Annotated in this window: 47 protein-coding genes (1 of these 47 only partly in view); 19 read left to right on the top strand and 28 right to left on the bottom strand. The window is 69.7% G+C overall.

Translation table 11 applies throughout. The features are described 5' to 3' along the window. The first annotated feature begins 5 nt into the window (after positions 1 to 5). From HUA74_RS34460 to HUA74_RS34450, 3 genes are read left to right on the top strand one after another with little or no spacing between them, the layout of a single operon-like run. Positions 6 to 1,499 carry a fused MFS/spermidine synthase gene (locus HUA74_RS34460; RefSeq protein ID WP_174457946.1) on the top strand — a complete coding sequence of 498 codons (1,494 nt, stop codon included), beginning with the start codon at positions 6 to 8 and terminating at the stop codon, positions 1,497 to 1,499. Continuing rightward, complete coding sequence (locus HUA74_RS34455) at positions 1,496 to 1,954, top strand: hypothetical protein (RefSeq protein WP_174457945.1); 459 nt, start codon at positions 1,496 to 1,498, stop codon at positions 1,952 to 1,954. Before HUA74_RS34460 ends, HUA74_RS34455 begins: the two co-directional genes overlap by 4 nt. Further along, positions 1,951 to 2,430: a hypothetical protein gene (locus tag HUA74_RS34450; RefSeq protein ID WP_141648345.1), complete on the top strand. Its 480-nt coding sequence runs from the start codon at positions 1,951 to 1,953 to the stop codon at positions 2,428 to 2,430. Before HUA74_RS34455 ends, HUA74_RS34450 begins: the two co-directional genes overlap by 4 nt. Here the strand turns inward: HUA74_RS34450 and chrA are convergent. After that, on the bottom strand, positions 2,417 to 3,622 hold the full coding sequence (gene chrA / locus HUA74_RS34445; RefSeq protein ID WP_174457987.1) for a chromate efflux transporter: 1,206 nt from the start codon (positions 3,620 to 3,622) through the stop codon (positions 2,417 to 2,419). The genes HUA74_RS34450 and chrA overlap by 14 nt on opposite strands. Before the next feature lie 110 nt (positions 3,623 to 3,732). Between chrA and HUA74_RS34440 the strand changes: the two genes are divergently transcribed. Next, positions 3,733 to 4,158, top strand: coding sequence for an OsmC family protein (locus HUA74_RS34440; RefSeq protein WP_174457944.1), 426 nt, complete (start codon positions 3,733 to 3,735; stop codon positions 4,156 to 4,158). A gap of 65 nt (positions 4,159 to 4,223) precedes the next feature. Here the strand turns inward: HUA74_RS34440 and maiA are convergent, their stop codons facing one another. The 3 genes from maiA to HUA74_RS34425 form a co-directional block, all read right to left on the bottom strand. Further along, positions 4,224 to 4,883: a maleylacetoacetate isomerase gene (gene maiA / locus HUA74_RS34435; protein WP_174457943.1), complete on the bottom strand. Its 660-nt coding sequence runs from the start codon at positions 4,881 to 4,883 to the stop codon at positions 4,224 to 4,226. Further along, a complete protein-coding gene (locus HUA74_RS34430) occupies positions 4,880 to 5,860 on the bottom strand; it encodes a fumarylacetoacetate hydrolase family protein (RefSeq protein ID WP_141648342.1) in 981 nt (326 codons plus the stop codon). The genes maiA and HUA74_RS34430 overlap by 4 nt, the downstream gene beginning before the upstream one ends. A gap of 152 nt (positions 5,861 to 6,012) precedes the next feature. Next, the gene (locus HUA74_RS34425) at positions 6,013 to 6,597 is read right to left on the bottom strand and encodes a hypothetical protein (RefSeq protein WP_141648341.1); all 585 of its coding nucleotides are present in this window, start codon (positions 6,595 to 6,597) and stop codon (positions 6,013 to 6,015) included. A gap of 368 nt (positions 6,598 to 6,965) precedes the next feature. Between HUA74_RS34425 and HUA74_RS34420 the strand changes: the two genes are divergently transcribed. Further along, positions 6,966 to 11,951 carry an ATP-binding protein gene (locus HUA74_RS34420; RefSeq protein WP_174457942.1) on the top strand — a complete coding sequence of 1,662 codons (4,986 nt, stop codon included), beginning with the start codon at positions 6,966 to 6,968 and terminating at the stop codon, positions 11,949 to 11,951. 21 nt (positions 11,952 to 11,972) lie between these two features. Here HUA74_RS34420 and HUA74_RS34415 read toward each other — a convergent pair whose 3' ends face one another. Then, complete coding sequence (locus HUA74_RS34415) at positions 11,973 to 13,001, bottom strand: class I SAM-dependent methyltransferase (protein ID WP_174457941.1); 1,029 nt, start codon at positions 12,999 to 13,001, stop codon at positions 11,973 to 11,975. 204 nt (positions 13,002 to 13,205) lie between these two features. Between HUA74_RS34415 and HUA74_RS34410 the strand changes: the two genes are divergently transcribed. Continuing rightward, entirely contained in the window at positions 13,206 to 15,104 is a 1,899-nt protein-coding gene (locus tag HUA74_RS34410) for a S9 family peptidase (protein ID WP_174457940.1), read from the top strand. 126 nt (positions 15,105 to 15,230) lie between these two features. After that, positions 15,231 to 17,192 (top strand): alpha/beta fold hydrolase, encoded by a 1,962-nt coding sequence (locus HUA74_RS34405; protein ID WP_174457939.1) that lies wholly within the window; start codon positions 15,231 to 15,233, stop codon positions 17,190 to 17,192. Here the strand turns inward: HUA74_RS34405 and HUA74_RS34400 are convergent. Further along, positions 17,126 to 18,163, bottom strand: a complete 1,038-nt coding sequence (locus HUA74_RS34400) for a serine/threonine-protein kinase (RefSeq protein WP_174457938.1) — start codon at positions 18,161 to 18,163, stop codon at positions 17,126 to 17,128. The genes HUA74_RS34405 and HUA74_RS34400 overlap by 67 nt on opposite strands. 282 nt (positions 18,164 to 18,445) lie before the next feature. On the opposite strand from HUA74_RS34400, the gene HUA74_RS34395 reads away from it, so the two are divergent. From HUA74_RS34395 to serA, 3 genes are all read left to right on the top strand, one after another. After that, positions 18,446 to 18,823, top strand: coding sequence for an STAS/SEC14 domain-containing protein (locus HUA74_RS34395; protein WP_141646994.1), 378 nt, complete (start codon positions 18,446 to 18,448; stop codon positions 18,821 to 18,823). Positions 18,824 to 18,928: 105 nt separating this feature from the next. Further along, positions 18,929 to 20,581 carry a serine protease gene (locus HUA74_RS34390; RefSeq protein WP_174457937.1) on the top strand — a complete coding sequence of 551 codons (1,653 nt, stop codon included), beginning with the start codon at positions 18,929 to 18,931 and terminating at the stop codon, positions 20,579 to 20,581. Positions 20,582 to 20,774: 193 nt separating this feature from the next. Then, a complete protein-coding gene (gene serA, locus HUA74_RS34385; RefSeq protein WP_141646996.1) occupies positions 20,775 to 22,028 on the top strand; it encodes a phosphoglycerate dehydrogenase in 1,254 nt (417 codons plus the stop codon). Between the two features lie 24 nt (positions 22,029 to 22,052). Here serA and HUA74_RS34380 read toward each other — a convergent pair whose 3' ends face one another. Then, the gene (locus tag HUA74_RS34380; RefSeq protein WP_141646997.1) at positions 22,053 to 23,459 is read right to left on the bottom strand and encodes an FAD-binding oxidoreductase; all 1,407 of its coding nucleotides are present in this window, start codon (positions 23,457 to 23,459) and stop codon (positions 22,053 to 22,055) included. A 185-nt stretch (positions 23,460 to 23,644) separates the two neighbouring features. Between HUA74_RS34380 and HUA74_RS34375 the strand changes: the two genes are divergently transcribed. From HUA74_RS34375 to HUA74_RS34365, 3 genes are all read left to right on the top strand, one after another. Continuing rightward, on the top strand, positions 23,645 to 24,028 hold the full coding sequence (locus HUA74_RS34375; RefSeq protein WP_174457936.1) for a hypothetical protein: 384 nt from the start codon (positions 23,645 to 23,647) through the stop codon (positions 24,026 to 24,028). 25 nt (positions 24,029 to 24,053) lie between these two features. Further along, positions 24,054 to 25,868, top strand: a complete 1,815-nt coding sequence (locus HUA74_RS34370) for a hypothetical protein (RefSeq protein ID WP_174457935.1) — start codon at positions 24,054 to 24,056, stop codon at positions 25,866 to 25,868. A gap of 323 nt (positions 25,869 to 26,191) precedes the next feature. Continuing rightward, complete coding sequence (locus tag HUA74_RS34365; protein WP_174457934.1) at positions 26,192 to 26,728, top strand: dihydrofolate reductase family protein; 537 nt, start codon at positions 26,192 to 26,194, stop codon at positions 26,726 to 26,728. A gap of 36 nt (positions 26,729 to 26,764) precedes the next feature. Here the strand turns inward: HUA74_RS34365 and HUA74_RS34360 are convergent, their stop codons facing one another. Then, positions 26,765 to 28,090 (bottom strand): hypothetical protein, encoded by a 1,326-nt coding sequence (locus tag HUA74_RS34360; RefSeq protein ID WP_174457933.1) that lies wholly within the window; start codon positions 28,088 to 28,090, stop codon positions 26,765 to 26,767. Next, positions 28,087 to 29,367: a hypothetical protein gene (locus HUA74_RS34355; RefSeq protein ID WP_174457932.1), complete on the bottom strand. Its 1,281-nt coding sequence runs from the start codon at positions 29,365 to 29,367 to the stop codon at positions 28,087 to 28,089. Before HUA74_RS34355 ends, HUA74_RS34360 begins: the two co-directional genes overlap by 4 nt. 247 nt (positions 29,368 to 29,614) lie before the next feature. Between HUA74_RS34355 and HUA74_RS34350 the strand changes: the two genes are divergently transcribed. Further along, positions 29,615 to 30,436 (top strand): hypothetical protein, encoded by an 822-nt coding sequence (locus HUA74_RS34350; protein WP_174457931.1) that lies wholly within the window; start codon positions 29,615 to 29,617, stop codon positions 30,434 to 30,436. 12 nt (positions 30,437 to 30,448) lie between these two features. Here the strand turns inward: HUA74_RS34350 and HUA74_RS34345 are convergent, their stop codons facing one another. Genes HUA74_RS34345 through HUA74_RS34290 form a run of 12 tightly spaced genes read right to left on the bottom strand, consistent with a single transcriptional unit; the run spans position 30,449 to position 41,845 of the window. Continuing rightward, complete coding sequence (locus tag HUA74_RS34345) at positions 30,449 to 30,925, bottom strand: hypothetical protein (protein ID WP_174457930.1); 477 nt, start codon at positions 30,923 to 30,925, stop codon at positions 30,449 to 30,451. Between the two features lie 4 nt (positions 30,926 to 30,929). Beyond that, positions 30,930 to 32,045, bottom strand: a complete 1,116-nt coding sequence (locus HUA74_RS34340) for a hypothetical protein (protein WP_174457929.1) — start codon at positions 32,043 to 32,045, stop codon at positions 30,930 to 30,932. Beyond that, positions 32,045 to 32,560, bottom strand: a complete 516-nt coding sequence (locus HUA74_RS34335; RefSeq protein WP_174457928.1) for a phage tail protein — start codon at positions 32,558 to 32,560, stop codon at positions 32,045 to 32,047. Before HUA74_RS34335 ends, HUA74_RS34340 begins: the two co-directional genes overlap by 1 nt. Next, positions 32,547 to 35,138 (bottom strand): putative baseplate assembly protein, encoded by a 2,592-nt coding sequence (locus HUA74_RS34330; protein WP_174457927.1) that lies wholly within the window; start codon positions 35,136 to 35,138, stop codon positions 32,547 to 32,549. The genes HUA74_RS34335 and HUA74_RS34330 overlap by 14 nt, the downstream gene beginning before the upstream one ends. Continuing rightward, complete coding sequence (locus HUA74_RS34325) at positions 35,135 to 35,563, bottom strand: GPW/gp25 family protein (protein WP_141649480.1); 429 nt, start codon at positions 35,561 to 35,563, stop codon at positions 35,135 to 35,137. Before HUA74_RS34325 ends, HUA74_RS34330 begins: the two co-directional genes overlap by 4 nt. Continuing rightward, entirely contained in the window at positions 35,560 to 35,901 is a 342-nt protein-coding gene (locus HUA74_RS34320; protein WP_141649479.1) for a hypothetical protein, read from the bottom strand. The genes HUA74_RS34325 and HUA74_RS34320 overlap by 4 nt, the downstream gene beginning before the upstream one ends. Beyond that, on the bottom strand, positions 35,902 to 37,419 hold the full coding sequence (locus HUA74_RS46725) for a phage baseplate assembly protein V (protein ID WP_174457926.1): 1,518 nt from the start codon (positions 37,417 to 37,419) through the stop codon (positions 35,902 to 35,904). It lies immediately after the preceding gene. Beyond that, the gene (locus HUA74_RS34310; RefSeq protein WP_141645054.1) at positions 37,416 to 38,165 is read right to left on the bottom strand and encodes a LysM peptidoglycan-binding domain-containing protein; all 750 of its coding nucleotides are present in this window, start codon (positions 38,163 to 38,165) and stop codon (positions 37,416 to 37,418) included. The genes HUA74_RS46725 and HUA74_RS34310 overlap by 4 nt, the downstream gene beginning before the upstream one ends. Then, positions 38,165 to 39,508: a hypothetical protein gene (locus HUA74_RS34305; RefSeq protein WP_174457925.1), complete on the bottom strand. Its 1,344-nt coding sequence runs from the start codon at positions 39,506 to 39,508 to the stop codon at positions 38,165 to 38,167. Before HUA74_RS34305 ends, HUA74_RS34310 begins: the two co-directional genes overlap by 1 nt. Beyond that, positions 39,501 to 39,989 carry a phage tail protein gene (locus HUA74_RS34300; protein ID WP_141645052.1) on the bottom strand — a complete coding sequence of 163 codons (489 nt, stop codon included), beginning with the start codon at positions 39,987 to 39,989 and terminating at the stop codon, positions 39,501 to 39,503. The genes HUA74_RS34305 and HUA74_RS34300 overlap by 8 nt, the downstream gene beginning before the upstream one ends. Beyond that, positions 39,982 to 41,160: a phage tail sheath family protein gene (locus HUA74_RS34295; RefSeq protein ID WP_174457924.1), complete on the bottom strand. Its 1,179-nt coding sequence runs from the start codon at positions 41,158 to 41,160 to the stop codon at positions 39,982 to 39,984. Before HUA74_RS34295 ends, HUA74_RS34300 begins: the two co-directional genes overlap by 8 nt. A gap of 1 nt (position 41,161) precedes the next feature. Next, positions 41,162 to 41,845, bottom strand: coding sequence for a carboxypeptidase-like regulatory domain-containing protein (locus HUA74_RS34290; protein ID WP_141645050.1), 684 nt, complete (start codon positions 41,843 to 41,845; stop codon positions 41,162 to 41,164). Between the two features lie 333 nt (positions 41,846 to 42,178). Between HUA74_RS34290 and HUA74_RS34285 the strand changes: the two genes are divergently transcribed. Next, positions 42,179 to 44,437 carry a CocE/NonD family hydrolase gene (locus tag HUA74_RS34285; protein WP_174457923.1) on the top strand — a complete coding sequence of 753 codons (2,259 nt, stop codon included), beginning with the start codon at positions 42,179 to 42,181 and terminating at the stop codon, positions 44,435 to 44,437. A 232-nt stretch (positions 44,438 to 44,669) separates the two neighbouring features. Here HUA74_RS34285 and HUA74_RS34280 read toward each other — a convergent pair whose 3' ends face one another. From HUA74_RS34280 to HUA74_RS34260, 6 genes are all read right to left on the bottom strand, one after another. Continuing rightward, a complete protein-coding gene (locus tag HUA74_RS34280) occupies positions 44,670 to 46,094 on the bottom strand; it encodes a VCBS repeat-containing protein (RefSeq protein WP_174457922.1) in 1,425 nt (474 codons plus the stop codon). A 992-nt stretch (positions 46,095 to 47,086) separates the two neighbouring features. After that, positions 47,087 to 47,536, bottom strand: a complete 450-nt coding sequence (locus HUA74_RS46095; RefSeq protein ID WP_254625372.1) for a group II intron maturase-specific domain-containing protein — start codon at positions 47,534 to 47,536, stop codon at positions 47,087 to 47,089. 209 nt (positions 47,537 to 47,745) lie between these two features. After that, a complete protein-coding gene (locus HUA74_RS46090; protein WP_371817351.1) occupies positions 47,746 to 48,114 on the bottom strand; it encodes a reverse transcriptase domain-containing protein in 369 nt (122 codons plus the stop codon). Positions 48,115 to 48,942: 828 nt separating this feature from the next. Beyond that, positions 48,943 to 50,406 carry a hypothetical protein gene (locus HUA74_RS34270; protein ID WP_174457921.1) on the bottom strand — a complete coding sequence of 488 codons (1,464 nt, stop codon included), beginning with the start codon at positions 50,404 to 50,406 and terminating at the stop codon, positions 48,943 to 48,945. Between the two features lie 189 nt (positions 50,407 to 50,595). Next, positions 50,596 to 53,268: an N-acetylmuramoyl-L-alanine amidase gene (locus HUA74_RS34265; protein ID WP_174457920.1), complete on the bottom strand. Its 2,673-nt coding sequence runs from the start codon at positions 53,266 to 53,268 to the stop codon at positions 50,596 to 50,598. Positions 53,269 to 53,304: 36 nt separating this feature from the next. Continuing rightward, a complete protein-coding gene (locus tag HUA74_RS34260) occupies positions 53,305 to 54,186 on the bottom strand; it encodes an OmpA family protein (protein WP_174457919.1) in 882 nt (293 codons plus the stop codon). A gap of 282 nt (positions 54,187 to 54,468) precedes the next feature. On the opposite strand from HUA74_RS34260, the gene HUA74_RS34255 reads away from it, so the two are divergent. Next, on the top strand, positions 54,469 to 55,101 hold the full coding sequence (locus HUA74_RS34255; protein WP_174457918.1) for a hypothetical protein: 633 nt from the start codon (positions 54,469 to 54,471) through the stop codon (positions 55,099 to 55,101). A 15-nt stretch (positions 55,102 to 55,116) separates the two neighbouring features. Then, positions 55,117 to 55,662 carry a hypothetical protein gene (locus HUA74_RS34250; RefSeq protein ID WP_141645039.1) on the top strand — a complete coding sequence of 182 codons (546 nt, stop codon included), beginning with the start codon at positions 55,117 to 55,119 and terminating at the stop codon, positions 55,660 to 55,662. A gap of 7 nt (positions 55,663 to 55,669) precedes the next feature. On the opposite strand, the gene HUA74_RS34245 is transcribed toward HUA74_RS34250, so the two are convergent. Then, positions 55,670 to 56,209: a hypothetical protein gene (locus tag HUA74_RS34245; protein ID WP_254614155.1), complete on the bottom strand. Its 540-nt coding sequence runs from the start codon at positions 56,207 to 56,209 to the stop codon at positions 55,670 to 55,672. Positions 56,210 to 56,306: 97 nt separating this feature from the next. Between HUA74_RS34245 and HUA74_RS34240 the strand changes: the two genes are divergently transcribed. After that, positions 56,307 to 57,032: a TetR/AcrR family transcriptional regulator gene (locus HUA74_RS34240; protein WP_174457917.1), complete on the top strand. Its 726-nt coding sequence runs from the start codon at positions 56,307 to 56,309 to the stop codon at positions 57,030 to 57,032. Between the two features lie 9 nt (positions 57,033 to 57,041). Beyond that, positions 57,042 to 57,196, top strand: the beginning of a protein-coding gene (locus HUA74_RS34235) for a transglycosylase SLT domain-containing protein (protein ID WP_174457916.1). Its footprint extends 754 nt past the window's final position; the window shows 155 of its 909 coding nt (coding positions 1-155); the start codon lies at positions 57,042 to 57,044; its stop codon lies off the right edge, out of view.

The following is a 57,196-nucleotide window of genomic DNA, read 5'->3' as shown; positions in this document are numbered from 1 at the left end:
CGCTCATGAAGCCCTCTTCACTGACGTGGTTGTCCTTCCTCTCCGGCGCCACGGTGATGGCGTCGGAGATGGCCGCCTCGCGACTGGTGGCCCCCTACTTCGGGAGCAGCACGCCCGTGTGGGCGGCGCTCATCTCCCTGGTGCTGGGAGGGCTGGCGCTGGGGGCGCACCTGGGCGGGCGCTGGGCGGACCGCGCGGAGCGACTGGAGCCGCTGCGCATGGCGCTGTGTGTCGCGGCGCTGCTGCTGGCCGCCCTGCCCTTCCTCGCGCGGGCGCTGCTGTCAGGGGCCACGGCGGCGGTGATGACGGGGCGTCCGCTGGAGGCCATGGGGCGCGTGGGGCTGGTGGTGCTGGTGGCGGTGCCTCCGCTGCTGGCGCTGGGGGCGGTGGGGCCGTTCCTGGTGAGGGTGGGGTTGGGAGGCGTGGCGTCGGCGGGGGCGCATGCGGGGCGGCTGTCGTCAGCGTCCACGCTGGGCAGCATCGCCGGGACGCTCCTGGCGGCCTTCGTCGTCCTGCCGTGGCTGGGCACCGCGCGCGCCATGGCCTGCTTCGCGGGGGTGCTCGGGCTGACGGCGGCGCATGGGCTCGGCTGGCGGTGGCGGGTGGTGGCCGTGGGCGTGCCGGTGGTGGCGCTGGCGCTGGGAGTCCACGCGCTGCCGCGACATCCGCGAGCGCGGGACGTGGCCGAGTCGCCCCATGCCTTCGTACAGGTGCTGGAGTCACCCGAGGGGACGCGGAGCCTGGTGTTCAACGAGGGCTACGCGGTGCAGAGCACGTGGCTTCCCGGGCAGCCGGTGCGGGAGGAGGTCTTCGGGCACTACCTGCTGACGCCGGCGATGGCGCGCGCGGAGCCTCGGGCGCCCAGGGTGTTGCTGCTGGGCCTGGGCGCGGGCACCAGCGCGCGCGGGCTGCGGGAGACGTATCTCGGGGCGCGGGTGGTGGGCGTGGAGCTGGACGCGGAGGTGGTGCGGCTGGCGCGGACACACTTCGGGCTGGGGGCCGAGGTGGAGGTACACGTTGGCGATGCGCGCGCGTTCCTGGAGGCGGACTCGCGGCGCTACGACGTCATCATCGTCGACGCGTTCCGCTTTCCCTATGTGCCCTTCCACCTGACGACGCGTGAGTTCGCGCGGAGCGTGGCGGACCACCTGGTTCCCGGAGGCGTGGCGTGCTTCAACGTGGGCCGCTTCCGCGAGGAGCGCGGTGTGGTGGACGCGGTGGGCGGCACGCTGGCGTCCGTGTTTCCTCACGTGCTCGCGGCGGATGCGCGCAACCCCAGCAACACGCTCTTCTTCGCGGGCGAGGAGGGCATGGCGGAGCGACTGGCCGCGAGGACGGAGCGGCTCCCACTCTCGCTGCGCCCGCTGGCGACGCGCGTCGTCGGAGAGCTGCGCGCGGTGGCCTCCGCGGAGCCCCTCACGGATGACCGGGCCCCGGTGGAGCTGCTCACGGATGTCATCCTCCTGCGGGCCCTGGTGCGCACGGAGGGGCTGAAGTGAAGCCCCTGCCTCGCATGCCGGAGTTCCTCGCGCCGCTGCCCCTGGCGGCCGTGGCGCTGATGGCGGTGAATGACCGCTGGCTCAAGCCCACCTTCCACAACACGCTCACCGGCAAGCTGTCGGACGTGGCCATCTGCTTCTTCCTGCCGCTCTACGTGTCCGCGCTGCTGGCCCTGGTGACGCGCTGGCCTCGGAGCCTCCGGCTGGGCGCGGGAGCGGCGCTGACCGCCGTGCTGTTCACCGCGCTCAAGGTGTCACAGCCCCTCGCGGACCTCTTCTGTCAGTGGCTGCGTCCCATGGGCGCGCCGCTCGGCCTCGACAGCTTCCGAGCGGTGGCCGACCCCACCGACCTGCTGACCCTGCCCTTCATCGCGGTGGCGGTGCTGTACGGCCGCGCCACGGTGCTCTCCCGGACGCCAGCCGCGTCCCTCACACCCCCCGGAGCCTTGTCATGAAGCCCCTGCTGAGAAACCTCGCGTCCGTCGCGGTGCTGGCCACCACCGGGCTCCTGCTCCTCGCCGACTCGTCGCGCAAATGCGAGCACGGCACCAGAGACGTCACCTTCGACGTCACCGGCAACACCTGCGGCTCCAACGGCACCTTCCGCGTCCTGTCGGGTGAGGACGCGTGCGAAATCACCACGCAGGGGGCCTCCGCGCTGGGGTTCCCCGAGTTCGGCGATTCGACCCGAGACAGCGTGGACATTCCGAAGGGCGAATGGTCGCTGCATGACCCCAGCCTCACCGTGCACCTGGGCGCGGATGGGGGCGTCGTGCGGCCGGACGCGGGCTCCTCGACGAGCGTCCAGGCCAACCGCCACTGTGAGAACGAGCTGGATGGGAACACGCTGGTGCTGACGTGCATCGACCGGCGCGACGACCTGTCCGGCGTCGAAGTGGCCCGCTGCGGGGCGAAGCTCACCCCGCGCTGAGACTCTTCACCAGCCACCCCACCGCGCCTCCGCCCAGCACCAGCCAGGCGGAGTTGACGCGCCAGCGGATGAGCAGCACGGCGGACGCGAGCGCGAGCCCCACCGTCCAAGCGTCCACCAGCGCCGCCCGGCCAAGCTGCCACGTCACCACGGCCATCAGCGCCAGCGACGCCACGTTGACGCCATCCAGGAACGCCCCCGCCCTCCACGAGCGACGCAGGCGCGGCACCAGCGGCCCGCTGAGCGCGACGAAGAAGAACGCGGGCAGGAAGATGCCCACCGTGGCGACCACCGCCCCCGTCATCCCCCCGAGCACGTAGCCGATGAACGTGGCCGTGGTGAACACGGGACCGGGCGTCACCTGCCCCACCGCCACCGCGTCCAGCAACTGCGCCTGGGTGAGCCATCCCCACCGCTCCACCAGCTCGGAGCGGAGGAACGCCAGCAGCACGTACCCGCTGCCGTACAGCACCGAGCCCACCTTCAGGAAGAAGAGGAACAGGCCCTGCTGCGTGAAGGGCACGGCCGTGGTGGCGGCGCCCAGGGGAAGCGCCAGCGCCCACGGCGACACGGGCAACGAAGCGGAGCGTCCCGAGGGCCCATGCTCCCGGCGGTGCTCGATTGCGCGCCACGCGAGGACGCCGAGCCCCGACAGCAACAGGAGCCACAGCTCGTTGACGCCGAGGAAGGCCGCCGCCGCGGACCCCACGGCCACGACAGCGGCGAGCCGCGTCTTCACCACGGTGCGCGACAGCCCCCACAGGGCCTGCAACACCACGGCGATGATGACGGCCTTCACGCCGTACAAGAGCGCGCCCACGTCCGGCAGGTCTCCGAAACGCGCGTAGGCCCAGGCGAAGCCGGTGACGATGAGGAACGCCGGAAGGATGAAGCAGACGCCGGAGACCAGCAGCCCCGGCCACCCGCCGCGCCGGTGGCCAATGTGGATGGCCAGCTCCGTGGAGTTGGGGCCGGGGATGAGGTTGGCCGCGCCGAGCAGGTCCACGAACTCCTCGCGCGTGAGCCAGCGTCGACGGCGCACCACCTCGTCCTCCATGAGCGCGATGTGCGCGGCCGGGCCGCCGAAAGCGGTGGTGCCCAACCGGAGGAACAGGAGCGCCAGCTCCCGGAGCACGGGTGCGCTGTCTCTCGGCGCGGAAGGCGCGGGGCTCGCGGGCTCCTGGGGAGGCATCTTCACGAAAGCTACCCCAGGAAGAGGGATGCGCTTTCGAAACAACCTGGCGACTTCCCACCCGAGCACGGGCCTTGTCACCCGGGCCCCGTCCTGGATTCATGCCCGTCATGACCACCCATGACACCACGCTGCTCGCGGCGGCCGTCGTCGAGAGCCAGGCTGGCTACACGCAGTCGATTCGCACCGGCAAGCACCACTTCCAGGCGGACGAGCCCGCGGCGCTGGGAGGCGCGGACCAGGGCCCCGCGCCCTATCAACTGCTGATGGGCTCGCTGGGTGCGTGCACCGCCATCACCTTGAAGATGTACGCGGCCCGCAAGGGCTGGGACCTGGGCCCGCTCACCGTGAAGCTCAAGCTCTTCCGCGAGAACGACACCGAGCGCGTGGAGCGCGTGCTCTCCTGCGGCCCCGCCGTGAGCGAGGAGCAGCGCGCGCGCCTGCTCGAAATCTCCGCGAAGACGCCGGTGACGCTCACCCTCTCGCGGGCCCTGCGCATCGAGACGACCTTCGCCCCGGCGACGCCCACGCCCTGACAGCTCCGCGAGAGGGCCGCCCCCGCTCTCACTCGAGCGGGGACGACCTTCACGCGCCTCGGGCCTCAGCCCGGCGTCGCGTCGGGCTGCCGGTCCGGGTGGGACGCCTGGAAGGCGGGGTGCTCCGCGCACGCCGCTTCAATCCGCAGCAGCGTGGGGTACGGCGACAGGTCCAGCGCGAAGCGACGCGCGCCGTACAGCTGCGGCACCAGACAGACATCCGCCAGCGTCACCGAGTCACCCACGCAGAAGCGACCCACCGTGGGCTGCACCATCTTCTCCAGCGCCTCCAGGCCCCGGGTGTTCCAGTAGGCCCCCCACGCCTTGTCGTCGCCGTTCAGCTCGGCCTTGATGCGCTGCAGGACGGACAGATTCTGCATGGGCTGCATGCCGGAGTTCACATACTCCGCCAGCATCCTCGCGCGGGCGCGCAGGTACGCATCCTCGGGGAACAGCGACGGCGACGGGACGTGGTCCTGGAGGAACTCCAGGATGGCGAGCGACTGGGACAGCCGGCGCACGGTGCCGTCCGCCTCCGTCCACTCCAGCGTGGGCACCGTCCGCATGGGATTCACGGCGCGGTATGCGTCGGAGTTCTGCTGACCGCCGTCCTTCAAGAGATGCACCGCGACGTACTCGAAGGGCAGGCCCTTGAGGTTCAGCCCCAGTCGCACCCGCCACGAAGCGGACGAGCGCCAGTAGTTGTGCAGGCGCAGGTCCTTCATGACGGCTTCACCACCTTCTGGGAGATGCGACCGAAGACGCTCTGCCCGTCCTCGCCCATCATCTCGATGTCGATGGTGTCGCCGGGCTTCATGAAGGGCGTCTTCGGCTTGCCCTCCTCAATCGTCTCAATCATGCGCTGCTCGGCGAGGCAGGAGATGCCCCGGGCGCGGTCCACGTTGGACACCGTGCCGCTGCCCAGGATGGTGCCCGCGGTGTAGCCGCGCGTCTTGCACAGGTGCTGGATGAGCTCGAAGAAGGAGAAGTGCATCTCCGGGCCCGCGTCGGTGTCACCCACCTGGACGCCGTTGAGCACCGAGCGCAGGCGCAGGTGGATGCGGCCCTCGCGCCAGGCCGGGCCCACCTCGTCCGGCGTCACCGCGAACGGGCTGAAGGCCGTGGCGGGCTTGCTCTGGAAGAAGCCGAAGCCCTTGGCCAGCTCGTCCGGGATGAGGTTGCGCAGCGACACGTCGTTGGCCAGCATCAGCAGCTTGACGTGCTTGCCGGCGTCGGCGGCCTTCGTGCCCTGCGGCGTGTCGCCGAGGATGACGCAGACCTCGCTCTCGAAATCCAGGCCCCACGCCTCGTCCGCCAGCGGGATGTCCGCGGTGGGCGCCAGGAAGTCCCCGGAGCCGCCCTGGTACACCAACGGGTCCGTCTTCAGCGTGGCCGGCGGCTCCGCGTTGCGCGCCTTGCGCACCAGCATGACGTGGTTGATGTAGGCGCTGCCGTCAATCCACTCGTAGGCGCGCGGCAGCGGCGCATGCAGGGCCGTCTGGTCCAGCGGGCGGCTCTGCACCGCGCCGGCCTCCAGCTGCGCGGCGAGCGCGCGCAACAGCGGCTCCTTCGTGTCCCAGTCGTCCAGCGCCGCCTGCAGCGTCAGGGCGACGTTGGTGGCCAGCGCATAGGCCGAGTTGTCCCGCTTGACGACGATGAGCCGCCCATCACGGGTTCCATCCTTGAGCGTCGCGAGCTTCAATCCCGGGCTCCCCGCGGCCCGGTGGAAACAGCGGGGGCCGCCTCATGTGCTCGGCTTTTCCGCCGGGGCCCCCAGGGTGTCAAGCGCGGGGCGCAGATGCGCCGCGACAATCGTCACGGCGTGGAGAATGTCGAACCGCTCGCGGCGGAAATCTACCAGCAGCTCGACCGTGCCGGCAGTTGCGCGAAGTAGTTGTTGCCCAGGTTGCTGTCCCACTGGCCATGGGACGTCGCCGCCAGGGAGATGTCCCACGCGTTCTGATTCCCATTGGAGTTGAAGGCGTAGAAGAAGAGGTCGTTCTCCACCGCCGTGGGCTGCTGGCACACCCAGACGCCATCCTGGCCACCGTTGGCGAAGTGCTCGGTGCACTGGGGCAGGTTCTGGTACTGCATGCACTTGATGCAGGCGCGCGGCCCCGCGTTCAGGAAGACATAGGCATCGTTGTTGGTGCCCGCGCTGGCGCTCAGCGTCTGCTGGCGGCCGTTGAGCTGGATGTAGATGGAGATTTGATTGTCCGGGTACAGGCCCCGCAGGTAGCCCCGGTAGCTGACGGTGAGCGTCGCCAGGCGGCCGGGGAGCCGGCGCGTGTGGCGGATGACCTCGAAGGGCCCCGTCGTCGCGGAGTCGTACACGCTGCAGATGGGGTAGTCCGGCGGATAGTCGGAGGCGCGCGCCGAGGAGACAGGGAGCAGCAGGGACAGCGCGAGCGCGGCCAGGAACGTCTGCGACAGCTTCATGAGTGTGTCCTCGAGCAGGAGCGAGTTCACGCACCGGCGTAGCATGTGTCACCCACATGCCGGAAGACCGGGCGCCCGCCTCGTCGGCCGCCGGACGGACAAGGCCGCCCGCACGGCCTTGCCTCCTCGACAGTCCGTGGCGTTGGGCGCTCGCTCCCCTGGTTCGCGAGCGGGCACACAGCATGCTCGTGGGGCAGGAGGGAAGCGGAGCGCGCGCGGCTGTTGAAGGCTGAGTCGGCACACGGGGGACGTGCGTCGGCCTCTCCCCTTGGCAGCGCCCCGTCCGACACCCAACGTTGCCGGAAGGACGGAACGCGAGGCCAACCTCATCGCCGGAGCGATGCGGGGGTGGAGCGCGAGGACACTGAATGGCTGAAGGCTTCCAAGACGCCGGCGCCGTTCCAGGAGAGCCGCAGTCCGGCCGCCGACTGGGCAACCGGTTCGAGCTTGCCCACCGCATCAAGGCCGGCCACGGCATCTCCACCTGGGACGGCGTGGACCTGCGCACCGGAGAGCGCGTCGCCATCAAGGTGACGTCCACCACGGCGCTCGTCCCGGCCGCGCGGCACCGGCTGGAGCACGAGGCCACCGTCCTCTCCCACCTCGACAGTCCCTTCATCGTGCCGGTGCGTCACCTGGGCACCTCGGGCGACTGGCTGTTCCTGGTGGCGCCCTGGCTCCAGGGCGAGTCGCTGGATGCGCGCCTGTCACGCGGCGCGCTGAGCGTTCCGGAGGCCCTGTCCCTGGGCCGAGACTTGCTGTCCGCGCTGGCCGAGGCCCACCGTCACGGCGTCCTGCACCGGGACGTGAAGCCCACCAACATCATCGTCTCCGGACAGCCGCTCTCCCGCGCCACGTTGATTGACTTCGGCCTCGCGCGCAGCGAGCGACTGGACCCGTCGCTCAGGGACCTCCCGGTGGGCACCGCGCGCTACCTGTCGCCGGAGCAGGCGGGCCTGCTCCACCGTCCGGTCGAGGCCACCTCGGACCTGTACTCCGCGGGCGTCGTCCTCTTCGAGTCCCTCTCCGGAGAGCCCGCCTTCGACGGTGACTCCGTGGGCGAGGTGCTGCGTCAGCACCTGGCGGCGAGGCCCCGGCTGCGCGCCGTGGGCGTGGAGGCGCCGCGCGCGCTGGAGGAGGTCATCTCCCGGCTGCTGCAGACGGACCCGTCGGACCGCTACCAGACCGCGAGCTCCGCGCTGGCGGACCTGACGGAGCTGGAGGAAGCACTCTCGCGGGGACAGTCGGAGCCGGCGCTCATCACCGGCGCGAAGGATGCGCGACGCAGCCTCGCCGAGCCGTCCTTCGTGGGCCGTCACGAGGAGGTGGCCACGCTGGAGCGGGAGCTGGACCTCACGCGGACGGACCCCGGACGGCTCGTGCTGGTGGAGGCCGAGTCGGGCGGAGGCAAGAGCCGGCTCCTCGAGGAGCTCCGCGCGCGAGCGGCGCGGCATCACGCGTGGGTGTTGCAAGGCCAGGCGCAGGACCAGGCCGCGCGGCGCCCGTTCCAGCTCTTCGCCGGCGTGGCCTCGGACCTCACCCAGGCGCTCCAGGCGAAGCCCGCGCTCGCGGAGCTCCTGCGCGACAGGCTGGCGGGGCAGGAGGCCGGCCTGTGCACGGTGCTGCCGCAGTTGGAGCCCGTGCTGTGCGCCCAGGCCCGCGCGCCCGCGAGAGGCCTCGGGCCCGAGTCACTCGGAGAGAGCCGGGGCATCTGGGCCCTCACCGCGCTGCTGAACGCGCTAGGCACCCGGGACGAGCCCGCCGTGGTGGTGCTGGATGATTGTCAGTGGGCGGATGAGCTGACGCTGCGGGCGCTGGAGGGCTGGTCCCTGGCGAGGAAGCAGGGGCGGGGGCGGGTGCTCGTCGTCGTCGCGTTTCGTGGCGAGGACATCGGCCCCACGCACGTGCTGCGCAGACTGGCCCCCACCGCGCATCTGAAGCTGGCCGCCTTCGGCGCCCTGGAAGTCACGCGACTGGCGGAGTCCATGGCCGGCGCGCTGCCCCCCGAAGCCACCGAGCTGGTGGCGCGGCTGTCCGAGGGCAACCCCTTCATGGCCAACGCGGTGCTGCACGGGCTGGTGGAGGACGGCGTGCTCGTGCCCGGCCCCTCCGGGTGGCAGGTGCAACCGGAGGCGATGGCGCACGCGCGCTCGTCGCGGCAGGCGGCCACCTTCCTCGTGCGGCGCCTGCGGCTGTTGCCCCTGGCCGCGCGGCGCCTGCTGTCCGTGGGCGCGGTGCTGGGCAAGTCCTTCGAGCTGGCGCGGGTGGCGACGCTGTCGGGTGTCTCCGCCGAGGAGCTGGGCGCCGCGCTGGAGGCGCCGCGCCGCAGGCACATGCTGTGGGAGGAAGGCACGCGCTACACCTTCGTGCACGACAAGTTGCGCGAGGTGTTGCTGGACATGCTGACGCCGCAGAAGCGGCGGGAGCTGCACCGGCTGGCGGCGCGCTCGGCGGCGAACCAGCTGCCCCAGGACCCGTTCGAGCTGGCCTATCACTTCGACGCGGCGGGCGAGTACGCGCAGGCACTGCCCCACGCGCTCGTGGCCGCGGAGCTGGCGCGGCGGCGCTTCGCGCTGGAGACTGCGGAGCTGAACTATCGCATCGCCGAACGCGGCGCCTCGGGCGCGGATGCGGGCACCCGCTTTCGCGTCGCGGCGGGGCTGGGCAATGTCCTCATGCTGCGCGGTCGCTACGAGGAGTCCCGCCAGCAGTTCGAGCGCGCCCAGGCGTTGGCGAGAGACCGACAGGAGCAGGCGCGCATCCTCGGCCAGGTGGGGGAGCTGGCCTTCAAGCGGGGCGACTTCGGCGAGGCCACGCTCGCGCTGGAGCAGGGCCTGAAGCTGATGGGGCGCTGGGTGCCTCCGGGAGGACTGCTCACCGGCGCCAGCGCCGTCTGGGAAATCCTGGCGCAGGCCGCGCACACGGTGGCGCCGCGCAGGTTCCTCTCGCGCAGGCCGCTGGCGGGTGGGGAGAGCGACCTCCAGGCGGTGCGCCTCTACAGCCGGCTCGCCTATGGCTACTGGTACCGGCGCGGACGCATGGCGGTGCTGTGGGCGCACCTGCGGGACTTGAACCTCGCGGAGCGCTACCCGCCCACGCCGGAGCTGGCGCAGGCGTATTCGGAGCACTCGCCCGCGCTCACCACCCTGCCCTGGTTCCAGCGCGCCTTCGCGTACGCGGAGAAGTCCCTGACCCTGCGCCAGGAGCAGCGCGACGTCTGGGGCCAGGGACAGACGCTGCACTTCTACGGCCTGGCCTGCTACGCGGCGTCCCGCTTCAACGACTGCATCGAGAAGTGCACCGAGGCCATCCGGCTGCTGGAGCGCACGGGGGACCCCTGGGAGGTGAACAACGCGACGTTCCAGGTGGCCATGGCGCTCTATCGGCTGGGCCGGCTGCGCGAGTCGCTGGAGACGAGTCAGCGGCTGCACGCGGCGGCTCTGGCGCTGGGAGACCGCTACTCGGCGCGCCTGGGGCTGGAGGCCTGGGCCAAGGCGTCGGGAGGGCGGCTTCCGGGCACGCTCCTGGAGGGCGAGCTGGGCAACCCCGACCAGCCGGACCCGCAGAGCTACGCGGGCGTCCTCCAGGCGGAGGCCCTGCGCCGGATGCACAAGGGTGACGCGGCGGGCGCCGTGGAGGTGCTGGAGCGCGCCGCGCGGCTGGTGGACGAGGCGAACCTGCGCCAGGAGTACGTGGCCCCCATCGCGCCCCTCCTGGCCACGGCGCTGCGTCAGCTCGCGGAAGTCACCTCGCCCCTGGCCGCCGCGCGCCGCGAGGCCCTGCTCAAACGCGCCGAGGGCGTGGCACGGCGCGCCCATGCGCTGGCGCGCACCTACCGCAACAACCTCCCTCATGCGCTGCGCGAGCGGGGCCTGATTGCCGCGTTGAGAGGCCAGCCCCGACAAGCGCGACGCTGGCTGGAGCAGTCGCTGCAAGTGGCCGAGGCCCAGCAGATGCGGCACGAGCATGCCCAGAGCCTGAAGGCCCGCGGAGCGCTGGGACACGCGCTGGGCTGGCCCGACGCGGAGGTGGACCTGGCCACGGCCACCCGGGCGCTGGAGGAGATGGAAGAAGGCCTCTCGCCGGAGGTCGCCGCGCGAGGCGGCACGCGCACCCTCTCGCTGGTGGACCGCTTCCCTCGCGTGCTGGAGGCGGGCCGCAGGCTGGCCTCCGCCCTGTCGCGCGAGGCGGTGTTCGAGGCCGCGCGCCAGTCGATGCTGGAGCTCCTGCGCGCCGAGCACTGCGCGGTGGTGGACCCTCGGGATTTGCCCACGGACGAGGACTCGGATGCGGTGGGCATCAGCCGCACCGCCATGGCCCGCGCGCTGGAGACCGGCCGCATCACCGTGCTGGGCCAGGGCCTGCCCGGGCGCCCGAGCGAGAGCATGGAGCTGCTCGGCGTGCGCTCGCTGCTGTGCGCGCCCATCCAGGTGCGCGGCAAGACGGTGGCGTGCGTGGTCGCCACGCATCGCCAGGTGGGCGCGCTGTTCGGCGAGCTGGAGGAGCACCTGGCGGAGTTCGTCACCGTGCTGGCCGGAGCGGCGCTGGAGAACGCGGAGAACTTCGCGCGCATCGCCGCGCTCTCCGAGGAGCAGGGCCGCCTCTACCGCGCCGAGCAGGAGGCGGTGCGCCGCCGCGATGACTTCCTCTCCATCGCCGCCCACGAGCTGAAGACGCCGCTCACCTCGCTCCAGCTCCACATCCAGGGCCTCCAGGCCCAGGCCCGCGCCACCACCCACCTGCCTCCGGAGAAGCTCACCGCCAAGCTGGAGTCCGCCTCCGCGCAGACCCAGCGCCTGGGGCGGCTGGTGAGCGACTTGCTGGACATCTCCCGGCTCGCCCAGGGCCAGCTCCACATCAAGCTCTCCGAGGTGGACCTGGTGGCGCTGGTGCGAGGCCAGCTCGAGCGCAGCCGCGAGGCGCTCGCCCGCGCCGAGTGCCCGGTGCGGCTGCACGCACCCAGGCACCGCCTCGCGGGCTACTGGGACGCCATGCGACTGGAGCAGGTGGTGGGCAACCTGTTGTCCAACGCGATGAAGTATGGCGCCGGCCAGCCGATTGAAATCACCCTGGAGGAGCGGGGCGGCCTCGCGCGGCTGCGCGTGCGGGACTCCGGCATCGGCATCGCCACCGAGGACCTCTCGCGCATCTTCGGACGCTTCGAGCGCGCGGTGTCCGTGCGCCACTATGGCGGCTTCGGCCTGGGCCTTTGGATTGTCCGCGAAATCGTCCAGGCCCTGGGCGGCACCATCGACGTGGAGAGCACCCCGGGCACGGGCTCCACGTTCACCGTCACCCTGCCCTGCTCCGGGCCCCCGTCACACCTCGAGCCTCCCGGCCCGCCCGTGCACTGAAGCGCGCTCCAGGCGCCAAGGTCAGCGGCGGGTGAGCTCCAGGTAGATGACATTGTCCTGGCTGTCCCGGAACAGCCGCACGGAGTCGAGCTGCTCCAGCGGCACTTCACCCAGCAGGGCGCGCATCTCGTCCTCCTCACGGTAGGTGAGCCACCAGTCCATGAAGGCCTCCATGTAGCCCGTCTCCGGCGGAAAGCGCGCGAAGTTGGCCACCAGCAGACGGCCTCCCGAGCGCAGCATGCCGAAGAGCAGCCCGGTGAGCCGCGTGGCGACGGAGGCGGAGAGGTAATCGTAGAGGCCCGCGGAGTAGACGAAGTCCAGGTCCGCGAAGGTCGCCTTGCCGGCGAGCAGCGCGCGCACCGAGCCGCAGTGGGGGCGCACCACGTCGAGCGGCTGGTGGTGCGAGATTTCCGCGAGGCTCAGCGGGTCCTGGTCGAACGCGATGAGTTCTTGGACGCGGCGCTCCCGCACCGCCGCGGAGGACTCGGCCTCACGCAGGTGGCCACACGCGACGGAGAGGATGCGCGCGTTCTGGGGGACACGCTCGGCCGTCGCGTCGAGGGCGCGCGCTAGCAGCTCGCGGCGCTCCCGCACGCTGACCGCGCTGGGTTGCTGGTGCATGTACCGGTAGACCTCGCGGCCCGCGTGAAGCTCGTCCGCGGCCCGGTCCATGTACAGGTAGTCGATGAGGGCCGCGTCCCCCGCGTAGCCCCGAGGGCGCTCGAAGGCCCGCCGGGTGAAGGGACACTGGTGGACGAATGAGCGGAGCGGGTGCTTGCGCGCGGTGTCCGTGCAGAAGGACTTCCAATCCTCCTCGCTCCAGCGGCGCCGCAAGGTGAGCAGGCCCAGGTGGAGCGAGTGCATGTCCTGGTGCAGCACCTCATCCTCGGCGGCCATCATCCGCTCGTGGATGCCATCGAGCCACCCTCGAGCTTCCGCGAGCGCCTCGTGGGCTGGACGCTCCGGGACGGGAAGGACCAGTTGGTTGCGCTGGACGGAGGGGACAGGCGTTGGCCTCGGCGGGCGGGGCATCGTCTGGGGGTCGTGCATCGTCCAACACAACCCCGGGGGGGTATGTATGCACTTCCCACGAGAAGCGCTCTCGCCCGCCCGGTCCTGGAGGCGGGCATCCGAGCGCGCCCCCGGAGCCTTCCTTCCAGAGGTGCTCTTCAAAACGCAGCGAGTATTCGTATCCCGGCCCCGCTCACGCCACAGTCCCGCGCGCCTTCGGTCCTGCGTCTCCTGGAGCTGCCCATGACCTCGTGGTCCACCCTCTCGCGAGCACTCGTCACCCTCGCGGTCCTCCCCGCCCTGGCCCTGGCCCTCCCGCGCCCCAAGGCCCCAGCGAAGCGCTACACCGTCGAGCAGTTCATGCGGACAACGACGGTGTCCGGCGCGTCCTTCTCCTCGGACGAGCAGCGGGTGCTCTACTCGTCGGACGAGACGGGCGTCTTCAACGTCTTCTCCGTGCCGGTGAAGGGCGGCAAGCCCACCCAGCTCACCCGCGCGAAGGACGCCTCCCTCGCCGTCGGCTACTTCCCCACCGATGACCGCATCCTCTTCACCCGGGACACGAGTGGCCAGGAGCGCCCCCACCTCTACGTGCGCGCGCTGGACGGCCAGGAGCAGGACCTCACGCCGGGCGACAAGCACCGCGCGTCCTTCTTTGGCTGGAGCCACGACGACACCGCCTTCTACGTGCTCACCAACGAGCGCGACGAGCGCTTCCTGGACCTCTACCGCTACGACGCGAAGACCTACGCGCGCACCGTTCTCTACGCGGGAGACGGCGAGCACGTGCCGGTCGCCCTCTCCCCGGACGAGCGGTGGCTGGCGCTGGAGAAGTCGCGGACGCTGTCCGACAGCGACGTCTACCTCTTCAACGTCACCACGAAGGAGCGCCAGCACCTCACCGCGCACCAGGGCCCGGCCACCTGGAAGGCGGCGACCTTCGACCCGACGTCATCCGCGCTGTACCTGCTCACCAATGAGGTCTCGGAGTTCACCCGCGTGGAGCGCCACGAACTCGCCACCGGGAAGCGCGAGTCAGTGGAGGCGCCCGCCTGGGACGCGCTGTCCACGACGTTCTCCAAGCGCGGCGCCTTTCGCGTCACCCGCGTCAACGAGGACGGCCGCACCGCGCTGCGCGTCCACGACGTGAAGGCCGGCAAGCCCCTGGCGCTCCCAGGGCTCCCCGAAGGCGCCATCTCCGACGTGGCGCTGTCGCGCGGCGAGAAGCGGATGGCCTTCCTGGTCGATGGAGACCGCGCGCCGGCCAACCTGTACGTGTTCGACTTCGCCACGAAGAAAGTCACGCGCCTGACGGACACGCTGAGCCGGGCGCTGGATGCCAGGGATTTGGTGGAGTCGGAGCGGGTGCGCTTCAAGTCCTTCGACGGGCTGGAGATTCCGGCGCTGCTCTACAAGCCCCACCCGGCCACCGCGAAAGCTCGCGCCCCCGCCATCGTCTTCGTCCACGGGGGACCGGGAGGCCAGTCCTCCAAGGGCTACAGCAGCTTCTTCCAGTTCCTGGTCCACCACGGCTACGTGGTGCTGGCCGTCAACAACCGGGGCAGCGAGGGCTACGGCAAGGCGTTCTTCGCGGCGGACGACCAGCAGCACGGCAAGGCGCCGCTCCAGGACTGCGTCGAGGCGAAGAAGTACCTGGCCGGCCTGCCCTACGTGGACAGCGAGCGCGTGGGCATCCTCGGCCCCAGTTATGGCGGCTACATGGTGCTCGCGGCACTGGCCTTCCACCCGGACGTCTTCGCCGTGGGCGTGGACGCGTTCGGCATCACCGACTGGCTGAGCGCCCTGCGCGAGCTGCCACCCCACAAGACTGCGCTCCGCGAGGCGCTCTACCAGGAGCTGGGCAACCCCGAGACGCAGGAGGCGATGCTGCGCGACATCTCCCCGCTGTTCCACGCGGAGAAGATTCGCAAGCCGCTGCTCATCATCCAGGGCGCCCATGACCCGCGCGTGCCCAAGGCGCGCACGGACACGTTCGTCGAGTCCCTCCGGAAGAACACCACCCCCCTCGACTACCTCGTCCTCCCCGAGGATGGCCACGGGTTCAGCGGTAAGAAGAGTGAAGCGGAGACCTCCCTGCGAATCCTCTCCTTCCTGGAGCAACACCTGCGGGGAAAGCCCTGAGACCGCTCACGGCGGCGCCCACGCAATGGCGCCTCCCGCCGTTCGTGTAGAAAGGCACGGGGACGATGCGCCAGCGCCGCCTCGCGCGTGTCCCCCTCTGCGCACCCCACTTCCCCCGGAGCCGTCATGCCGACCTGGTCTTCCCTGTCACGAGCGCTCACCGCCGTGGCCCTCGTCCCCACCCTCGCGCTGGCCGCGCCCAAGCCGGAGCCGACCGCGACGGAGAAGAAGCCGGGTGCGGTGCGTGAGACGGCGCGCCCGTCGAAGCACTACGCCATCGAGCAGTTCATGAAGACGACGCTGATTCGGGGCGCGTCCTTCTCCCCGGACGAGCAGCGGGTGCTCTACTCGTCCAACCAGACGGGCATCTACAACGTCTTCTCCGTGCCGGTGAAGGGCGGCAAGCCCACCCAGCTCACCCGCTCCACCACGGACAGCACCTTCGCCGTGGGCTACTTCCCCCAGGACGAGCGCATCCTCTTCACCAAGGACCAGGGCGGCAACGAGCAGCACCACCTCTACGTGCGCACGCCGGACGGCAAGGAGAAGGACCTCACGCCGGGCGACAAGCACCGCGCGTCCTTCTTCGGCTGGAGCCGCGACGAGTCCGCCTTCTACGTCCTCACCAATGAGCGCGACGAGCGCTTCATGGACCTGTACCGCTACGACGCGAAGACGTTCGAGCGCACCCTGCTCTACCAGAACGAGGGCGGCCTCGACGTGGGCGACGTGTCCCCGGACGAGAAGTGGCTCTCCCTGGGCAAGACCAACACCACGTCCGACAGCGACGTCTACCTCTTCAACGTCGCCACGAAGGAGAGCAAGCACCTCTCCCCCCACAAGGGCATCGCGACCTGGGAGTCGGCGACGTTCGACCCGACGTCCTCCTCGCTGTACCTCATCACCGACGAGGGCACCGAGTTCACCCGCGCGGTGCGCTACGTGCTCGCCACCGGGAAGATGGAGGACGTGGAGAAGACGGACTGGGACGTGATGTACACGTACTTCTCCAAGAATGGCGCGCTGCGCGTCACCGGCATCAACGCGGACGGCCGCACCGCCATCCGGCTGCACGACGTGAAGGCCGGCAAGCAGCTCGATTTGCCCAAGCTCCCCGAAGGCGACATCACCGGCGTGTCCATTGGCCGCAGTGAGAAGCGCATGGCCTTCCACCACAACGGGGACCGCTCCCCCAGCAACCTGTACGTCTTCGACTTCGCCACGAAGAAGGTCACCCGCCTGACGGACACCCTCAACCCGGAGATCGACGCCAAGGACCTGGTGGACGCGGAGGTGGTGCGCTTCAAGTCCTTCGACGGGATGGAGATTCCGAACATCCTCTTCAAGCCGCATCAGGCCACCGCGAAGCAGCAGGCGCCCGCGCTCGTGTGGGTCCACGGCGGCCCCGGCGGCCAGTCCCGCAAGGGCTACAACCCGATGATTCAGTACCTGGTCAACCACGGCTACGTGGTGCTGGCCATCAACAACCGGGGCAGCTCCGGCTACGGCAAGACGTTCTACACCGCGGATGACCAGAAGCACGGCAAGGAGCCGCTCCAGGACTGCGTCGAGGCGAAGAAGTACCTGGCCACCCTCCCGTACGTGGACGGCTCACGCGTGGGCATCATCGGCGGCAGCTACGGCGGCTACATGACGCTGGCCGCCCTGGCCTTCCAGCCCGATGTCTTCAACGTGGGCGTGGACATCTTCGGCGTGTCCAACTGGCTGCGCACGCTCAAGAGCATGCCGGCCCACTGGGAGTCGCGGCGTCAGGCGCTCTACCAGGAGGTCGGCAACCCGGAGACGCAGGAGGCGATGCTGCGCGAAGTCTCCCCCCTGTTCCACGCGGAGAAGATTCGCAAGCCGCTGCTCGTCATCCAGGGCGCCAATGACCCGCGCGTGCTGAAGGCGGAGTCGGACGAAATCGTCCAGGCCGTGCAGAAGAGCAAGGTCCCCGTCGAGTACGTCCTCTTCCCCGACGAGGGCCACGGCTTCACCAAGAAGAAGAACGAAGCGGAGGCCTACTCCCGCACCCGCGCGTTCCTGGACCAGTACTTGAAGAAGCCCGCCAACGCCCCGACGAACTGAGCCGTCCGGGTCCGGTGCGCGCGCGGCATGGCGCGCACCGGCTCCGCCGCTTCATCCTCCTCCACGCCAACGTCCCGCAGCGCCTCCAGCACCGCGTCCATGGAGGCGAAGCGCTGCTCGGGCCGCTTCTCCAGACAGCGGCGCACCACGGCCTCCACTGAGGCGGGGATGGCCAGGTCCGGACGCAGCTCGCCAAAGCCCGGCACCGGCTCCTTGTGGTGCGCGAAGACCAGCTCCAGCGCATCCTCCGACTCGAAGGGCACGCGTCCCATCAGCATCTGGAACAGCACGACGCCCAGCGAATAGATGTCCCCGCGCGCGTCGGCGACTCCGCGCGCCCGCTCCGGCGCCATGTACGCGTGCGCGCCGTGGAACGAGCCGCTGCCCGTCAGGTCTGGCACGGAGAGCCGCTCGGACTCCGCGACGACGGGCCGCAGCCGTCCAAACCCCCGCACCTTCACGTGCGAGCACTCCCGCCCCGCCGCGTCCGTCACCAGCATGACGTAGGCCGGCGTCATGTCCCCGTGCACCACGCCCCGCCGGTGTGCCTGGCGCAGCGAGCGCCCCAGCCCCCGGGCCAGCTCCACCGCGCGCGCCCACGGCAGCGCCCCCGAGGTGAGTACGTGGGCCAGCGTGCGCCCCTCCAGCCACTCCTGGGTGACGTAGAGCGTGCCGTCGTCCGTCCTGCCCGCGTCCAGCACGGTGACGGTGTTGGGGTGGGCCAGCCTCGCGGCGACGCGGGCCTCCTGGAAGAAGCGCTGCCGCGCCTCCTGGTCCGTGAGTGGAGCACTCAACACCCGCAGCGCGACTTCCCGCTCCAACGGTAGGTGGAGGGCCCGGTACAGCCGCGCGGGGCCGCTGGGGCCCACGGCCTCCAACACCTGGAAGCGGCCGTGCAGCACCTGGCCGACGAGCGTGTCCACCCCCCACGAGGGTGGAGCCAGCGGGGTGGAATGGAGCTCGGTCTGCATGGTGGAATCTCCTCGGCACACTCCCAAGCGCTCGTCACGGCGGCGTCGAGCGCCCGTGACGGCCCCGACAACACGGCGCGACACCTGGACCCGGGGCCACGCCCTTCGACGCGGCCAGTACCGGTTCGGCGGCAGGGACGTCACTAGCCGGGGGGTCTGACATTCCTGGCGCTTCCGGACAGGCCGGGCGGACCTACCTCCCCCAAGGACATTGGAAGCGTCGGGTATCGGAGTGTCACCGGCTGGGGTTAGGATGCTGCGCCTTCGGAGCCGTCACCACCCATGCCATTCCAGATCAACGTTCACGCGCAGGACCGTATCCTCGAGGTCGTCTATCCCCCCCAGGTCACCTCGGCCGACCTGTCCGAGTATCTGACGGAGGTGAAGAAGGCGATTGTCGGGTTCGCGGGGGAGTGGTCCGCGCTGGTGGACCAGTCCCAGTTGAGGGTGATGCCCACGGACGTCGTGGCCTCCATGGCGGCGCTCAACGCGTACGCGCAGTTGCATGGGATGCAGCGCTCGGCGCGGGTCGTCACGGACGCCCCCTCCGGCCTCCAGGCGTGGCGCATGACGAAGCGGGCCATGCTGACCATCCCCACGCGAACGTTCGAGACGCGGCAGGAAGCCCTGGAGTGGCTGCGCAATCCGGACGCGGACTGAGCATTGCCTCGGGGGGCCCTCTGCCCTCCACTGGCGGCTCCCTTATAGTGGCGACCCGCTCGTCCCCCGGGCGGGCATCGATCCATCATCAGGAGTCGTCTCCATATGCACAACACCCGGAATGGCGCCGCCAGGAAGCTTCTTGGCGCGCTGCTGTGTACCCTTGCCTTCACCGCCTGTCAGCCGGCCCCCGAGGCCGAGCCCGGCGAGGAGGCTCCAGCGACGGGGGCGGGCGAGCAGCCCGTGGTCTACGGCAACGACGACCGCAAGGACGTGTTCGAGCACACGAACGCCACGCTGAAGGCGCGGGCGGAGCAGGCCACCGTGGCGCTGATGTCCCCGTCGGACTTCAACGCCAGCAACCCCAACAACGTCACCTTCAATGGCCCGAACCTGGGCTCGTCCGAGAACCTCTGCACCAGCCAGCGCTTCCGGAGTGATCCAACGGCGGCCTGGTGCTCCGGCACGCTCATCGACGACGACCTGGTGCTGACGGCGGGCCACTGCGTCGAGAGCGCGGCCGAGTGCGGCGACACGCGCATCGTCTTCAACTACTACCGGACCGCCGCCAACACGCTGAAGACGGTGACGACAGCGGACATCTTCTCCTGCCAGTCCATCGTCGTGCGCAAGAAATCGACGACGGGTGGGCGCGACCTGGATTTCGCCATCCTCAAGCTGGACCGCGCCGCGACGCCGCGCTTCACGCCCGCCCCTGTCCGGGCCGGCAACACCGCGCTGGCGACGGGCGCCAACGTGGCCGTCATCGGCTCCGGCAGCGGCATCCCCTTCAAGATTGACTCCGGCGGCTCGGTGCGCACGCCCCGCGCCAGCACGTTGGACTACTTCGTCGCCACCACGGACACCTTCGCCGGCAACTCCGGCTCGGGCGTGTACGAGACGGCGGAGCACACGCTGGCGGGCATCCTCGTGCGCGGTGACGAGGACTACATCGGCAGCGGAAGCTGCAACGTCGTCAACACCTGCACGGAGACGGGCTGCAACGGCGAGGAAATCACCTACGTGAGCAACGCCATCACCGCGCTCTGCCAGGCGACCACCAACGCCCGGCTGTGCGGCTCCGGTCCTCCGCCCACGGGCGGCAGCAACTTCACCTTCTCCGCGAGCGCCACCGCCAGCGCCACCACCAACACCACCAACAAGACGGTGGCCCTGACGGCCGGTCAGAAAATCACCCTGGGCACCTGCGGCGTCACCGGCGCCGCCGTGACGGGTGACTCCTACCTGCGCCTGTTCGGCCCCAGCGGCACCGAGGTCGCAAGCAACGACGATGGCTGCGGCGGCCGGGGCTCCAACCTGAGCTTCACCGCGACGCAGGCGGGCAACTACGAGGTCCGCGCCGGCTGCTACTCCTCTGGCGCCTGCTCCGGCACCGTGGCGTGGACGCTGGAGGGCGGCGGCACCGGCCCCGCGCCGTCGAGCGGCTCCTTCGCGTACACCGCCAGCGCCACCAACAGCGCGCAGACGGGCACCACGAACCAGGGCATCACCGTGGCCGCCGGCCAGAGCATCTCCTTCGGCACCTGCACCGTGACGGGCGCCGCTGGCACCGGCGACACCTTCCTGCGCCTGTACAACAGCGCGGGCCAGCAGGTGACGAGCAACGACGACTCCTGCGGCTCGCTGTCCTACGCCAACTACACCGTGCCCGCGGGCGCGGGCGGCACCTACCAGGTTCGCGCGGGCTGCTTCGGCAACTCCTCCTGCGGCGGCACCGTGGCGTGGACCGTCCAGTAACGCATCCATCCTGATTCACGGCCTCTCGCGGGCGGTCCGGGAAGCCGGGCCGCCCGTTTTCGTCTTCCGGACACCCCCACCCCCCAGGTCACGGACGGCGGGCCGCCCTCCTTCCCGGCTCCCGACACCGGGCCCTCCAGCCCCCTCACCCCGCGCTTGACAGCCTTGGGGCCGGGGTCTAACGCACGGCGACATGAGCACTGCCCGGTTCCCGCCGTCCCCGACGCGCCCGATTCTCAACGAGGGTCCGTTCCGCGCCCTGCTGCTGGAGAACATCCACCCGTCCGCCGAGGCGCTGCTGGCCGCCGAGGGCTTCCAGGTGGAGCGCACGTCCTCGGCGCTCAAGCCGGCGGAGCTGGCCGAGCGCCTCAAGGGCGTGCACCTGCTGGGCATCCGCAGCAAGACGACGGTGCCCGCGGAGTCGCTGGTGCACGCGGACGAGCTGCTCGCGATTGGAGCCTTCTGCATCGGCACCAACCAGGTGGACCTGACGTCCGCCAACACGCACGGCATCCCCGTCTTCAACGCGCCCTTCAGCAACACGCGCAGCGTGGCGGAGATGGTCATCGCCGAAATCATCGCCCTGACGCGGCAACTGTTCGACCGCAGCCGCGAGGTGCACACCGGCCAGTGGCGCAAGGTCGCCACCGGCAGCCACGAGGTGCGCGGCAAGACGCTGGGCATCATCGGCTATGGCCACATCGGCTCGCAGCTCGGCGTGCTGGCGGAGTCCCTGGGCCTGCGGGTGCTCTACTTCGACGTCATGACGAAGCTGCCTTTGGGCAACTCGCGCGCGGTGGGCTCGCTGGACGAGCTCTTGGCCGAGTCGGACTTCGTCACGCTCCACGTCCCGGCGCTGACGTCCACGCACATGATGATGGGCTCCGAGCAGTTGGCGAAGATGAAGAAGGGCGCCTGCCTCATCAACGCCAGCCGGGGCACCGTGGTGGATATCGGCGCGCTGGCGGCGGCCCTGCGCTCCAAGCACCTGGGCGGCGCCGCGGTGGACGTCTACCCGGAGGAGCCCGAGGGCAACTCGGATGGCTTCGTCACCGAGTTACAGAACCTGCCCAACGTCATCCTCACGCCGCACATCGGCGGTTCCACGGAGGAGGCGCAGGCGTCCATCGGCAGGGAGGTGGCCGTCAGCCTCTCCAAGTTCTTCCGGACGGGCGCGACGACGGGCTCGGTGAACTTCCCCATGGTGGAGGCGCCGCTCATCCCCGGCACCCACCGCATCCTCAACGTGCACCGCAACATCCCCGGCGTGCTGCGCGACATCAACCGCATCGTCTCCGACTTGAACGCCAACATCCACGCGCAGGTCCTCAGCACGGACGCGAACATCGGCTACCTGGTCATGGACCTGGACCAGGACGTGTCGCGCCCCGTCTGTGACGCCATCGCCGGCCTGACGACGGACATCAAGACGCGCATCGTCTCCTGACGTCAGCGCGCGCCCATTGCGCGCTCAGGCGTCCAGAATCTTCCCGGGGTTGAGCACGCCCCGGGGGTCCAGGGTCCGCTTGAGCGCGCGCAAGAGGGCCAGCTCCTCCTCGGAGCGCGAGTAGCCCAGGTAGTCCTTCTTCAACAGGCCGATGCCGTGCTCCGCGGAGATGCTGCCCGCGTGCTTGCGCACCAGCTCGAACATGGTGGGGTCCGCCTGCTTCGTGTGGGCCAGGAACTCCGCCTTGTCCAGCGCGTCCGGCTTCATCACGTTGACGTGCAGGTTGCCGTCGCCAATGTGGCCGAAGAGGCAGATTTCCCACCCCGGGTAGCGCGACTGGAAGACGGCCTCCAGCTCCGCGCAGAACGCCTCCAGGCCCGCGACGGGCAGGGAGATGTCGTTCTTGTGGGGCAGGCCCGTGGCGGACAGGCTCTCGCTGATGCCCTCGCGCAGCGCCCACAGCTCCGCCGCCTGCGCCGCGCCCTGCGCCTGCGTGCCGTCCGTCACCAGCCCCCGCTCGAAGAGCGAGCCCAGCCACGCCTCCACCGCCGCCGCGTCGCGTGACTCCGCCTCCAGCAGCACGTAGCAGCCACTGGTCGCTTCAAAGGGGGAGCGCAGCTTGCGGTGGCGCTGCACGCGCGAAAGGCAGCGGTCCGTGAAGAACTCGTAGGCGGAGATGAGGAAGGCCGTCTGCTGGCGCGCGTCCCGGAACAGCCTCAGCACGGCGGCCACATCCGGCACGGCGAAGAGGAAGACGTCCTGCTTGCCGGGAAGCTGCGTCAGCTTGAGGGTGGCCTCGGTGATGACGCCCAGCGTGCCCTCGCTGCCGATGAAGAGCTGGCGCAAATCCAGGCCGGTGTTGTTCTTCTCCAGCGCGCCGTTGAGCTCCAGCACGCGGCCATCCGCCGTCACCACCTGGAGCCCCAGCACCCAGTTGCGGGTGAGGCCGTAGCGGATGACCTTCACTCCGCCCGCGTTGGTGGCGATGTTGCCGCCCACGGTGCTGGAGCCCTTGGAGGCGAAGTCCACCGGCCACGTCAGGCCATGCTCGGCACAGTGGCGGTGCACCGCCTCCGTCACCGCGCCCGCCTGCACGCGCACCGTGTTGCCGAGCAGGTCCACCGGGCCCAGGCGAGCCATGCGCTGCAGCGACAGCACCACCTCGCCCTTCGCCGCCACCGCGCCACCGGCCAGGCCCGTGCGGCCTCCGGAGGGCACCACCGCCACGCCGTGCTGGTGGCACAGCGCGAGCAGCCGGGACACCTCATCCGTGGTGCGGGGCAGCGCCACCGCGCTCGGGGCCGGGGCATACACGCGCGTCCAGTCGCGGCCGTACTCCTTCAATTCCTCCGGCTCCTGGGTGAGGAAATCGACGGGGAAGCCCTCGGAGAGAGCGCGGAGGAAGTCGGCGGGGAGCGCGGCGCTGGACATGCCCCAGGCGTATTGCAGGTCCCACCCGGTGACAAGGTGCGGCGAGGGCCCCGGCGCCTGGGAGGCCGCCCGGAATTCACCGGGAAACGGACAGGAAAATGGGCTCGTTGCGTATACCCAGGCGACACCCGTCGGGTTCTGTCGGGCCGTCCCTGTATCCCACCCCACCCTCCAGGATTCCGAAGATGCATCCGAGCCGAGTCCTCCGCGCCGCCGCCCTGCTGCTCGCCTCCGTGACGCTGACGCCCTCCGCGCTGGCGGCCGAGACACCCCAGCCCAACGTGCCCTACGTCTTCGTGACGGTGGACAGCTACTCCCTCGTCCAGGCGGACACCATCCAGGTCACCGGCGTCCTCCAGGGAGAGAACACGCCCCGGACCCTGGAGTTCGAGTTCCCCTACCCGTCCACCAACTACTACGGCGCCAGCCCGCATATCGCTCGCTGCGACCGGCTGGCCTTGCTGCTCATGAACAAGCCAGGGGCCTACCTCCTCGAGCTGTCGCTCCGGTACCAGGGGGCGATTGTCACCTGCAAACTGACCCGCCGGACGGCGGCGCCGGCTCCCTGACGGACGGAAGACGGGACTCCCGCTCATGGCGACGACGCGAAGCATCTGGCTGGCGCTCGCGCTGGCCCTGCTGGGGCTCCAGTCTGGCTGCGCCGATGGTGGCGATGGCCTCGGGACTGGCGGCAAGGACTCGGACGGCGACGGCGTGGCGAACGACGCGGACTGCGAGCCGTTCAACAGGGCGAACTGGCACGAGGTCTCCGCCTACGAGGACGTGGACCGTGACGGTCGGGGTGACGGGGCCTTGAAGAAGGTGTGCGCCCCCGACAACGCCCTGCCCCTGGGCTGGACCTCGGTGCCGGGAGACTGCGCCCCGAAGGACAGCTCCCGGTGGCGCACGGTCTCCGGCCTGTATCCGGACCGGGACAGCGACGGCGCCACGGGCCCGGGTCCGGTGGAGGTCTGTCTGGGGGAGACCCTCTGGGGGTATCGCGAGCAGGCGGGCCCCTCGGACTGCGATGACGAGGATGCGCGCTTCGCGGTGGCTCGCGGCGCCTGGCCGGACCTGGATGCGGACGGGTATGGCGAGGGCCCTCGCGTGGACGTCTGCGCCGGCAAGTCGCCACCGCTGGGGTTCTCCATCGTGGAAGGAGACTGCGCGCCGCTCGATGCCACTCGCGCGGTGTCTCTCGCCTATCTGTACCGGGATGTCGACGGGGATGGCCTCACCGTGGATGCGCCGGGCGCGCTCTGCCTCGCGCCCCTTCAGCAACTGCCTGCCAGCTACACCCTCCAGTCCCTCGGCGCGGATTGCGACGACTCGGACTCGACGGTGTGGCGGACGCGCGACGTCTACGTGGACGCGGATGGCGATGGCTTCGGCACGGGTGAGCCCCAGGCCCGGTGCGCGGGCGCGGTGGCGCCTCCGGGACATGCGCTCCAGGGCGATGACTGCGCCCCCGGGGACGCCACGCTCTGGCAGTGGCGGGGCTACACGTACCGCGACGCGGATGGGGATGGCGACACGGTCCCCGAAAATGGCGTGCGGTGCAGCGGCGAGTTTCTGCCCCAGGGCTATGCCCACCTTCCCCGCGGGCTCGACTGTAACGACCAGGATGCTTCCATCCGGGTGAGCTGGAGCGTCCATCCCGACGAAGACGGGGACCTGGTGGGCGCGGGCACGGCGGTGACGCTGTGCGCGGGTGGCACGGTGCCACAGGGCTACTCGACGCTCGGCTCCGACTGCGCGCCCTCGAACGCCAGCGGGTGGCAGCTCCGGGAGTACCGGCATCGCGACGCGGATGGGGATGGCTACACGGTGCCCGAAGCGGGCAACGTCTGTGGTGGCACCGCACTGCCTCCTGGCTATGCGTGGACCGAGCAACGCCGGGACTGCGACGACACGAGCCCCACGCGACACACGTCGCTCCTGTCCTGGCCGGACCTGGATGGAGATGGCGTGGGCGCGGGCACGTCGGAGACGCTGTGCACCGACGGGCAGACGCCTCCTTCCCGGTCGGCGGTGGGAACCGACTGCGCGGACGACGATGCGACGCGCTGGGTTCAGCGCAACTACACCCACGTGGACCGGGACCTGGACGGCGCCACGATGCCCGAGCAGGGCGGTGTCTGTGTGGGCAGCGCGTTGCCAGCGCCGTACTTCACGAAGGCCACGGGCAACGACTGCGACGACGCGGACCCGGAGCGCACGCGCTGGGTCGTGCTCTATCCGGACATGGATGGCGACGGCGTGGGCGCCGAGCCCCGGCAGATTCCGTGCATCGGCGCGACGATACCTCCGGGCATGTCCATCTACGGCTACGACCTGGACGACAACGACCCGGACGTGACGGAGGCCACGGAGGACGACAGCGACATGGACCTCATCCTGGAGCCGTGAGCCGCATTCCCGCCATCTGACGACAGGCGAACCCTTGCCTGGAGTCGGGGCGGGACTGCGTCACCTCGTGACTTGCATCGTCAGTGGGTTGAGGCCATCCTCATTTCCGGCGCGGGAAACCGCGCTGTCCATGACCTCTTCTCACTGACAGCTCTCGCTCCTCGAAGCGCTCCTCCTCGCCCTCGACGCCATGCGTCCGAGGTGGCGGGTGAGGCGCTCCCCGTGAGCGATTCCCACAGCACCGCATTCACGTCCCCACCGCACCCTTCCGGCGCGGAGCGCCACCCGTGCGCGGTGGGACTTCTCGAATCCGAGGTCCTCCTATGCAACCCCAGAAGCGCAAGCTCGCGTACCACGTCGCCACCACCCTCGACGGCTTCATCGCCCGCGAGGACGACTCCTTCGACTGCTTCGCGAACGAAGGCGACCACGTCACCGAGTACCTCGCCACGCTGCGCACCTATGGCGCGGTGGTGATGGGCCGCCGGACGTATGACATCGGCCTGAAGTTCAACGTCACGGACCCCTACCCGTACCTGGAGACGTACGTCGTCTCGCGCACGATGAAAGAGAGTCCGAATCCCCGCGTCCACCTCATCTCCGACGACGTCGTCGGCGCGGTGCGCGCTCTGAAGGCCCAGGAGGGCAAGGACATCTACCTGGCGGGAGGCGGAGCCCTGGCCACGCAGTTGCTCACCGCGGGCCTCGTGGACGAGGTCCTCATCAAACTGAACCCGGTGCTGCTCGGCGCGGGAATCCACCTCGTCTCGCGGCTGGGTTCACACATCCCCCTGGAGCTGCTGTCGACCAAGGTCTACCGGACCGGCGTCGTGCTGCTCCAGTACGCCATCAAGCACTGAGCCTTCGCGCTCCAGGGTGCCCGGACGTGAGTGCGCTCACGTCCGGGCGCTCTTCGCCTTTCCCGGCGTGACGGCGTCCGGCCAGGAGCGGAGAATCAACTCGGCCGAGGACTGCGCGGACCACTCCATCTGCCCCATCAGGACCTGCCTGCCGCGACTGACTCGAAACGGCTTCCACAGCGGAGCCTCCTCCCGCTTCAAGGAGTCCCAGGCCGACCAGCTCACGCCTCCAGTGGCAGTCACCAGCCGCGTCAGCCAGTCGTCGAACTCCGTGCCGGACAGCCAGCGGAGCTGCTCCAACACCCGGCCCACGTCCGCCGCGAGCGTCGACTCCCGCCCCGTCACCGTCGAGAGCACCTGACGACCGGCCCCCTCCGGAATGAAGGACACGCCGCCAGGCCGCAGCACGGCCCACCCCGAGCGGGGCGCCGCCGCCGCCTCCCGCAGCGATGCGGGAAAGACAACCACGTCCGCGAGCCGTACCCCGGAGCGCACCCGCCCCAGCAGCGGAGGCTGGCTGTGCAGCTCGAGAAGGGTCGCGAGCGCCTTGGCGTCCGCGAGATGGGCCACCTGGAGCCGGGGCTCACCCTCCACCTTCAAGTCGTGCGTGGGCCCCAGGTGGACACCTCCAGGCGCGATGGTGGCCAGGGGGACGGAGACGGTCTCTCCGAACGTCGGCATCCACAACAGCCGCCTGCTCGTCATCCAGACGCGACCCGCCCGGGCCCACGCCACGAACAGCGGGGCGACGATGAACGCCACCAGCGCCACCCCCGCCCGACTCCCGTTTCCTCGCAGCAACGCCAGGAGGAGGACATACAAGCCCCAATACAGCAGGGCCATGGAGACCAGCAGCGGAAGCGTCTGTCCCGAGGAGACCGGCGACAACCGGTCCGCCTGGAACAGCAGCACCTCACCGGGCTCGAGCGTCATCGTCGCCCGCTTGCCCACCAACCCGTCCAGCCGCGCCAGCTCCACCTTCAGCACGGGAGGACCAGACACGTGCACCAACCGCGACAGTCGCGCGCGCACCAGTGTCTTGAGCCGCTCCCGGCGCGCCTCCAGCTCGCGCAGCCCCTCCATCACCGGCAGCGTGTCGGACCAGCCCTCCACCCGCGCGCGCCGGCTCGTCCGCTCCAGGGCCTCCTCGACGGTGGCCTCCTCTGCCAGCCACTCCGAGACGAGCGTGGGATGCGCGCGCCACCGACGCTTCCATCCCCGGCCGCGCAGCACCGCCTCCAGGGTGGCCGCTCGCCGGAGCGCCGCCTCAAGCACCTCCGCGCGACCTTCCAACTGGACGCGCACGTCTTCGGCGGTGGGCCCTTCCGACGACTCCTTCGCGGCGTGGACGCGCTCGGTCATGACCCGCTGCTCAGCTTGGGCTGAACGTCCTCGCTCGAATCCTGGAGGCCCTCACTCCAGGCGTGCACCAATCGGTAGGCGAGCTCCCGCTTCGTCAGCCCCACGTTGCCGACGAGCACCTCCTCGCCCCGGGTGATGTGGACCTCCTGCTCCAGGGGAATGTCCCGAGCCACCCGCGCATCCTGAGACGACCAGGCCGCGCCCCCCGTCGCCACCGTGGCCCGCACGAGGTACGCGTCCAGCTCCGACTCGGGCTGCCAGCACAGGCCATCGAGCACGCACTCCAGCTCGACGCTCGACAGCAACCTCCGGCCAGTCGCGGCATGCAACAGCGCCGCGCCCGCGTCGGGGTCGGGGAGGAAGAAGACGCCACGACCCAGCAACACGGCCTGCCCGGAGCTCCACGTCCCCTTGCGACGCAGCAACGCCGAAAACGTCAACAACTCCACCCGCCGGTCCACCCGGGCCGCTTGCGCCCGGACGCGGGCATCGCGAAACAACTCCAGCAGGACGCGCAGCCGGTCGGCGCTCGCGCCATCGAACCGCGTCAGCCGGATGAAGTGGTCTCCGCGAAGGCTGAGCGCTCCCCCGCCGTCCTCCAGTTGGAGTCCGCCCTCCTCCAGCGAGTCCAGCCGCACGGCCACCGGGGGCTCGTCTCCCGGAGCCATCCACACCACGCGCTCCGGGGTGAGCCAGACGACGCCCGGGGCCTTCATTCGCAGCAGCGTCACCGTCCCCATCAACAACGCGACCAACGCCAGCGTGCCACCGACCAGCGCCACTCCCGTCGAACCGAGGAGCAGCAGCCAGAGAATCCCCACCCCGAGGCCCAGCGCGACCAGGACGAAGACGAAGGCCACCACGTACTGCGGCGCCCGACCCACCGAGGCGATGCGCAGCGCGAAGGGCTCCGTCGGCGTCCGCTGGAGGGAGACCTCCTGGGCGCAGACCTCCTTCAGCTCGCGCAGCTTCTCCTCCAGCGACAGGGACTCCGTCACGAGGCCCCGGGTCAGCAGCGCGTCGCGCACGCGCAGCGCCATTCGCTCGCGGACCTCGCGCACCCGACTCGCGGTCTTCGGAATGGATGAGCCTTCCGGCCAGCCCTCCTGCTCACCGCGCCGCTCGGTGCGCTCCAGCGCTTCCAGCAACGTGGGCTCCACCTCCAGGACGTCCTGAATCAGCGAGGGCTCGTCCTGCAACGTCCGCCGCCAGCCGCGCGAATCCAGGGTCCTGTCGAGCATGCGATAGCGGCGGAGGGCGGACTCAATCAGTTCCACGCGCCCTTCCAGGCGGCGGCGCAGGTCCCCCTCCGACGGTCGCGACTCGGGCACCACGGCACCGGTTCGGTTGCGTTCGGACATTGCCCTCGCAGCATATCCGGTCGGGCCCTCCCTCTGGGAGCAGTGCCCGTGAGCCCCAGGACAGTCCCGACGACGGCACGAGGGAATCCCCTTCCACCATGCCTAGGCTCGCGTTCACGCGCCGCTGGGGGCGCGCCTTGCCGGGGGGCGCGGCATGGACCGCATGCGAAGACCCTTCCTCATCGCCGCGCTGGTGCTGCTGGCGCTCTGTGTGCTCGTGGAGGTGGGCTCGCCCATCCTGCTGCCCCAGAAGTCGCCGGACTGCTCGGTGCTGAGTGGCACGAAGCCCTGCGCGCCGCTGCCTCCGGGCTTCCCCGAGGACTGCCGTCCCCTGCACGCCGCGATTTGCGAGGGCGAGGACGTGGACCCCTCCGACGTGGTGCGCACGCAGAAGGAGAACCCGCCCACGCCGGGCCTGGGCATTCCCTACCTCGCCCTGGTGGATGCGCTGCTGCTACTCACGCTCGGGTTGATGGGCGCGAGCCTCATCATCCCCGAGCGCGTCCACGGGCGAGTGCAGGGACTGGCGACGCTCATCGGCTCCATCGTCGCGCTGCTCACCGGCTTCGGCCTGCTCATGGCCGCCATCGCGCTGACGCTGACGATGATAACGCTCGTCGCGTCGGTGCCCTTCGGCACGCTGGCCTATCTGGCAGTGTGGGGCTTCTTCAACCGGGGAGGCGCGGCCGGCACGCTGGGGTTCTTGATGTTCCTCAAGCTCGCCGCGGGCGTGTGCCTGGTGCTCGCGCACCAGCGCTTCCTCCAGAACAAGGGCCTGGTGCTGCTCTACCTCACGTCGCTCCTGGCCAACGCCGTGGTGTCCCTCCTCCACGGACTGGTGCCCGGCATCCTCGTCAGCATCACCGACGCGGTGAGCGCCATCATCGTCGCCATCCTCGGCCTCATCTGGGCCGTGCTGCTGCTGGTGGGCGCGCTGGTGTCCATCCTCAAGGTGCTGCGCCTCAAGCGCGCCGCGCCGGCCTGAGGCCGCTCCTGCTCACCTCAGTCCCAGCTCGCAGATGGGACGCTGCGGAGGGGCCGACAGACACGTCACCTCCAGGTCCGCGCCCTCCTTCGCCACGTCCAGCTTCTTCGCCTCCTTCAGCGGGTCGAACTTCGCCGGCACCGACGGCTTGCCCCTCGACGCCAGCGACACCCGGACCACGGAGAGGGGGCGGGGCACCACCTCCAGCGAGCGCATCCGCGTGTCGGACGCCTTCACGTCCACCCGGCAGGAGCCCCCGCTCGGAAGGACGAGCACCCCCTCCTGGAAGGCACACGTCGCGGCCAGTTCCGAGGCATCCACCGGCTCGGGCTTGATGAACCGCTCCCGGAGTTCCTGGGCGGACTGCGTGGGACTGTCGCGACGGGAGGACTCATCCTTCGCCCCCAGGCCCACGCCCAGGACATAGAGCGCGACGATGGCGACGATGGCCAGGATGAGCACGACATGGAGGGGCTTGAGCTCGGGCATGGCGCTACCGGATGATGCCCTCTTCCCGCCGACGCATCTCCAGTTGCAGACGCTGCTGCTCCTGCATCTGCTCCATGATTTCCGACTTGCGGGGGGAGACCTGGAGCATCTCCTGGTTGAGCACCGTCGCCCGGACGTTGACGCACTGGCCATTGCTGCAGACAGTGAAGTCCGGGCACGGGCCCGGACATTGGAAGCCCAGCGGGGCGACCTGACACGTCCCCGCGCAGAAGCCGGAGAGGCAGACCTCGTTGGACCGGCAGGGCTGTCCATCCGAGAGCTGGCAGAGCTTCGTGGGGCCACACTGCGCCGGCTGGCGACAGTCCGCGTTGCTCTCGCAGCGCCCGTCGTCCCGGCTGCATTTCCCGTCGGCGCGGCAGTAGAAGCTGGAGCAGTCACTGTCGCGCTCGCAGTCCTGCAGGGACTCCAGCAGGCACAGCCGCGAGCCGGGCACCTCCGTGCACTTCAGCGGCCCCGGGCAGTCGCGCTGACTCGCGCACGTCTGCCCCAGTGCCAGCTGGCACTCGCCCCTCCTGTTGCAGAAGCCGGTGGAGCACATCGCGCCGCCGTCACACGCCTCGCCCGCGGACACCAGGCACGAGCCGCCATCCGGGTCCGTACACGTGAGCCCCTTGTCACAGTCCCCCCCCGGGCAGGGCTGGCCCAGTTCGGCGCCCCCACTCGACGAGATGATGCCAATCACCGTCCCGATGATGAGGATGACGCCCGCCGCCAGCGCGACCCACATCCAGGGGAAGGGCTTCTTGGGCGGCGGCGCGGCCACGACTTCAAAGGCCGTGGCGGGCCCTTCCGCGTAGCGCTCGTCCGGGTTCGTCACGTCCACCACGAGCAGGTGGAAGGTGAAGCGTCCCGGCGGTGTTCCCGGTGGGACGCGAAGCTGCACGCTGAGCTGCTGCGTGCCGTCCGGCGCGAAGTCCCGCTCGTCGCCTCCGGAGATGGTGGCCCACTCCGCCTTCGCGCCGGGGCCCGGGACGATGGAGGCCCGGGCTCGGACGGGGGCACGCAGCGCGTTGGACACCGTGTAGGCCACCTCCCCTTGTCCCGTCGCATTCAGACGGACGGTGTCCGTCACGGCGGTGATGTCAAAGGCGCGGGGCATCAACTGGCTCCTTGAGGCGGCTGCGCGAAACGCAGCTCATAGGTGACGTATGCGGGCTTTTCCCGCTCGATGATTCGCTCCAGCAGCAGCCGGTGGGAGGACACCGCCGAGGGCGCGAGCACCAGGACGTGAAAGGGCCGCGGCCTGCCGTCCTCGCCGGGCACCGCGTCGTCTACCTGGAAGTCGGTGCGGCCGGTGGCCGTGGTGAGGAACAACCGCAGGCCGCGCGCGGTGCCGCGCCAGCGCGATATCTCCACCGCCTGCGCCACCAGCTCTCGCAGCCGTCCCAGGCCCGTGGACACGGGCAGGTCCATGCCCACCCAACGCGCCAGGAAGGGCACGAAGCGGTCCGGCGCCCGGCGCGGGTCGAAGTGGGACTCCAGCCCGGCGAGCACGTCCTCGCTGGGCGCGTGCAGCGCGTCCATCACCGCCAGCAGCGCGGTGAGCGGAGAGCCCGGCAGCACGGTGCGCTGGAAGACGCCCGGCAACAGCCGCTGGATGTCAGGGCTCCGCATCGTCCGTCACCACTTCCAGCGTGTGCGCGCCGGAGCTGAGGAGCCACGTGGGCGGCAGCGTCACCTTCTCGGTGAACTCGCGCGTGGAGACGGGCTCATAGCGCTCGCTGCCTCGGGGGCGACGGAAGACGCCGTCCGGTCCTCCCGCGAGCACCGGGGCGCCCGTGGGCGAGGACGCCAGCGCGGACACGGGCTGGAACAAGCGCTCCGCCTCGCGCAGCGGCAGGCCACAGCCCACGTCGGGACGCCGCCAGGAGGCACCGGGGCGACTCGAGTCCACCCACAGCACGCCCACGCGGTGGCTGCCCGCGTACACGGTGGAGCCGCTGAACGCGAGCGCCAGACAACTGCCGCCATCCCAGTTCCTGTCGAACGGACGCCAGCCGTCCGGCGGGTCCGCGCTGCCCATCAACTCCCAGCACAGCGCGCCCCTGCCCGGGTCCGCGCCACTGGCCGCGGCGAGGCCCGCCCAGAGGAAGGAGCGAGGCCCGTCCTTCTGGACCTCCAGCACGCGCACGTCCTGGCCCTTGGGGCCGATGGGACGGAAGGTGCCTCCGCGTCCACCGCCGCTCGACAGGAAGACGCCCCGAGTGCCCATGGCCGCCACCGCGACATTCACCGCGCCGCGCACGTCCGTCGTCGCGGCCACCGCGTAGAAGCCCAGGTCCTGATTGGCGGGGTCCACCAGCACCTGGATGGGCGTGGCGCCCGGACGCGACACCAGCTCGAACAGGCCCACGCGCGTGGCCAGGAGCAGCACCGGCACACCGTCGCGCTCCGCCCACGTCAGGTCCTCCACCGCGTCCAGCGTGTGCGTGGTGTCGTCCCACGTCTCGCCGCAGTCGTAGGACAGGTGGATGCGGGAGCGCTTCGAGTCCGCGGCCAGCCGCGCGCACACGGCGACGAGGCCCGCGCGCTGGGGATGCGCCTCCACCGCGTCCACGTCCTCGCCGGGGAACAGGCCCGCCCGCTCCCAGCCGTCCGCGTCGTTCACCGTGCGGAACAGCGTCTCGCCGCCGCCCGCGTAGAAGGTGCCCGGCTGGAAGCTGTCGGCGGCCAGGGTGCGCACCTCGCGGGGCACCTCGTCCACCAGCAGCCGCACCTTGTCGAGGTAGCTGACGCCTGGCTCCGCCAGGAGCGCGTCGTAGACATGCGAAGCGCGCAGCGCCTGGCCGAAGCGCCACCCTTCCGGCTGGAGTCCCGAGGGCAGCGGCGTGAGCACCTGGTGGAGCCGCTCGGTGAGCCGCGCGCGCAGCGCCGCCGTGTCCTCCTCGCGGTGTGCCACCACGCGCGCCTGCACCCGCACCGTCTTGTAGCGCGCCCACTCCACATGGCAGGTGGTGCCCAGCGGACGGCGCAGGTCCAGCTCCGCGTGGATGCGCGCGCGGGCCTCCTCCGTCTCGTGCTCGCGCAGCGCCGCCTCCGTGATTCCCTCACCCGACGCGCCTCGCACCTCCGGCGGCAGGTGCGGCACCAGCAACACCTCCACCGTGCCCGCGGGGGCGTGGGACCACAACTGCGCCAGGGTGACGGCCTTGGCGCGCGCCACCGCGCCGGAGCTGCGCAGCGCCAAGAGTTCGAAGTCTCCCGCGGTGACGGCGCGCCGCAGCGAGTGCAGCTCCTGGGGCCCGCGCAGGAGCGCGTTCTCCAGCGTCTCCGCCACGCGGCCGCCCGTCGCGGGCCGGGGGTTGGTGACCTTCAAGCCTGGGATGGGCGCCTTGAGCACCTCCAGCGTGCCCGCCGCCACGTTGCCCGCGGCGCCTCCACCGCGCCGGTACCAGAGGCGAATCTCCCGCCCTACTCCCGGCACCGCCGCCAGCGTGCGCGGCTCGTCCAGCGCCCCCGTCTCGTTGGCCAGGCGCACCGAGGACGCGAAGGTGATGGTGCCCGTCATCCGGTCCGCCACGTACGCGGGCTCGTTCGAGTCCAGCGCCGCGAAGTTCTCCACCTCGCGCCAGATGCGGTAGGTGCGGCCGTCATGGCGGCGGGCCGGCGCGCGCGCATCCAATTCCCCGGGCCCCGCCTCCACTCCCACGACGAGGTCCAGCGAGTCCCCGGTGGGCGCGACGATGGGGGGACGCTTCGCCTGCACGGTGAGGCCCGGCAGGCCCGTGCCCACGCCCACCAGCTCCCCGTCCACCGGGTCGCAGTGATACGCGAGCACCTCCACCTGCGTGTCCCCTGGCGCAATCGTCACCGCGTCCGCCGTGTGGAACACGACGGGCTCCACGCCCGCGCCGGCGCGCGACAGGGTGACGGGCGTGTTGCGAGGAATCTCCGTCGGTCGCTCGGAGGCGCGGGCCAGCGAGAAGCGCAGGCGCACCGACGCGGCGGCGGGCGGCTGGAGGCGCACGCCGAGCAGCCGGAGGAACTCCACGTAGGCCTTCTCCGGCAGCCGGTTGAGCCGGTAGAGCATCGTCTCGGTGAGGTGAGAGAACACCTCCACCAGCACCATGCCCGGGTCGTGCGGCGTGAGGTCCGTCCACTCCGGACACAGGGCGAGGATGCGTGAGCGCGCCTGCTCCACGAGCTGGGAGAAGCTCCGGTCGTCGAGCCGGGGTGTCGGCAGCGACGTCATGTCGGGCCTCCCGCGAGCGAATAGGGATAGGCCAGCCGCTCCGTGCGGCCGGTGGAGCGCACGCGGTACTCGACGGACACGTCCAGTCGGAAGCCGTCCTCCGCGCTCCGGGTGGCGTCCAGGTGAAGCACCTGGATGCGCGGCTCCCAGCGGTCCAGGGCGCGGCGCACGTAGTGGATGGCGAGCCCCGCGGTGGTGTCGTCGTTGTTGGCGAAGAGCAGCTTGTGCAACTCACAGCCGTAGTCCGGGCGCATGACGCGCTCGCCGGGCACCGTGGTGAGCAGGAGCAGCACGGCCTGACGGATGGCGGCGTGCTCCTCCACCATCTCCACGCGGCCCGTGGGAGCCACGCGCAGGCCGGACTTCTCCGCCATCTCGAAGTCCGGGTGCGCGAAGCGCCAGGTGCGGAAGCGGGGCGCGCTCATCGCTCCTCCGTCACCAGCATCTGGCCGGGCGCGTTGACCTTGTACTTCACGATGCCGGGCGGCGTGCCGTCCGTCAGCCCCGTCAGCGTGTCCAGGCACACGGGCTTGCCGTCGATGGTGACCAGCGTGGAGTACCCCTGCTGCACCTTCAACGTGGTGGTGCAGGGTTTGATGGTGGGGCCGATGTTGGGACACCCGCCGATGGGACGCCCCTCCGGGTCCGCGCGCACGAGCAGCGGCCGGCGCTCCACCGTCACCCAGGGCTGCGAGTTCACGAGCCCCACGCGCCCCAGCTCATGGGCACACACCACCAGCGCGTCCACGGTCAGCAGCCGCATTCAGCCTCTCCGGAAGTCAATGGACCGTCCACGGATGACCACGTCCTGGCCCGGCGCCTCGAGCTCCATCGCCACCTTCGAGTGCAACCGCACCCCCTTCGGTGACAGCTCCAGGTAGCTGCCGGTGCCATCCTCCAGGCGCAGCGTGCGGCTCTCGTCGTCCAGCTTCAGCCGGTGCCCACCCGTGGTCAGCAGCGTGTAGCGCCGCACCGAGCCGCCCTCGACGCCCGCGTCCGGAGGCCCCCCGCCGCCATACAACCCTCCCACCACCACGCCCCGCGCAGGGTCCTCTCCGCCCAGCGCGAGCAGCACCGTGTCCCCCACGTCCGGCAACAGCATCAGCCCCTTGCCGGAGCCGCCGCCCGCCGCCAGCACCTGCATCCAGTCCGTCTCCACGCCCCCATACGAAGGCAGCGTCGCCCGCACGCGGCCCCGCCCATCCGGGTCATCCACCCGGCTCACCATGCCCAGCGTCACCGCGGACGCCCGTGCCCGGGGCCTTCGCGCGGGAGGCTCGGAGGACAACTCCGAGACGAAGCCCTGTCTGGCGTCGATGCGGTGCGTGACGCTGGTGAGCACGTAGCGCCCCGCCACCAGCGAGGCCACGCCCGCTACGTCCACGCGCGCGCCGGGCCGCAGCCTCGCGTCGCCCTCGGCAAGGCCGGTGAGCACCACCTCGCGCGCGCCCCGGTGGTCCAGCTCCGCCTGCGCCGCCGACTCGACGTGGGGGATGCCCTCCGCCGCCTCATCCACCAACGAGCGACGCGACTCGCCACCCACGCGCTCCGGCGAGACTCCCGCCTCCACGTCCCGTCCCACCCGGGGCACGTCCGCGCGACCCGCGTGGGCCTCCGCGCGCAGCACGTCCCAGCCCTCGGCGGACACCTCGCGACAGGCCGCGTCGCCATTGACCTCGATGGAGGCCTCCAGCAGCGACTCGCCCAACCGCAGCGACACGGGCGTGCCCTCACCCTCCAGCGTCACCAGTCGCAGCGTGTCGCCGTGGAGGATGGGGAACAGCCCGCAGCGGTCCGCGTACTCCACCAGCAGCTCCAAGTCGGACTGGCCATGCTGGATGAGGTAGCGCCACAGCGGCCCGGAGGACGCGGCCTTCACGGAGAGCCCCAATCCGGAGACGAGCTCTTTCGCCAGGTCCTCCAGCGTCACCTGGACGTGCGCGCGCACCGGCTGCCGTTTGCGCAGGCGGTGCAGGACGTCATAGCCGCGCACCCGCACCTCGCGCGCGCCGCCTCGCGCATGCGAGAACTCGACGGCCGTCACCTCCCCGAGAAAGAGGTCCTCCAGCGACGACGAGGCCGCGACGCGCAGCGAGGTCCCCGGAGGAAGACCGGAGGTCGCCAGGACGCCGCGCGAGTCGGTGAAGGTCAGCTCGCACTGCGTGGGCAGCGCCAGTCGCTGCGACACCTGGATGGACGCGAGCGAGCGCAAATCCCCCGTCGGCAGCGGCGCGCCGTCCACCTCGATGCGCAGCTCGGGCAACCCTCGCAGCTGGCTCACATCACCCTCCGAAGCGCTTCGGGCGTGGGCAGGCGCAGCACCTGTCCGGCGGGAATGCGCGAGGGGTCTGAGATGCCGTTGAGCGCGGCGATGAGGCGCCACATCGACGGGTCGCCGTAGCGCTGGTGCGCGATTTCATCCAGGCGCTGCCCGGAGGCCGGCATGCCGTCGTCCCCCTCTTCGGTCCCGAGCACCGTGTGGGCCTCGTAGTCCTCCGGCGTCAGGGCGGCTTCCACGGCGTCCGCGTCTGGCGGCTCGCCGCGCTCCACCGGCTCCCTGAGGCCCGTCTCGTCCTCCACTCGCACCAACCGAAGGCGCAGCCACGAGCGCCGAGGCGCCCCCGTCGCCGTGAAGTGCTCCAGTCGCTCCGCGACGGCGGCCACCACGCCCAGGAAGTTGAGCCGCTTGCCCCACACCATGCGCGCCAGCGAGGGACGCATGCCGCCGTCCTCTCGCAGGCCGTTCTCCGCCAGGCGCCACAAAGGCTCGGTGAGCTCCCGCACGTCCTCCGTCTCCAGGGTGGAGCCGGAGAGCGAGACATCGAAGAGCAGGTCCAACGTCATCTCGGTGGTGCCGCCACCAGTGAAGAGCAGCGGGTCGTCTCCGGGCCCACCCCACGGCAGCGAGCCTCCCAGCGCGCGCCTCGGGCGCAGCCCCGCCTCTCGACGCACGACGAGCGTCTCCGGGTTGAGCAGACACCCGATGCGCTCACCGCCGGGCTCGATGAGGAAGGCCACGCGCTCCATCACTCACCCCGCTGCTCGCGCTCGAGCCGACGCAGCCGCGTCCAGAGCCGAAGTTCCTGGGCGACGTCCGGAGACTCCGGGGCCAGGGCGGACGGAAGCTCCGGCCAGGAAGCCGGGTCGGCCGTGGCCGATTCCTCGGGCGCACCCGGTGGCTCCTCCCTCACGGGGGTGGCGAAGCGCGCCGTCGAAGCCTCCTCCTGCTCCCGTGCGCTCGCGCCGCGCCTCCCATCCTCCTCGGCCTCCGTCCAGGTGCGGGGAGCGAACGGGGGCGTGCGCTCCAGCAACACGTCCCGCTGCACCGCCGGGCGCGCCTCCTCCTGGAGTTCGGCCTGACGTCGACGTGGCCCCCACGGCTCGCCGGTGAACCGGGGCGTTGCGCGCCGAGGCGCCGGGGGCGCCGCCTTCACGGGGACGCCTTGCAGCCCCAGCGCCTGGGACGCGGAGATGCCTTGGGGATATCCCGAAGCGCACAGGTTCCGCTCGCGGTCCTCTTCCCGCAGGGGAGGCACGCACACCTCCGAAGGCGACGCGGGAGTGGAGGCCACCATCACCGGGTTGGCGAAGGCCGGCCCTCCATGCATCAACGACGGGGTGGGGGTGATGGCCACCTCGGCCAGGAGCCGCCCCGCGTCCATGGGAACGGGCGTCGGAGGCGATGGCGCAGCGAAGGGATTCGGCATCGACAGGGGCGACACCTTCGAGGCGTGTCGAGGCGCCTCGCGAGGAACACCCACGGGCCCTTGCCGCCCGGAAGTCTCGGAGCCCCCTTCACCGCGCGCCGACGCGGAGGGCCCCCGCTCCGAGGGCGCTTGCGTGGCAGGACGGTGCGCGACCCGCTCGGGGCCGGCTGACGGACGCGCGGCGTCGCGTCTGGGCGGAGGAGCCAATGACGGAGCACTCGCGGAGGCGGGCGCGGCGCTCGACGATGCCGAGAGCAACATCCGCGTGCGGAACGAGAGGTGGGCGTCACTCACCGGCAGCGGTGCCTCCGCTTCCGGAAGCCCCTCGACGAGATGGGGCGCGACCTTCCGCACCCGGGCCACCCAGTCCGCGGGAGGCCCCACGGTGCGCCGCGCCTGGATATCGCGGAGCCAGTGCTCTGGAGCTCCCAGCCCCACCGCGGGGGCCGTCACGGTGACGGGCGCGGCGGGGACACGGGCAACCTCGGCGCCGTCCGGGCTCGCGTCGGGACGCGGGGCGTCCAGCGACACGCGCGCCTGGGCGAGCGCCGCGGCGAAGTCGCTCTCCTCCTCGGAGAGCACGGACTCCGCCCACGCCTTCATCTTCCGAGCGACGGCGCGCAGCCACGCGCCGGGCACGGGTCTGCGCGTGGGCTCAGCCACGGGTGATGGACTCGAAGACGAGGGTGAGTGAGTCGATGGCGATCTGCTGGCCGAGCGCATCCAGCGGCGCCGCCCGCCACTTCTTCGGCCACGCCTCGTTGAGGTTCCAGCGCAGCTTCTCCGTCACCCCATCCATGTCCAGGAGCAGGACCGACACGTTCTTGCGCTGGGGCACGCCGTTCATCGACGCGAGGAACCAGTTCCACAGCTCGGGTGACACGGTGACGCCGTAGCGCAGCGTCATGTCTCCGTGCGTGACGGGCCCCGCCAGCCTGCGCGTCACCGGGCCCGCTCCGCCCTCGCGGTAGTGCAGCGCGGTGACTTCGACCTCCAGCCCGGTGCACTGGGTGAAGTGTCCTTCGTTCACGCCGTCGATGAGCAGCTTGAAGTTGTACGCACGGAACGGGTCCGCGAGCGCGCCGGGCTGGGCGCCCGCTTCCTGCTCCGGGGGGGCCGCCTCGGGAGCCTTGGCCTCAGCCATTCGACACCTCCTCCACTTCCGCCCCGCCCGCGTGCTGGCCGATGCGGAAGATGATGAACTCCGCCGGCTTCACCGGCGCCAGACCGATGACCGCGATGACCTGGCCGGCGTCGATGGTCTCCTGCGTGTTCGTCTGTTCGTCGCACTGCACGAAGAACGCCTCTTCCTTGGTGCGTCCCATCAGCGCGCCGTCGCGCCACAGGCGCAGCAGGAAGGCGCTCACGTCGCGGTGGATGGACTTCCACAGCGTGGGGTCATTCGGCTCGAACACCGTCCAGTTGGTGCCCAGCGCGATGGACTCCTCCACGAAGTTGAAGAGCCGGCGCACGTTGACGTAGCGCCACTCGCTGGCGGCGTCCGCCACCGTGCGCGCGCCCCACACGCGGATGCCGCCGCGCGGGAAGTAGCGGATGCAGTTGACGCCCACCTGATTGAGCTCGCCCTGCTCCTCGGGCGTCACGTCGCGCACCAGCCGCATGGCGCCGCGCACCACCTCATTGGCGGGGGCCTTGTGCACGCCTCGCGTGACGTCCGTGCGTGCGTAGATGCCCGCGATGTGCCCGGAGGGCGGCACGTTGACCATGGCCTTGCCGTCGCCGAGCGGGTCCGGCGTGGAGAACCACGGGTAGTAGAAGGCGCCGTAGCCCTGGTCGGAGAAGCGGCAGCGCAGGCCGGGCCCTTCCGCGCCGGTGGAGACCTTGGTGAGCCGCTCCACCTCCTCCACGTCCTCGGGCGCGTCCAGGATGGCGATGCGGTCCCGCATCTTCTCGCAGTGGGACAAGAGCGCGTCCCAGGCCGCCGCGTCCGTGAAGCCGGGCGCGGCCACCATGGCCACCTCGCTGACCTCTTCCAGCACCGCCACGCCCTGACGCCTGCGCGCGTCGCCGATGACGCTCTCGCTGTCGCCGATGTTGACGATGAAGCAGCGCCGGCCGCCGTTCTCGAAGAAGCCGTACACGGCGCGGGCCAGGGAGGTGCCCGGAGAGCCGGGGGGCGCGAACTCCTTCACGAACTGCGCCCAGCCATTGACGGGCACCGCCTCATGGAGCCGAGCATCCCTGGCGGGCGCCCGGCCAACGAAGGCCGCGGTGGTGGTGCCCACGCCCTGGATGGAGCGTGTCCCACTGGGAACCTCCTCCACATAGACGCCGGGCGTCAGGTAGTTCGGCACGTCAGTCCTCCTTCAGCGGCAAGCGAATGAGCAGCGGTTGGGGCTCGGAGGCGAGCGCCTCCGGACCCAGCGCGAGCAACTCCCCCTTCGCTCGCACCTCCAGCCGCCCCAGCGTGGCCACTGGCGGCACGCGGGGAAAACGAAAGCAGCCCTTGTCGTCCGTGCGCGTGGCCAGACTCAGCCCGGGCAATTCCACCAGCGCGCCCGGAATGGGCACGTCACCGGGACCGACGACACAGCCCAGCAGCGCCTCGGCGGGCACCGCCTGGGTGACGATGGGGAAGCGCACCCGGTGGACCACGGGTTGCGGACGCTCGCGTCGCACGGGCAGGCGCAGCCGGAAGCCGGGACGCGGGGGGATGCGCAGCCCCGCCCAGACGCTGGCGGGCACGGGGGTGAGGTCCACCTCGAACTCGGCTTCCTCCATGGCCGCGAAGACCAGCTCCCCGAGCAGCCGGTGGGCGAGTTCGGGCGACTCGGCGCCCACGGTGACGAGGTAGCAGACGGAAATCTGGAGCGGCACGCGGCGTCCGCCTCTCGCGGGAGGCGCGGGCCCCAGCTCCAAGAGGTACAGGCACACGCCGCGCTCGACGGCGTCGCGGTCCGGCACGCCCAGGTACACGGGTGCGTCGCCGGAGATGCGGCCTGCCCACGACTTCAATCGCAGATCGACTTCGTCGATCATCCGGTCCCCCCCGAAGGTCCTGGGCCGGCGCTCAGCTTCCTGCATCGCCAGTGACGTCCGGGCTCGCAAGGTCGCATCGGCTGCGGGGAACGGTAACTGGTCCGAAGGATGGAGCCGCCGTCGCGGTCCCAACACGCTCGCTCCCACGGCGCGCGCTTCGTCGGACGGAACACACAGCCAACGCGGACTCGTGAACCGAACAGGTGGGCTCCCCGCACACCTCCACCGTGAGAGGCCCCGGTGGACGCTCATGTCCGTGAAGAAATCCACGCATGCGGGGCCACCAGGAGGCGGGGCGGGAGCGTTATCTTCGCGACCCTTCGCCGAGCCTCCATGCACCGACTGTTCTGTCTTCCCCTCCTCCTCCTCGTCACCGTCGCCCAGGCCCAGCCTCGCGACTTCGCCGCTCCCACCTCCGCGGCCCCCGACGTCCTGGCCCAGGCCATGCCCGCCCTCGCGAGGCAGGTGCTGACGCAGTACCCGGAGCAGGACGCCGACACGCGCCTGGGACATGTGTTCCGACTCCAGTTCGTGGCGGGAGACTTCGCGGGTGCGCTCGAGTCCATTCGAGCCCTGCGGCCCTTGCGCGAGGTGAAGTCGCCCGTGAAGGGCATCACCTTCCTTCAATACGAGGCCCACGCGCGGGCGAAGCTCGAACAGGCGACCCACGGGACGCCGTATGCACAGGCGCTGAGCACCGCCTTCCAACAGACATTCGGCGCCTTGGATGACCGGGCGGCCTTCCAGGCCACGGGCATGTTCCGGTTCGACCTGGAGCGCGCGCGGAGAGAGCTGGAGGCCGGGGTCGAGGACGCGCGGAAGTCAGGCCGCGTCTCGCTGGCCCAGGCCCTGGACCTGGTGCGGCTGTACCAGGTGCACCAGTCCTTCCAGGAGCTGCTCCCCCAGGCCGAAACCCTGTGGGCCGAGGACGACGCGCGGCGCTACGTCATCGAGCGAGACCTCCTGGTGCGCACGCCGGATGGCGCGTCGGTGTCCGTCATCGTGGCGCGGCCCCGGAAGGCGTCAGGGCCGTTGCCCACGGCGATGTCCTTCACCATCTACGCCCAGGACGACAACGTTCGCGAGGCCGTGCGCTCGGCGGCGAATGGCTTCGCGGGCGTGACGGCGAACACGCGAGGCAAGCGAGGCAGTCCCCAGGCCCCCGTGCCCTTCGAGCACGACGGCGCCGACGCCACCGCCGTCATCGACTGGGTGAGCCGTCAGCCGTGGAGCGATGGTCAGGTCGGCATGTTCGGCGGCAGTTATGAAGGCTTCACCCAGTGGGCGGCGGCGAAGCACGGGCACCCGGCGCTGAAGACCATCATGCCGTCGGTCCCGGTCGCGCCGGGCATCGACGTGCCGATGCAGGGCAACGTCTTCCAGAGCTTCTTCTACAAGTGGCCGCGCTACGTCACGCTCGACAAAGGGCTGGCGGATGCGGACTACTTCGATGGCGCGCGGTGGGACGCGCTCGACGAGCGCTGGTTCGCGAGCGGCGAGCCCTACCGCGCGCTGGAGCGGCTGGATGGCCGCCCCAATCCCTTCTACCAGCGGTGGCTGAAGCACCCGGGCTACGACGCCTACTGGCGGAAGATGATTCCGTATCGCGAGGAGTTCGCGCGCATCCGCATCCCCGTGCTCACCACCACGGGCTACTACGACGGCTGCTCGCTGAGCGCGATGTATTACCTCACCGAGCACCTCAAGTACGCGAAGGACGCGAACCACACGTTCGTCATCGGGCCGTATGACCATGTCGGCGCGCAGCGCGTCTCCAGCGATGAGCTGATGGGCTACCGCATCGACCCCGTCGCCCGGCTCGACGTGATGGAGCTGCGCTACCAGTGGTTGAACCACGTGCTGCGCAAGGGGCCCCGGCCCGAGCTGCTCAAGGACCGCATCAACCACCAGGTGATGGGCACGAACACGTGGAAGCACGCGCCGGGGCTCCCGGCCTTGAGCAATGCCTCGCTGGAGCTGTACCTGGACCCCGCGCCCTCGGGTGACACGCACCGGCTGGCCCTGGAGCCGCCCGCGCCGGGCACGGTGCTCCGTCAGCGCGTGGACCTGAAGGACCGCTCGGAGGGAAGACACTCCGAGCCCGCGCGCATCGTCGACACCACCGTGGACGCGCGCAACGGTTTCACCTTCGTCAGCGAGCCGCTCGATGCGCCCGTGGAGGTCAGCGGCCTGTTCTCAGGGCAGCTCGACTTCATCACCAACAAGAAGGACTTCGACTTCAACGTGGTGCTCTTCGAGCGCACCAAGGGGGGTGAGTACTTCTACCTGTCGTACGTGCTGGCGCGTGCCAGCTACGTCGCGGACCGCGCCCAGCGACGACTGCTCACGCCGGGCAAGCCCCAGCGCCTGACGTTCCAGAGCGGCAGGATGACCAGTCGCAAGCTCGAAGCGGGGAGCCAGGTCGTCATCGTGCTGGCCATCAACAAGCAGGCGCAGTCACAGGTCAACTACGGCACCGGCAAGGACGTCAGCAGCGAGTCCATCGCCGACGCGAAGGTTCCGCTCGACATCACCTGGCTCGGTGGAAGCCGCATCACCCTGCCCCTGTGGCGGGAGCCGCCGGCTCCCTGACCTAAACTGCCGGATTCGGACCGTCTCACTCACGTTGGCAGAGAGGGCACGCTTCACCAGATACCTGCCCGGGGAAATGCAGCCGGCGGTAAAGTCTACAACTTCGTCAAGAAGCAGCGGGGACAAAAAAGAGAGACTGGAACGTCCCTCTGGACGCTCCAGTCCCCGCTGTATCAGGCGCATCCGCTACGAAACTGTCGAACTCGTCGCCTTCGCGCCCGACTGGTTCAGCCTACAACGACCAGACTGGAGGGTTGTTGTATTGCACGAACTCGTTGGTGGCGCTGACGTATCGATAGAGGCTCATCAAGAGCTTGCCATGGCCATCGTCTCGATACTGGACGATATCAGCATCGCCGTCGCCGTCTAAATCCCCGGCATGGAAGGCGAGGGCCGTCGTCGGAGCAGTGATGTTGTTGGTGGCGTAGGCCGAGACGAATGCGGTTCCGTTCCAGCGCCAGAGAATGACGTTGAGGCGTCCGAAGTCGCTCCAGAGTTGCATGAGGTCCGGAATGCCATCGAGGTTGGTGTCGCCCACCAGCCAGTCCACCGCGCCTGAGCCTGCAGGCATGAGGGCAGTATAAGTCGTGGTGAACTGCAGGCCTCCGACATTCTTGTGGACTCGCAGCTCAAGGGTGTCGTTGGCATTGCGGGCCTGGATCAGATCCGTGCGGCTGTCGTTGTCGATGTCAAACGCAAAGAACCTCGAATCGGCGATAGGCCCCTGGATACCCGAGGTATCGACCCATCCGTTGACATAGCAGTCGCAGACGTCATTGCCCTTGCTGATTATGAGACCGACATTGCCCCCGTTGTTCCAGATCTGGAAGATATCTGTTCGGCCATCCGCATCGACGTCGCCAGTCAACCACTCGACGGCGCCGTATCCACCTGTCATCACCGTTGTCGCGGTGGTCTGGTAGGTATTGTTCGCGGTGGCGGCATGGACCGAAATCTGAAGTTGGCCGGCGCTCGCTGCTGACAGCTCGGCAATATCCGTCCGCCCATCGCCATCCACATCGACCGGCAGGTACTTGAACGCCTGCAGGCTGCCCTGGAGTTGTTGCGACGGGACGGGCCAACTATAGCCCGGCTTCCACGGGTAGACGATGAGCTCGACGGAGCCGTTATTGTTCCAGACCCTGAAGATATCTGTCAGGTCGTCTTGGTTGGAGTCACCCGTCAGCCACGCAAGGGCGTCCACACTACTGGTCGAACCAACGACAGATGTAGGAAGGGCGGCAAAAATGTTCTCACTTGCGAAGATATAACCGTAGCCACCCGAGTTGTGGATATAGAGGGCGTCCATACGCCCGGTCCCGGCGCGGTTCATGAGGGGAAGCAGTCTGTTCTTCATGCTCTGATACCATGCAGAGGGTCCGTATACGGCCTGGGCGCCCGTGATGTCGCCCTTGCTGAGGCGTGCCGTGATATTCCCGAAGAAGTTGCAAGGATGCATGATCGAGTCACGATCATAGGCTGTCAACATCACCCCTGGCACTGGCGCCGCCGAGCCGCAGGCTGTGCCATCCGGCAGACGCTCGTAGTTGTCGTCGCGGTCCGTTTCTTTTCCGAACCCCAGGACGCGTCCAAAATAATGAACGGCGAGGTATTCAAGTCTGCCCTGCGAGGCTTGAGCCCCAATGGTGATGCCCATGCTATCGCCCTGCGTCGGATGACGCGAGGCATACCCATAGCCTACGTGGGCCCAGCCGCTGCCGGCACTGTTTGGGGAGGCGGTATCGACATCCAACCGCACCCTCACGTGGCCCGGATTACCACTGGGGAGGGTCGTAGGGCAGTCGCCGAATCCAGTGAACTGTATGTTGGCATACCGGCCCCAGGTGTTCGTGATGATGTTCTGAACAACCGTTTTCTGGGCAGCAGCGCCTGACGTGCTCCAGCATACCGGAACCACATTGCCGTTGTACGTCCACAGCCACCCCACTGCGTCTTCATGAATATAGAGGCCATCCTGCCTGGAGACGGGAGACTCCGGGGATGGTTCTTCAACGAAAGGCGACGAATCACATGCTAGAATAATGCTGCAGGCGACGAAAAGCAGCCTACTGGCAAACCGAGTCGGACGTTGCGTCATTATTTACGGCTTCCTTCTGGAGGGCCGAGTGATCCGGCCGTCACGGCTGCGGGCCATGACGCCTCTATATATCGCACCGAATTGTTAAGACACCAGTGCATTGTATCAGAGAAATTGTCGCCTTGACGTGCCGAGCAGGCTGCGGCCTGCGGCGAGAGCAAGCAGCGAGAGCGGCCTGATTCGCAGCTGTAGGAACAGCAGCGGGCCTCCGCTGGATCCCTCTCGGCTGACAGGGCCTAACGAAGTGTGCCAGCGCACCTGCACCCATCCCCAGAGCACTGGAGCCGAGATACGCGCAACTGGACGCCTGCGGACCCAGTCCGTCAAGGCGCCCTGAGCCTCACCCCAGCAGTCCAGGAGATGAAGCGCATCGACTGAATCCTCTCATGCGGTCGGGTCGCGGGCCGGCGCGGTGGTGTGCAGGCTGCGCTTGGCTGATTCCGCCGTTTCCAGCTTCGTGCCCGCGTAGCGCATGCCATAACCCCGTCTCCGGTCCCCGCCGCATCGAACCGGACAGGCGGGTTTCCCGCATCCGGCTCACCGCGAAGGCGTCATCTCACCAGGGTTATGGTTCCGCTCGGTGGGAGGCCTACTTTCAGAACGGCGTGGTACCTCACCCGGTAGTCATTCAAGAGGCCCCGGGTGCCCGTGCACGACGTCCATACTCCATCGCTTCCAACTGAAGCCCCTCGCTTCGCTCTCTTCGCCGCGAACCGCCTCACCTTGAGTTCGACGTGGCGTTTCACCCTGTCGAGCGCCTGGTACGAGTTGTCCCACCGAAAGTAGTTCACCCAGCCGCGCACGATGACATTCACCTCCGCCACGGCTGACTGCACCGCAAGAGTTCTGCTGTTCCTCAGGACATAGCGCACGCGGCACAGAACTTCGATGACCTGCTTTCGTCGAGGATTCGTATTGGGGTACCACGTCCCCGTCTTCGGGCTCCTCTTCCATCGGAAATCGAAGCCCAGGAGCGCGAAGGAGGCGCCACGGCCAATCATTGGCACCGTTCACGTCCTCATCTGTATTGAGCGACACGCCGAGTGCCTCCGTCTCTCGGCGGATGCGCTCCATCGCCCGTGCTGCCCACCTCTGCCCCTGCTCGGAGTCGGGGGCGAGCATCACCATGTCGTCCAAGTACCGCGCATAGGCGAGGAAGCCTCGCCCTCGCCCTCGCCCTCGTCCCGGTCCAGGGCATGGACGAGGCCGTTCAACGCGATGTTGGCCAGCAACGGAGACAGGGGCAACAAGCCCTGCGGGATTCCCTGTCCCCTGTGCTCTTCAGCAACTGATTCACGAGCGCCAACACCTCGCCGTCCTGGACTCTTCGGTCCACCCGCTCTAGCAGCGGCTCGTGCCGAATGCTGTCGAAGCATGCCTTCAAGTCCACGTCCACGACGTGGTGTCTGCGCCGTCGCAGCCCCTGCCGCACGCTGTCGATGGCCTCATGCGCCGAGCGCCCCGACCTCGCCCCAAAGGAACTGCCGGAGAAGTCGGCCTCGAAGATTGGCTCCAATACCAGCCGGAGGCCACCTTGGACGACGCGGTCTCGAATCGCTGGGACCGAGATGACACGCACCTTGCCGCCCTCCTGCGGAATTTCTCTTCGTCGGTACGGTCAATGTGCCGGTGCGAAGGTCCTTGGCGGCTGCGCCGAGAAACCCTGCCAGTCCCATCCTCCTGGATGTGCTCGCAGGTGATGCCGTCTTGGCCGGGAGCCCCACCGTTGTGCTTAGCTTCCAGGTAGGCGACTTCGAGAACGTCGGGTGTGAGGACGTGGACATACAGTCCCCAGAAGAGATGCTTCAGGGTGGACTTTGCCCGATGGACTATCCTCAGCGGAGTTCCTGCGGACTGATGGTGGGCTGTGTCATCCCGCTCCCGCCCCGCTCCTCTGCTTGGAGTGCCTCCGGTAGAGGCCCGTCGCTCCACGGGCATTAACTCGCTTCATCGATACTACGACCCCATCCGTCGGGCTCTCGCCTTCGCCGGGCTTCGCCTCGTCGGCTCACCGCGGCTACCTTGCTTCCGCAGGTTTTCTCTGCGGGGCGAGGAGCCCTTCCCTATTTCCACTCATGTCCTTGTGCGCGTGCCGTCCCCCTCTACCCCGCCGGGTGGTGCGGCTTCTTGGTCGCGCTGCTGCCTTCGCCTTAGTTGTGGCGACTCGGCACCGGAGGTATCAATTGACGAGGCCTCGACTGGGCATTCTCTCGTCGTTGCGGCCCGCGCACTCGCGCACCCCGCTGAACCGGGGCTTTGACAGGGGGCGTCGCCGCAGGGGGCGCCCCTGTCGGTGCCACCCCAGCGATGCGGCCTTGACCTGTTACCGCCTCGGGACTCTCCCCCGAGGGGTCCATGAGTTCCTCCAGGCATCACACCTCTACCCTGACGCTCACCGAGGACGGCGTCAGAGCGCGTGACAGACCTTGGGCTGGAGCGGCGTGGTCAGGAGCACGCCTTCCGGCAAGGCCGTCGCGGCCTTCCACGTCGTCACGTTCGCGGGCAACAGCCGCGCCTCCTTGTCGATCTGGACGATGAGGCCCCCGTCCGGCAGCGGCATCAGCGAGGCGCCGCCCGGTCCTTCGTGGATGCGCACGCGCTTGTTGTCGCGTGCGACGCGTTCCACGACGTGGCGCAGGATGCTCGTCGGCTCCGGCGTCGAGGCATCGCACCAGGACTCCACGGACGATATCCAGAGCGCGTCACCCACCGTCACGGCCTGGAGGAAGGGGTGCTTCGCCGGCACGGTGTCGTGCGGGATGCTCCGCTGCGTCGACTGCTCGACGAGTTTCCCCCCGTCCCTCATCCAGCCGTCGGGGAACCCGATGAGCACCGAGCCCTCGGAGACCAGTTCACCCTGGGCCGACACGGAACGATTGCGATGACCGCTCTCAGTGGCCACGTCACGCCACCCACTGAACTGGGGTTGTGTGGGATTGGTCTGGTCACCGTTCTGGACGCGGAAGGCCCACTTGCCTCGGACTTCGCTCCACTGGAGCGCCTGGGGGCCGCGATAGTCCGGAGTGGGGCTCCGCACGGGAGTCATCGGGCTCCCTGTGACGGCATCACGGACGCTCACCTCCAGGTCCGTGAGCATCGACGTCAGGCCCAACCCCAGTGCCCCTCGGACCAGCAGCACACTCGCGCGGTCGGTCGACAGGCGCGCGGTGATGGCGCCGGGCTCCAGCGGTCCCGCCGGCACGAAGCGGCCCTGCTTGGGCAGATAGACGCCCGCGCGGAGCAACGCGGGAGGCGGCGTCGTGAACGCTCCCGAGTCATCGCCCTCCTCGCTCCGTGGCGCCGCGGGCTTCCACCACACCACGGGAAGCCCCTGTGTCAGCGCGGTCCGCCAGGAAGCCTCGAGCCGAGGCAGCCGCGCGGCCAACGCCCGTCCCGGCTCGCTGTCACGCAGCGGCGCGAGCCCCGGGTCCGTCGCCCAGAGGGAGACAAAGCGCGGCAGGTCCGCCTGGAGCAGCGCTTCGATGTCCCGTGCCGCCGCGATGAAGTCCTTGCGTCCGACAGCCGCGCGCACGGGCTGCAGCGCCGACTCCGTGTCCTGGAGGGCCTGCGCGGGGTTCACACCGAGCAGCGCCGGGCCCGCTGGGGATGGAGAGGACGGGGCGGAGGATGAGGTCCCCACGGTTGGTGAAGGCACCGCACCCGTGGTCGCGCCGGCAAGCGACGTCCCCACCGTTCGCGGCTGAACCACTGGCGCCGACGTGGACGGCGCGGTGCCAGGCGTCGCCACCGAGGTCCGCTGCTGAAGCCCTGGCGTCGTCGAGGACGATTCCGCGGCGACCGCCTGCCGACAGGCACCGGTCAGCAGCGGCAACACCGCCACCATCCACCCCAGCGCCAGACGCAACGCCATGCCCTCCCACAGACGACCCGCCCCTCGCGAAACCACACTCACCCGACGCCCCATGGACGACCTCCCTCGACTCCAGAGCGACTCGGGATTGCGCCGGGCCGCCGGCACGGAACCACCCGCCGTGACGGCCCCCACTCGGGGCGTTGTCGTTCCTGGCTCGCGCTCATGGGAACCATCTTGTCACCGACCTCAAGGCGCGTGCAGGTGGAGCCGCATCTGCCCCAGCTCCGCCTGGAGCGTCGCGAACCCGGGCGTGACGGCCGTCAACTGCGCATCCGTGGCGGCCGTCGCCGCGAGCAGGCGCGTCAGCCATTCCCGGCTGTTGGCCGTCGCATCCACCTGGGGTCGAGTCGCACCGTCGGCGTCCTGCAACATCTCCATCTCCACCGAGCCCACGCCCTCGCGGTTGTTCAGATACGTCACCACGCGCCGCACCGTCTGGATGAACTCGTACCAGGCCGCCACCGTGGTGCCGTTACCAGGGCGGACATCCACCGCGTTCCCCGCGAGGTGCCGTCCCGCCCGAGCGCTCAGCGCATTGACCTCCACCGCCACATGGCTCAGCAGCACCGTGACGCCGTGCTGGCGGTCGTTGATCATCTCCAGGGCATCCAGCAGGCGCATCCGGAAGCGTGTCGTCTGCTGCGGCGCCGCGGCCAGCGCCGTCAAATCACAGAGCCGGTCCACGGTGACTTCGTAGAGATTGTCGTTCCACCGGACCTCCGCGTACCCCTGGGGAGGCGCCACGGAGGGGACGGGGTTCACGAAGCGCACCACGTACCCGTTCTCCACGGCGATGGTGCTCGTCACCTGTCCACGCGTCTTGTCCTGGGAGCGGAGAATCTGCTCATGCCGCGCGACGCGCTCGTTCATCCACTGCATGAACACGAGCGGGTGCAGGTGCCAGACATGCGAGTCGCCCAGGAAGGGCCCGATGACAGCCTCGGTGGCGACGCCCTGCATGTCCGTGTGGAAGCACAGAGGCCGGATGTTCGCCTCCCACTGCTCGTTGGTGAGCGCCTGCGTCAGCGCCACCTCGACGGCCGGCTGCCCCACGACGATGGTCTGCGTGAGCTGCTCACGCGTCTGCAGGCTCCACTCGCTGCGGAAGCGCACGGCCACCTGGCGCAAGTCACTCACCGCCGTGCGGACATCGACCTGGGTGATGGGCGGATAACCCCGCCCCTGGAGCCAGTCGTCCAGCGCGGGCAAGTCACAGACCAGGTCCTCCGTGGTGTCCTCCATCCGGTTGGCCGCATCCACCCACGGGCTGTCGGCGAACCGGGACACGTCCGCGGTGGTGAAGACCTCCACATGCACCGTGGGCCCATACACGGGCCCGGTGGCATCCATCCCGGTGATGTACGTGCCCGAGTGGCCCACCAGGTCACTGAGCAGCACGGTCTGGTCGGGATAGAAGATGTCGCCGTTGTCGGGCGCCTGGTCCGTCGGATGGTCGATGAAATAGTGATTGAGCCAGTCCGGATGCGCCGCGTAGTCGACCACCGCGGCCCCCGCGTCGCTGCGTGCAATCACCTCCGGTCGCAGGTGCATGTAGAGCGAATAGACGGTCTCCGTGGAGTCCGCCCCGTAGTCGATTTCCCCCTCGCGGTTCGCGTCCTCGCGCACGTGTACTTCATGACGCACGAGCACGAAGCAGCGGCTGTAGCGAGGCTCGACTCCCTGCACCAGCCCGTTGACGACCCGCGCGGCGACGATGCGGCCGTTGGCCATGGCATAGACGGGCCTCGCGTTCTCCCCCGAGGGGAGGTGGATGCCGCCGTGCCACAAGCGATTGAGGCCTACCGGGAAGTAGCCGCCGCCCGTGCCCTCGCATTCGGTGAAGTAGTCCACGCGACGGCTTGCGACGTTGTACGCCGTCATCGCGATGTAGTCGGCGGAGCGCGCCGTCTCAAGGTAGTTCAGCGCCCGCGTCGTGTCGTCCAGGTTGACGGGGTACCACCACTCGTCGCTGACGCCGCGCTTGAGCCGGTAGAAGTCCATGGACGCGCCCGGGTCCGAGCGGTCCGCCTGGATGTTGTTGTGCCCGATGATTCCCTGGAAGGAGCGCACCCGCTCCTTGTTCTGGAGCACCGCGGGTGTGTTGAGCTCGATGAGGTCCTGGACGTCAATCCAGGGTTGCTCGACGCCGGTGGCCGGATGCAGCAGGAAGGCCTTGGGAATGCGATTCATCTCGCACATGCACTTCGCCCACTTCACCAGCGTCTGGTACTGCTCCTCGGTGAAGAGCACGTCCATCGGGTACGTGGCGCGGTTGTCATTGCGCTCGTCGTCGAACGTCGCGACCTTGATGTAGTAGTAGGAGCGGCTGGCGCTGGTGCTCTGGAGCACCGTCCCGCCATTGATTTTGCCCAGCTTGTACCGGCGCGTGCCGCCCGTCTTCGAGCCCGGATGGGTGCTGTAATTACACTCGTCCGGGAAGGTCGTCACGGTCTGGAAGTCGATGCCGGGATAGCCATTGACGCTGTAGAGCGCGGGGCCTTGCTGAATCTTGCCGAAGCGCGCCAGCTCCACGCCGATGGACGTGAGGTTGACGAAGCTGTACTGCCCGGAGAAGTCGGGCGCGCCGCCCACGTGGTTGGTGCGGACAATCATCTCCTCGCACTGGAACAGCGTCCCATCCAGGTCGATGTTGAAGGTGGCGCCGTACCAGTCCGTGGCGGGCGCCTGCCAGTTCCCCGCCACCCAGCCGTGGGTGTAGTGCAGGGTGATGGTCCGCGTGACGTTCCGGTGGCGCGTCGCCGCGTTCCAGGCCGGGGTGCTGGTGGGCGGCTGCTGGTCTCCCACCGCGGTCAACACATCGGTACGTCCGTAGAGTCTCAGGACTTCCGGAACGGGCATGATGGCTCCACGCGAGCTGAGGGCAGGACAGCCGCCTCAGACAGAGAAGAAGAAGGTGTGGCGCGGGGTGATGGGCAGATAGCTGCGCTGGTAGCCGCCCTGGGCCCCATAGAGCTGCGCGCCCGGAGGACTCTGGCGCGAGAAGTCCGGCGGCGGCTCCTCGAAGAAGACCAGCTCCACGCGTCGGTTGACCTGGGAGCGAAGGTTGTCCTGGCCCTGGCCTTCGATGGGCCAGTCCTCGCCGCACCCGAGCACCGCGGGCGTGGCGAAACTCAGCGCCCCCCGCGCGGCCGTCAGGTCCACGCGGCCCGCGACATACGTCTCATAGAGTTGGAAGACGGCCTTCCAATCCTCCACGCCCGGCGCGCGCGAATCCGGCGGCTTCGAGCCGTGCGCGGCCTCCACGGCCTTGCGGAACGCCTCGAGCGCCGCCGTGGTGCGCTTTCCGTGCTGGCCATCGATGCCACCCGGGTCGCAGTTCCAGCCGTACTCGTCCGCCACCCAGGTGAGGACCGTCTGGTAGTCCTGCACCGTGTGCTCGGCGCACGAGGAGGCCCAGCCCGCCTTGTCGCCCGTCAGGAAGTCATGGACGTTCTGCGCGCGGGCCTTCGACAAGGCGCGGTTGGAGCCATCCCCTCCGACGCTGTCGGTGTGCCCTGCGACGAGCAGCGTCTGCTTCTTCTCCAGCGCATACTCGAGCGCGCGGATGACACACGTCAGTCCGCCCGTGTGGCCCTCGCGCCAGTTCTCGCGCGCGTGAGGCGCGGGCAGCAGCACGGCGCTGCCGGAGTGGAAGTTGAGGTCGTCCAGTTCCACCACGACGGCCGCACGGCGCTTGAGGACCAGGGTGTGGGCTTCGCCCGTGGGCAATCCGAGGCCCGATGTGAGCTTCCGCGCGGTGACCTTGCTGTGAGACATCCTCGCCCCCCGGACCGCTGTTGTTGGAAGTTGAACTCTAATCGTTCCTTCACCGCGCGTGCGAGTCCCTCCAGCAAGAAGTCGACGCGCGTGGGTGGCTCGCGCCTGCCTGCCCCGCATGACGCGGCAGCGCTCCGCTCGACCGAGAATCCTCGCGCCAGGAACCCAGGGCTTTCCGCGCCTCGGCCGTGAGGGCTCATCATTTTCATCCCCGCGACTTCCGTTTCCGCGCCCGCCGCCGAATGATGCTCGCCGGGCCGGACATCCTTCGTGGAACAGCACATGACGATGGCAACACCTTCGACGAGACGACGTGCGGCATCCCTCCGACGACATGGCACGGCCCTGGCCTGCCTCGTGGCGGTGGCCACCGGGGCCGCCGCCCACGCGCAGGAGGAGACGGCGGGCGCGGAGCCCTACCGACTGGGACTGCTGGTGGATGCGGGCGCGCCCCACGGCATCGGCGTGTCCGCGGTCTTCAAGCCCCTGCCCTGGCTGCGGCTGCAAGCAGGTCCCACCACCAACACGCTGAGCCTGGGGTTTCGGGGCGGCCTCAGCCTCCTTCCGATGCAGACGTTCATCTCCCCCTCCATCAACGTGGAGGGCGGGCACTACTTCGGCTCCGACTACAACGACGTGGTGGACTGGCTGGGCGCCACGCCCACGTCGGCGACGTCCGCCATCCGCGACATCAGCTACGACTACGTCGCCGGCAGCGTGGGGCTCGAAATCGGCGCCGCCAACCGGTTCAACTTCTTCCTGCACCTGGGCCTGAGCTACGTGCGCATGGGCGTGGACGACGCGAGCGCGCTCATCGAAGACGCCACGGACGAGTCGGACATCACCGCGCGAAACCTCACCGTGCGCGCCACCATCCCCTCCGTGAAGGTGGGCTTCCTCCTCTATTTCTTCTGAGCCATGAGACACACCATGCGAACGAATTCCTTCCGCGCCCTGGTGCTCTCCACCTGTGCGCTCGTCGCCACCGGCTGCGACTCGCTCTTCTTCATCGAGGCGGAGGCCGAGGAGATCTGCAAGGCCGAACCCGACGTCGACTTCCCGGCGGCCTTCCCCGGCACCCTCAGCATCGAGTACTCGATGGAGTTCCCGCTGGGTGACTTCGACGAGGTGCTCCCCCAGGACACCGACGTGGAGACGGAGCTGCGGCTCAAGGGCTTCGAGGTGACGTCCAGCACGGACCTGAGTGGCATCGAGCGCGCCAGCGTCTCCGTGGTCCGCCCGGGCACCAGCGAGAGCATCCTCATTGGCGAGTACCGCCGCACCAACACGTCGCCCACGCAGTCCATCCGGCTCACCGGCAGCGGCGCGGTGAACCTGCTGGACATGGCCCGCGAGGACGCGCTCGAGCTGACCTTCGAGGCACGGGGCTCGCTGCCCACGCGCGACTGGAACGCGAGAATCGAGGCGTGCGCGGGCGTGCGTGCCAAGGCGAACTACTTCGACCTCGTCTTCTAACCCCGCGTCACGGGTGCGCGGGGGACGCGGACGTCAGGCGCTCCCCTGTGCCCATGGGCACCGGCGCCGTGGAGGCCGAGGGCTGCACGCCCAGGTACTCGCGCCGCGTGCCCAGCAGGTTGTCGAAGAACGGGTGCGTCACGCACCAGTTCGCGTTCTGGTCCGAGCCCAGGTGGTGGTCGTAGTGCCAGGGCAGGTGCTCCCGAGCCCACTGGGGGTCCAGGTGCGCGCGGCGGTGGACGCGGTAGTAGTTCACCGCGCACGCCCACACGGTGCCCACGAAGAAGGGGGCCACCGGGAACAGCGGCGCGTGCGCCAGGGCCACCGCGGCCAGCCCCAGGAGCTCCTTCGTCTGCGCGGACCAGGTCCACAGCGAGCGCAGGTACTGGTCATCCAGCATGTCGTGCTTGCGGGACGCCTGGTGGTGCTCGTGCCAGTGGAAGCCCCAGAAGCTTCCCCGGTGTCGACCCAGGCCATGCAGCACGTACTTGTGCAGCGCCCATTCGCCGAAATTGGAGTACGCCCAGCCCAGAGGGATGCCGATCATCGTCGCTCTCCAGCGGGGCGCCCGGCCGACTCCCCGCCCTCAATATCATGACTATTTGGTCACTCTTTTTCTATCACGCAATGAGTCGGAGCGCACGATGGTGAGCCGCGACGGCACGAAGGCCAGGGGCGTGGAGGCGGACAAGCGGCCGGGGCGGCCGGGTGGCCCGAGGGAGACGGCGCGGCGGGAGCGGACGAAGGAGCTGGAGGACGCGGCGTTGCGGCTCTTCGTGGAGCGGGGGCTGGACGCGGTGACCATCGACGACATCACCCAGGCGGCGGGGGTGGCCAAGGGGACGTTCTACCGGTACTTCGTCGACAAGGCGGCGCTCGTGGAGGCGCTCTTGGAGCCGGTGCGGGGCGAGCTGCTCTCGGGGTTGGAGGCGTGCGGCCAGGCGCTCGGGAAGGCGCGGGGCGTGGAGGCGATGTTCGAGGCGTACCGCGCCATGGCGGCCGTCATCGCGAGCGCGCTGTTGCAGTACCCCGGCGTGGTGCGGCTGTACCTCCAGGAGAGTCGGGGGCCGGCGGTGGGTGCGCGGCGGAAGGTGGCGCAGCTGGCGCGGGAGGTGTCGCGGCATGCGGTGGATATCACCCAGAAGGCGCACACCCATGGGCTGTTGCGGCCGATACGGCCAGCGGTGAGCGGGCTCGCGGTGGTGGGGGCGGTGGAGCGGCTGCTGCTGGCGGTGTTGAGTGAAGAGGACATCGGCAATCCGCTGGAGTTGCCGGACGCGCTCACGACGCTGGTGCTGGACGGACTGCGAGTGCCGCCTGGGACACGGGAGGGGCGCCGGAAGTTGGACGGGGGAGCCAAGCGCACTTAAGGGTGGAGTGTGGCGCGCAAGCGGGCCCTGGGTGGCTTCAGCATTCCGTGGTGGGCGTGGGTGGGGCTGGCGGCTGTCACGCCGGTGGTCCTCATCAACACGGCCATTGCGTGGCTGGGTGACACGCACGTGTCGCCGCTGTCGCTGTCCTTCCTGGAGATGAA

The sequence above is a fragment of the Myxococcus sp. CA051A genome (assembly GCF_013336705.1).
Classification (GTDB): Bacteria; Myxococcota; Myxococcia; order Myxococcales; family Myxococcaceae; genus Myxococcus; species Myxococcus llanfairpwllgwyngyllgogerychwyrndrobwllllantysiliogogogochensis.
The sequence above is the reverse complement of the archived record's forward strand: the minus strand, read 5'-3'. Positions and strand labels throughout refer to the sequence as shown.

Bases quoted from the DNA above. Each gene is read 5' to 3' on its own strand.
- HUA74_RS34460 (WP_174457946.1), top strand. From the start codon at position 6: ATGAAGCCCTCTTCACTGACGTGGTTGTCCTTCCTCTCCGGCGCCACG.
- HUA74_RS34450 (WP_141648345.1), top strand. From the start codon at position 1,951: ATGAAGCCCCTGCTGAGAAACCTCGCGTCCGTCGCGGTGCTGGCCACC.
- chrA (WP_174457987.1), bottom strand. From the start codon at position 3,622: ATGCCTCCCCAGGAGCCCGCGAGCCCCGCGCCTTCCGCGCCGAGAGAC.
- HUA74_RS34440 (WP_174457944.1), top strand. From the start codon at position 3,733: ATGACCACCCATGACACCACGCTGCTCGCGGCGGCCGTCGTCGAGAGC.
- maiA (WP_174457943.1), bottom strand. From the start codon at position 4,883: ATGAAGGACCTGCGCCTGCACAACTACTGGCGCTCGTCCGCTTCGTGG.
- HUA74_RS34425 (WP_141648341.1), bottom strand. From the start codon at position 6,597: ATGAAGCTGTCGCAGACGTTCCTGGCCGCGCTCGCGCTGTCCCTGCTG.
- HUA74_RS34420 (WP_174457942.1), top strand. From the start codon at position 6,966: ATGGCTGAAGGCTTCCAAGACGCCGGCGCCGTTCCAGGAGAGCCGCAG.
- HUA74_RS34415 (WP_174457941.1), bottom strand. From the start codon at position 13,001: ATGCACGACCCCCAGACGATGCCCCGCCCGCCGAGGCCAACGCCTGTC.
- HUA74_RS34410 (WP_174457940.1), top strand. From the start codon at position 13,206: ATGACCTCGTGGTCCACCCTCTCGCGAGCACTCGTCACCCTCGCGGTC.
- HUA74_RS34405 (WP_174457939.1), top strand. From the start codon at position 15,231: ATGCCGACCTGGTCTTCCCTGTCACGAGCGCTCACCGCCGTGGCCCTC.
- HUA74_RS34400 (WP_174457938.1), bottom strand. From the start codon at position 18,163: ATGCAGACCGAGCTCCATTCCACCCCGCTGGCTCCACCCTCGTGGGGG.
- HUA74_RS34395 (WP_141646994.1), top strand. From the start codon at position 18,446: ATGCCATTCCAGATCAACGTTCACGCGCAGGACCGTATCCTCGAGGTC.
- HUA74_RS34390 (WP_174457937.1), top strand. From the start codon at position 18,929: ATGCACAACACCCGGAATGGCGCCGCCAGGAAGCTTCTTGGCGCGCTG.
- serA (WP_141646996.1), top strand. From the start codon at position 20,775: ATGAGCACTGCCCGGTTCCCGCCGTCCCCGACGCGCCCGATTCTCAAC.
- HUA74_RS34380 (WP_141646997.1), bottom strand. From the start codon at position 23,459: ATGTCCAGCGCCGCGCTCCCCGCCGACTTCCTCCGCGCTCTCTCCGAG.
- HUA74_RS34375 (WP_174457936.1), top strand. From the start codon at position 23,645: ATGCATCCGAGCCGAGTCCTCCGCGCCGCCGCCCTGCTGCTCGCCTCC.
- HUA74_RS34370 (WP_174457935.1), top strand. From the start codon at position 24,054: ATGGCGACGACGCGAAGCATCTGGCTGGCGCTCGCGCTGGCCCTGCTG.
- HUA74_RS34365 (WP_174457934.1), top strand. From the start codon at position 26,192: ATGCAACCCCAGAAGCGCAAGCTCGCGTACCACGTCGCCACCACCCTC.
- HUA74_RS34360 (WP_174457933.1), bottom strand. From the start codon at position 28,090: ATGACCGAGCGCGTCCACGCCGCGAAGGAGTCGTCGGAAGGGCCCACC.
- HUA74_RS34350 (WP_174457931.1), top strand. From the start codon at position 29,615: ATGCGAAGACCCTTCCTCATCGCCGCGCTGGTGCTGCTGGCGCTCTGT.
- HUA74_RS34345 (WP_174457930.1), bottom strand. From the start codon at position 30,925: ATGCCCGAGCTCAAGCCCCTCCATGTCGTGCTCATCCTGGCCATCGTC.
- HUA74_RS34340 (WP_174457929.1), bottom strand. From the start codon at position 32,045: ATGCCCCGCGCCTTTGACATCACCGCCGTGACGGACACCGTCCGTCTG.
- HUA74_RS34335 (WP_174457928.1), bottom strand. From the start codon at position 32,560: ATGCGGAGCCCTGACATCCAGCGGCTGTTGCCGGGCGTCTTCCAGCGC.
- HUA74_RS34330 (WP_174457927.1), bottom strand. From the start codon at position 35,138: ATGACGTCGCTGCCGACACCCCGGCTCGACGACCGGAGCTTCTCCCAG.
- HUA74_RS34325 (WP_141649480.1), bottom strand. From the start codon at position 35,563: ATGAGCGCGCCCCGCTTCCGCACCTGGCGCTTCGCGCACCCGGACTTC.
- HUA74_RS34320 (WP_141649479.1), bottom strand. From the start codon at position 35,901: ATGCGGCTGCTGACCGTGGACGCGCTGGTGGTGTGTGCCCATGAGCTG.
- HUA74_RS34310 (WP_141645054.1), bottom strand. From the start codon at position 38,165: ATGGAGCGCGTGGCCTTCCTCATCGAGCCCGGCGGTGAGCGCATCGGG.
- HUA74_RS34300 (WP_141645052.1), bottom strand. From the start codon at position 39,989: ATGGCTGAGGCCAAGGCTCCCGAGGCGGCCCCCCCGGAGCAGGAAGCG.
- HUA74_RS34290 (WP_141645050.1), bottom strand. From the start codon at position 41,845: ATGATCGACGAAGTCGATCTGCGATTGAAGTCGTGGGCAGGCCGCATC.
- HUA74_RS34285 (WP_174457923.1), top strand. From the start codon at position 42,179: ATGCACCGACTGTTCTGTCTTCCCCTCCTCCTCCTCGTCACCGTCGCC.
- HUA74_RS34280 (WP_174457922.1), bottom strand. From the start codon at position 46,094: ATGGGCATCACCATTGGGGCTCAAGCCTCGCAGGGCAGACTTGAATAC.
- HUA74_RS46095 (WP_254625372.1), bottom strand. From the start codon at position 47,536: ATGATTGGCCGTGGCGCCTCCTTCGCGCTCCTGGGCTTCGATTTCCGA.
- HUA74_RS34270 (WP_174457921.1), bottom strand. From the start codon at position 50,406: ATGGCGTTGCGTCTGGCGCTGGGGTGGATGGTGGCGGTGTTGCCGCTG.
- HUA74_RS34265 (WP_174457920.1), bottom strand. From the start codon at position 53,268: ATGCCCGTTCCGGAAGTCCTGAGACTCTACGGACGTACCGATGTGTTG.
- HUA74_RS34260 (WP_174457919.1), bottom strand. From the start codon at position 54,186: ATGTCTCACAGCAAGGTCACCGCGCGGAAGCTCACATCGGGCCTCGGA.
- HUA74_RS34255 (WP_174457918.1), top strand. From the start codon at position 54,469: ATGACGATGGCAACACCTTCGACGAGACGACGTGCGGCATCCCTCCGA.
- HUA74_RS34250 (WP_141645039.1), top strand. From the start codon at position 55,117: ATGCGAACGAATTCCTTCCGCGCCCTGGTGCTCTCCACCTGTGCGCTC.
- HUA74_RS34245 (WP_254614155.1), bottom strand. From the start codon at position 56,209: ATGATCGGCATCCCTCTGGGCTGGGCGTACTCCAATTTCGGCGAATGG.
- HUA74_RS34240 (WP_174457917.1), top strand. From the start codon at position 56,307: ATGGTGAGCCGCGACGGCACGAAGGCCAGGGGCGTGGAGGCGGACAAG.